The following is a 55,633-nucleotide window of genomic DNA, read 5'->3' as shown; positions in this document are numbered from 1 at the left end:
CACGTCCTGAGTCGCGGTCCGCTGGAAGGACACGACCGGCGTTGCCCAGCGCACGATCTCCTCGGCGGTGGTCTCCGGGCGCTCCCTCTTGTAGAGCTCCCACTCCTCGGGGTGGGTGAGGAACGCGTGCATGCCGTGGCTGATGGCGTTGCGGGTGGTCTCGTTGCCGGCCACGGCCAGCAGGATCACGAAGAAGCCGAACTCGTCGGAGGCGAGGTTCCCGTCGCCCTCCGCCGCGACCAGCTGCGACACGATGTCCTTGGCCGGGCATTCCTTGCGCGCCGCCGCCAGGTTCATCGCGTACGACACGATCTCCATGGCCGCCTCGGCGCCGATCTCCTCGGTGATCGCGTACTCGGGGTCGTCGTACGCCGCCATCTTGTTGGACCAGTCGAAGATCTTGCTGCGGTCCTCCTGCGGTACGCCGATGAGCTCGGCGATCGCCTGAAGGGGGAGTTCTACGGCGATGTTCGTGACGAAGTCGAAGCTGCCGTCGCCCTTCTGTGCCTCCGCCAACGCGGCCTCGACGATCTTGTGCGCCCGGTCGCGCAGTGCGTTCTCCAGGGAGCGGATGGCGCGCGGGGTGAAGCCGCGCTGCACGATCTGGCGGACCCGGGTGTGCTCCGGCGGGTCCATGTTCAGCATGATCAGCTTCTGGACCTCGATCTGGTCGCGGCTGATCGACTCGTTGAAGCGGATCACCGCGGTGTTGGTGTTCGAGGAGAACAGCTCGGGGTGCGTGGAGACGTACTTGACGTCCTCGTGCCGCGTCACCACCCAGTAGCCGGCGTCGTCGAACCCGGAGATCCCGGGCGTCTGCGCGCACCACCAGACGGGCGCGGTCTGCCGCATCGCCGCGAACTCGGGGAGGGGTACGCCGGACTGGAGGACGTCGGGATCGGTGAAGTCGAACCCTTCGGGGAGGACGGGGCAGGACATCGGCAACTCCCTGTCGCTAAGACTCGTCTGATGGCCCATCAGAAGTCGTCCGCAAGGTAGTAACGAGTTCTACAAGTGGCAAGACCCTTGCGCACTCGGGCCGTTCTTCACGAGACTGACCGGAGAACTAGAACGCGTACTAATTCCGGTGAGAAGAGGACGAGCTCATGGCCGCGGAACCCGTCATCGTCGAAGCCGTACGCACCCCCATCGGCAAACGCGGGGGCGCGCTCGCCAACCTGCATCCCGCCTATCTGCTGGGTGAGACCTACCGGGAGCTGCTCGGCCGCACCGGCATCCCCGCCGACTGCGTCGAGCAGGTCGTCGGCGGCACCGTCACGCACGCCGGCGAGCAGTCGATGAACCCGGTGCGCAACGCATGGCTGGCGATGGGGCTTCCGTACGAGACGGCGGCGACCACCGTCGACTGCCAGTGCGGCTCCTCGCAGCAGGCCAACCACATGGTCGCCAACATGATCGCGGCCGGAGTCATCGACATCGGCATCGGCTGCGGGGTCGAGGCGATGAGCCGGGTGCCGCTGGGCAGCGGCTCCAAGCACGGGCCCGGCAAGCCGTTCCCCGACGAGTGGAACGTGGATCTGCCCAACCAGTTCGAGGCGGCCGAGCGGATCGCCAGGCACCGGGGACTGACCCGTGAACGGGTCGACTCGCTGGGCCTGATGTCGCAGGAGCGGGCGGCGGCCGCATGGGCGGAGGAGCGCTTCAAGCGGGAGACGTTCGCCGTGCAGGTGCCGACGAACGAGGAGGAGCAGGCCGCGGGGCAGGGCATGTGGCGGCTCGTCGACCGCGACGAGGGATTGCGGGACACGTCGATGGAGGCCCTGGGCGCACTGAAACCGGTGATGCCGACGGCCGTGCACACCGCGGGGAACTCCTCGCAGATCTCCGACGGCGCGTGCGCGCTCATGTGGGCGTCGAAGCGGATGGCGCGGGCGCTCAAGCTCAAGGCGCGGGCTCGGATCGTCGCGCAGGCGCTGGTCGGTTCCGACCCGCACTACCACCTGGACGGGCCGATCGACGCGACGCGGGCGGTGCTCGGCAAGGCGGGCATGTCGCTCAAGGACATCGACCTGGTCGAGATCAACGAGGCTTTCGCCTCGGTGGTGTTGAGCTGGGGGCAGGTCTTCGAGCAGGACCTGGAGAAGGTCAATGTGAACGGCGGTGCCATCGCGCTCGGCCATCCGGTGGGAGCGACCGGGGCCCGGCTGATCACCACGGCGCTGCACGAACTGGAGCGCAGGGACAAGGAGTTCGCGCTGATCACGATGTGCGCGGGCGGGGCGCTGGCGACGGGGACGATCATTCAGCGGCTGTGAGGGGACAGGGGCTCCGGGGCTGGGACCGGGGCCCCGGGGGTGGGGCCGGGGCTGGGCGCTGAGTGCCGGGTACGCGGTGGAGTGCGGTATGCCGCAGTTTGGGGGTGGTGTTGAACGCACCTCAACAGTGCGGCCAGCCGCATGGTGGTGGATCGGCGGCGTACCTAATGTCGAGACATGAAGCAGACACGCGCAGCAACTACCGCACTGGTCACCGTCGTTGCTCTCGCCGGGCTCGCAGCAGCTCCGGCGCTGGCGGCCACGGCACCCGCCGCCCCGGCCGGCGCTCCGTCCGCCGTCCCGGTCGCCACCTCGGCCGTCTTTGAGGCGGCGGCGCAGAAGCGCACCGGCCGAGGTGCACTGCTCTCCGTCACTCCGCTGGGCGAGCTGGGCCGGGGCGAGGTCGCCGCGTACCTCGCCAAGGGAGGCCTTGAGGCGGACGCGCAGCTGGTGAGGTACGGCCTCGCCGCGTACCGGCTGACATACCGGACGGTGACGCCGCAGGGCGCCCCGACCACGGCCACCGGACTGTTCGTGCTGCCCAAGGGGCTGCCCAAGGGTGGCGACCGCCGGCTGCCGGTCGTCTCCGACACGCACGGCACCATGATCCACCGTGACTACGCCCCGTCGGTGGGTGACGACTTCGGCCGTCTCTCGTCCTACCTGTACGCGAGTACGGGCCGGGCGGTCGCCGCCCCCGACTACCTCGGGCTCGGCAAGGGGCCCGGCCTGCACCCGTACATGGACACCAAGTCCGCCGTCACCGCCACGGTCGACATGCTGCGTGCCTCGCGCCGGGCCGCGAAGCAGCTCGGCCGGCCGCTGAGCGGCGACGTCTACGCCACCGGCTTCTCACAGGGCGGCCAGGTCGCGATGGCGGTCGGCCGCGAGCTGGCCCGGGGCGCCGGCAGCACCGGCGGCGACCGGCACTTCCGGCTGAAGGCCCTCGCCCCCGTCGCCGGACCGTACGACCTGGGCGGCACGGAAATACCGGCGCTGTACGACGGCCGGGTCAGCCCGATGAGCGGCCTCTTCTACACCTCGTACTTCCTCACCGCCCAGAACCGGATCCACCCCCTCTACAAGGACCCCGCCGAGGTCTTCCGGCAGCCCTACGCGAAGGTCGTCGAGGAGCTCTTCGACACCCGGCACACCGAGGAGGACGTCGCCAGGAACCTCCCCGGCTCGATAAAGGAACTCCTCACCCCCGGCTTCTACGAGAAGATGCGCCACCCCAGCGGCGCACTGCTCAAGGCGATCGAGGCCAACGACGGGACCTGCGACTGGAAGCCGAGGGTGCCGGTGCGGCTCCACACCTCGTCCGGCGACACCGACGTACCCATCGGCAACGCGCGCACCTGCGCCGCCGACCTGGCCGACAACGGAGTGAAGGCCCCGGTGATCGACCAGGGAAAGGTCGACCACTTCGGGGCCTTCAAGAAGTCCGCACCGCAGATAGCACGGTGGTTCGCGGCACTGGACCGGTAGGGCTCAGTACCAGTTGTTCTGCTGCCAGAAGTCCCACGCGCCACAGGGGCTGCCGTACCGCGAATTCATGTAGTCCAGACCCCACTCGATCTGGGTCTTCGGGTTTTCCTTCCAGTCCGCGCCGGCCGAGGACATCTTCGACGCGGGGAGCGCCTGGACCAGGCCGTACGCACCGGAGGAGGCGTTGGTGGCGTGATGGTTCCAGCCGGACTCGTGCGACACGATCTTGCTGAAGCACTGGTACTGGGCTGCGGGCATCATCTGCCGGGCCACGTCCTGGGCGGAGGCGGGGGCCGCCGATGCCGGGGAGGAAGCTCCGAAGACGGCACCCGCAGCACCCAGCAGGGCGGTGGCGCCGACGACGGCGGTCTTCTGGCGGGCGGTGAAACGGCTGATGAAAGCGAACGACACGAAAGGGGGCCTAACGTCGGGGACAGATCTGCCGCACGCGATGCCCTGAGGCTCGGGGGGAGGGGCACCACGGCGGAAAGCGGAGCCGTCCGGCGCCCTGCGGCTGAACCAATGAAGCAGCCGTGGACCGGCCCCGCAAGCACCGCTCTTACTAGTGGAAGCGGCGAGGCAGGCACAACGGGCCGACTTCGCACCGGGAGGAATACCCCAGGTCGGACGGGGTGCGGCAGGGGTGGGCGAGGGGCCGGACGGTCTACTACCCCGGATAGTTAAGGACTAAGGTCCTATGGCTCGCTTCACACCACCGGGACCCCGTTTTGCACGGAGCGGAATCGCCCGACTACGGCTTTTCGGGCGACTACGGCATTGGCGAGGCCTCGGGGTGGGGCGGTGCCCCGGGAGCGGACGGCGTCCCGGGGGCAGGCAGCGGCTCGAAGGAGACCGGGGCTTCGAAGGCCGCCCGCCTGGTGGCGCGGCGCAGTGCCTTCAGGAGGGCAGGGCCGACCGTCAGTGTCAGGACGACCGTGAGGACCGCCCGGCCCAGGTCCCAGCCCACCGAGGTGGCCAGGCAGTACGCGAGGAAACGGACCAGGTTCTCGTGCAGTGGGTCGCCCGGTACGAAGGAGACACCGGTGGAGAGGCCGCCGATGTACGTCCAGCCCTGGAGGTTCATGACCGTGCCGTAGAAGAAGGCGGCCGCCGCCCCGTACAGGGCGAGCAGCACCAGCTCGCCCCACCCGCGCAGCCGCTCCCAGCCGGGCAGCAGCCCGGCGCCCATCGTGAACCAGCCCATGGCCAGCATCTGGAAAGGCATCCACGGCCCCACCCCACCGGTGAGCAGAGCGGAGGCGAAGATCGTGACCGACCCGAGGACGAAACCGAAGCCGGGCCCCAGCACCCGCCCGCTCAGCACCATCAGGAAGAACATCGGCTCCAGGCCGGCCGTCCCCGCTCCGAGCGGGCGCAGCGCCGCGCCCACGGCGGCCAGCACTCCCAGCATCGCGACGGCTTTCGCGTCGAGGCCCGAGTCGGAGATCGTCGCCACCACCACCGCGACCAGCAGCGGCAGCAGCGCGGCGAACAGCCACGGCGCGTCCTTGGAGTGTGCGAGCCCGGCGGCCGAGTCGGCGAGCAGCGGCCATCCGAAGGCGATCACCCCGACCAGGCTGACCAGTACGAGCGCGGCCACGGACCGGGGCCCCAGCCGCACCGGCCGGACGGCGCTCACCGTCCGTCCCCCGGAGTGTCCTGGCCCGGCTTGCTCCAGCCCGGCGTGGCCCGGCCGGGCGTCTGTCGACCCGGAGTGCTCCGGCCCGGCGCGTCCGGTCCCAGCAGGTCCTGGCCCGGCGCGTCCGGTCCCAGCGGGTCCTGGCCGGGTGCGTCCCGGCCCAGTGCGTCTGCCACCTGCGTCACGGTCAGCCACTCCTGCGGTGCGAGGACCTTCGCCACCTGGGGTGCGAAAGAAGGAGAGGACACGACCACTTCCGGCGTCGGACCGTCCGCGACGACCTCCCCGTCCGCGAGGATCACCACCCGGTGCGCCAGCTCGGCGGCCAGCTCCACGTCGTGGGTGGCCAGTACCAGGGCGTGGCCGTCCGCCGTCAGCCCGCGCAGGATCCCGACCAGCCGGGCCTTCGCCGCGTAGTCCAGACCGCGCGTCGGCTCGTCCAGCAGCAGGAGAGGAGGCTTCCCGGTGAGTACGAGGGCGAGGGCGAGAGCCAGGCGCTGGCCCTCCGACAGGTCGCGGGGGTGGGTGGAGTCCGGTACGTCCGGCAGCAGCGCGCTCACCAGCGCCCGGCAGGTGCCGGGGTCCGCGCCCGCGTCGTGGTCGGCAGCAGCGCACTCGGCGGCGACCGTGTCCGCGTACAGCAGGTCGCGCGGTTCCTGCGGTACGAGGCCCACCCGCCGCACCATCTCGCGCGGTGAGGTCTTCGCGGGAACGCGGCCGCCGACCAGGACCCGGCCGGACGACGGCTCGTGCATGCCGACCAGGGTGTTCAACAGGGTTGATTTCCCTGCCCCGTTGCGCCCCATCAGGGCCACCGTCTCCCCGGGGCGTACGGACAGGGTCACGTTCCGCAGGGCCTCGACGCGGCCCCGGCGCAGCGAGAGTCCGGCCGTTTCGGCGACCGGCGGTGCGTCGGGCGCGGGGACGGCGGCGGCAGGCGTACGGTCCGCCAGTTCGGCCCGCAGCGCGGCGGACCTGCGGCGGGCGTCCCGTACGGACAGCGGCAGTGGTGTCCACCCGGCCAGCCGGCCGAGACCCACCACGGGCGGGTACACGGGGGAGACGGCCATGACCGCGGCGCTCTCGCCCATCACAGGGGCGAGAGAGGGGCCGGGCAGCAGGACGACCTGGTCGGCGTACTGCACGACCCGCTCCAGGCGGTGCTCGGCCATCAGTACGGTCGTGCCCAGGTCGTGCACCAGGCGCTGCAGCACCGCCAGGACCTCCTCGGCGGCCGCCGGGTCCAGGGCGGACGTCGGCTCGTCGAGGACGAGGACCTTGGGGTGGGTGGTGAGGACGGACCCGAGGGCGACGCGCTGCTGCTGGCCCCCCGACAGGGTGGCGATCGGGCGGTCCCGCAGGTCGGCGAGGCCGAGCAGGTCGAGGGTCTCCTCGACGCGCCGCCGCATCACGTCGGGGGCGACGCCCAGCGACTCCATGCCGTACGCCAGCTCGTCCTCGACGGTGTCGGTGACGAAGTGCGAGAGGGGGTCCTGGCCGACCGTGCCGACCACGTCCGCGAGTTCGCGCGGCTTGTGGGTGCGGGTGTCGCGGCCGTCAACGGTGACCCGGCCGGTCAGCACGCCCCCGGTGAAGTGCGGCACCAGACCGGACACCGCGCCGAGCAGTGTCGACTTGCCGACTCCGGACGGACCGACGAGCAGCACCAGCTCGCCCTCGGGGACGGTGAGGTCGATGCCCTGGAGAGCGGGGACATCGGCGCCGTCGTACCGGACGGAGACGTTCTCGAACCGGATCACTTCACGTTCCCTAGGGGAGGAGCAGGTACAGGGGCCACGAACGCGGGCAGCAGCCCGATCAGTACCGACAGCGCGGGCCACAGCGGGAGCTCGGGCGCCACCAGCGGCAGCACCCCGGGGTGCAGGGCCCCGGGAGCGTACGAACCGGCCCAGATCATCAGCCCCGCCACGGCCGCGCCCGAACCGGCGACCAGCCAGGCCCGCACCCCCCACCGGTCCGGCCGGTACCGGGTGCGCACACTGCGGCGCCCGCCGAGCCGGAGCCCGGCCATGGCGGCGGCGAGCCCGATCAGCAGCACCGGCAGCCCGTACCCGGCACCCTCGGCCGCGAGCAGCCCGTACGTCCCGGCGCACACGCCGAGCAGCCCGCCCAGGGTGAGCGCGGTCGTCAAGTGCCGTACGGCGGGCGGCACTTGGGCGGTGCGCCCGTACCCCCGCGCGTCCATGGACGCGGCCAGCGCCACGGACCGCTCCAGCGCGCCCTCCAGCACCGGGAGGCCGATCTGGAGCAGCGCCTTCACCCCGCCGGTGGGCCGGCCGCGCAGCCGCCTGGCGGACCGCAGCCGGACCACGTCGGAGACCATGTTCGGCGCGAAGGTCATGGCGACCACCACGGCCACCCCCGCCTCGTACAGGGCGCCCGGCAACGACTTCAGCAGCCGTGCCGGATTGGCGAGCGCGTTCGCGGCGCCCACGCAGATCAGCAGGGTGGCCAGGTTCAGGCCGTCGTACAGCGCGAAGACCAGCTGTTCGGCGGTCACCTTCCCGCCGAGCCGCACGCCCTTCGCCCAGTCGGGCAGCGGCACCTCGGGCAGCGCGAACAGCACGTGCTGCCCCGGAATGGGCGACCCCAGGAACACCGAGAACACCAGCCGGATCACCAGCACCATCAGCCCGAGCTTGACGAACGCCCCGTACGACCGCGCCCACGGCGCATCGGTGCGGCGCGCGGCGACCACGTAACCGGCGACCCCGACCAGCAGTCCGAGCAGCAGCGGATGGGTGGTCCGGGACGCGGCGGTGGCGAGGCCGAGCGCCCACAGCCACCAGGCCCCGGCGTGCAGGGCGTTGCTGCGGCTGGCGGCGGGGGCGCGCAGACCCGGGACGACCGTGCTCATCCCCGGCGGCGGCGTGCCTGCCACACGGCGGCCGCGCCGAGCACCAGGACCGCTGCGAACCCGACGATCAGACCGGCGGACGGGCCGCCGTCGCCCTCGCCCTGGCCCGCGGCAGAGGAAGAAGCGGAATCAGAAGAGGCAGGGGAGGGGGAGGCTGCGGCCGAGGACTTCCCCGACACCTGCTCGGCACATCCGGCCTTCGGGTATCCGGCGATCGCGCACAGCAGCGCCGCGTTGTTGTACCGCAGCGGCCGCGCCACTTCCGCGAGTGCCTCGGCGGTCGTCGCATCCGTTCCGACCTGCGCACATACGGTGCGAGGCGCGGGCGGCTTCTCACCGGCGGGCGCATCCTGGGCCGTGCCGAAGTCAAGGACGAGAGCGATCCGCTTGGTGTCCTCCTTGGCCGGGGTCTTCGCGCAGGCAGCACCGAAGTCGGCGTTCCCGCGCGGTTTCGCCGCGTCCTGCGAGTCCTGGCTCACGGCGAACCGGAATCCCTGCACGGCGCCGTCGGCCGGGTGGGTGGTGGACGCGCCCTGGGTCGCGTACGCCCACTTGGAGCCGTCGCGCTCCCAGAACGACCAGTAGCGGTAGCCGGAGGAGGAGGTGTCGGAGGTGTCCGAGGTGTAAGCGGCCTCGGCGGCCTGCGCGGCCGGTGCCAGCGCGCACAGTGCGGCCGCCACCGTCACCAGCGGCGCACCGAGCTTCGTCCGGAGATTCACAGCTGCCGGTTCTTCTTGTTGCGCCCGCTGATCAGGAAGCCCGCTCCCATGCTCGCCACGAACGCGACGCCGACGATCCACCAGGTCGCGGAGGAGCCGCCCTCGTCCTTCTTCGCGTCCTCGGCGTCGGCCGCAGCCGCCTTTCCGGACTTCTCGGGCTTCCCCTCGGGCGCGGGACCGGTCGCGTTCAGCTGCGCGACGAGGTCGGCGCCGCCGAAGGAGTTCGGGTCCATGCCGGTGGCGTGCGCGGCGAAGATCAGCTGGGCGTACGCGGCGGGGCCTGTCGTCTTCGCCCAGGCTGCGGAGTTCTTCGCCAGCCAGGCGGCGGACTTGGCGGCGGCGTCCTTGTGCCCGTCGGCGGCGAGCGCCACGACGGCGTCGGCGGTGTTGCCGAAGTCGGGCTGGGCCTCGGCGCCCGGCATCGCCGACCTCAGGTGCTGGCCGTACTTGGTGAGCAGCCGGGAGAGGTAGTCGGAGCCCGCCGACGCGGCGGTCTCCGGGTCGGAGATGCCCTGCTTGCAGCCGGGGGCGCCCTCGATCGCCTTGTTCGCCTTCGGGGCGTCGACGACCAGGCCCTTGCCGAGGGAGGCGGTCACCACGGCGGCGGTCGCGTCGGCGTTCGGGAAGAGCTTGCCGGACTTGTCGGGCTGGAAGGCGAAGGAACCCTGGTTCTCGGGCTTTCCGTCACAGTTGATCTGGAAGGAGAGCAGCGCCACCAGCGGAGACTCGCCGTCCTTGCCCTTCCAGTCCCCGGGCTTCTCGCCCGCGGCGGTCAGTGCGCCCACGACGATCGACGTGGAGTTCGCGTCGGACGGCGTCCCCGGTGCGTACGCCCACCCGCCGTCCTTGTTCTGTACGGACTTCAGCCAGCCGACGGCCTTCTTCACGGCCGCGTCCTGCCCGCCCAGCGCGCTCAGCGCCTGCACGGCGGCGGACGTCGCGTTGCTGTCGACCATGGTCTTGGCGTCGCAGGCCTTGCCCGCGTCCGCCCGGAAGGCCGCGAAGCCACCGTTTGCGCACTGCTGACCCACCAGCCAGTCCACGGCCTTGGCGGAAGGTGTCACTCCGACCGTCTTCTGCGCGAGCAGAGCCAGCGACTGCCGGAAGACACCGTCGTACGTCGGGTCCCCCTTCCCGTACAGCCCGGACGGAACGGCGACGGGCGACGGGGTCGGCGCGGCGGAGGCGACGGGGGCGGCCACCGCGCCGACGACGGCGGTGACGGCGAGCGCTGCGGCGCTGCGGCGAAGGGTGATCATGCCCGCATTCTACCGACCGGTACCCGGGCCGGGGCCGGAGCAGATGGCCGACAGGTCACCGGCAGGCCGTCGCCGGACCGCGGTCAGTCCGCGGTCAGACCGCGCTCGGAGCGCCGTCAGAGCGCCGTGTACGTCACCGGGTCGCTGCCAGGCACCGCCTCCGCGTGCCCCAGTTTCACCAGTCGGCGCAGATGGGCCTCGGCCTCCGAGACGGCGATGTTCCGGGACCCGTACGGGATCTGCTCCCACGGCCTGTTCCACTCCATGCGCTCCGCGAGCTGCCAGGGGGTGAGGGGAGTGGCGAGGAGGGTGCGCAGGCCGGTGAGGCGTTCCTCGTGGTGGGCGAGGAGTTCGTCGACGCGTGCGCGCGGGGTGGTGAAGGCGTACTGGTGGGCGGGGAGGACCTCGGCGGCGCCGAGGCGGCCGACGCGCTCCAGGGAGGCGAGGTAGTCCCCGAGGGGATCGGCGGGGGAGTCGGAGTCCGGGTCCTCGTACAGGCCGATGTGCGGGGTGATCCCGGGCAGGAGGTGGTCGCCGGAGAAGAGGCGGCCGTGGCCGGGGAGATTGCCGGGGTGCTGCTCCTCCAGGTGCAGGCAGACATGGCCGGGGGTGTGGCCCGGAGTCCAAACGGCGCGCAGCTTCCGGCCGGCCAGGGGCAGCAGTTCGCCGGGGGCGATCTCCCGGTCGGGGAGGGCGGCCCGCAGCCCGGGGAGCGTACGCGTCCGGCCCGAGTCGCGTGCCGCGACGAGCGGGGCGAGGTGCTCCTCGGGGGCTCCGGCGGCGGCCAGTTTGGCGGTCAGGTAGGTGAGCCAGGCGCCCGGTTCGGTGCTGCGGGTGCGGCGGACGACCTCCGCGTCGGCGGCGTGCATGGCGATCCACGCCCCGGAGGCGTCCCGTACCTGCCCCGAGAGGCCGTGGTGGTCGGGGTGGTGGTGGGTGATCAGCACTCCGTGGACGTCCTCGACCCGTACATCCAGGGAGGCGAGTCCGGCGGTGAGGGTGTCCCAGGAGGCGGGGTCGTCCCAGCCGGTGTCGACGAGGACCGGCCCCCGGTCGGTGTCCAGCAGGTGGACGAGGGTGTGGCCGAGCGGGTTGTCGGGGATCGGGACCTTGATGCTCCAGACGCCGCCGCCGTGGTCGAGCACTCCGGGCGCGGTTTCGCCCGCTCCGCCCGTACCTTCTGCTCCGCCCGCTCCGCCCGTACCGTCTGCGCCGCTCACGCTCTGCGTCATGGCTCCCCCAACTGTCCAAAGTGGTGCGGGACTTGCCTCGCGGTCACTATAACTAGAACGGGTTCCATCGGGCGTGAGGGTGTGAGGGTTCGTGGGTGGCTCAACCCCGAGCCGTCTCAGGGGTGTTGTCGGGGTCGCCCCGTGGTTGTCCCCGATGGTCCGGGTGTCTGTACACGGACAGGATCGGGGCATGACGAACCCGACGTACGCAGCCCCCGCCCCCACCTACCCCTCCGCCGCCCCGGACCGCCTCACCCGTACCGCCCTCGTCGCGGGCCCTCTGGCCCTCGCCGCGTACGGCCTCATCCGACTCCTCAGTGAACGCGGCGTGCCGAGTGCGGGCTGGAGCGCAGGCCATCTCGCCATGCTGGCAGGGGTGTTGCTCTTCATTCCGGTGCTGCTGCACCTGCGCCGAGCTGCCCCCGCGGCCAGGCGCATCCCAGCCGCCGCGGCCCTCGCGGTGGGGATGCTGGGGCTCGTCGCCACCGCCGCGCAGGCGGTGATCGACCTGGCGGCCGGCTTCATGGCGGCCGACCGCCCCGCGATGGTCGAGATCTTCCAGCAGGTCCAGGACGTGCCGGGGGTCGAGCCCGTGGTCTACGGCGTCGTTCCGCCGCTCTTCTTCCTCGGTCTGATCGCCCTCGCCGCACTGGCGGCGCTCCCGCCGCGCACCAAGCTGTTCATGGTGGCCGCGCTGATCCTCGGCACGGTCCTGATGGCAGTGAACCTCAACTTCCTCTCCCTGGGAGGCCTCTGCTTCCTCCTGGCGTGCGCCCCGCTCCTCCCGCGCGGCCGCGTCGCGCCCCTTCCCCGTACGAACTAGAACTGGTATCAGTTCGAGGGAGGTAGCTGACGAGACGTCAGCACCACCGTGCGCGACCGGACTTGCGGGAGGCAGCAGCCATGACCGAGCTTGTGGAGCACCAGCAGCTTTATGTGGGCGGGACGTTGACGAGCCCCCTCGGCCAGGACTCCATCGAGGTCGTCTCCCCACACACCGAGCAGGTCATCGGCCGTGTCCCGCACGCGAGCGAGGCGGACGTGGACCGGGCCGTGGCAGCGGCCAGGAAGGCCTTCGACTCCGGTGGCTGGCCCCGCACGTCCCTGGACGAGCGGATCGCCGTTGTCACCCGCATCAAGGACGCGATCGCCGTACGCCACGAGGAGCTGGCCCGCGTCATCTCCTGCGAGAACGGCACCCCGTACACCGCGAGCATCATGATGCAGGCACTCTCCGCGATGATGGTCTGGGACACGGCGATCAAGGTGGCGCAGGAGGTCCCGCTGGAGACGAGCCGCACCGGCGTCCTGGGCAATCTCCTCGTCCGCCGCGAACCGGTCGGCGTCGTCGCGGCCGTCGTCCCGTGGAACGTCCCGCAGTTCACGGCCGCCGCGAAGCTCGCCCCCGCCCTGCTCGCCGGATGCACGGTCGTCCTGAAGGTGTCCCCGGAAACCCCCCTCGACTCCTACATCCTCGGCGAGATCTGCGCGGAGGCGGGCCTTCCGGAGGGGGTGCTCTCGATCATTCCCGCCGACCGCGAGGTCAGCGAGTACCTGGTCGGCCACCCGGACGTCGACAAGGTGTCCTTCACCGGCTCCGTGGCCGCCGGCAAGCGCGTCATGGAGGTCGCTTCCCGCAACCTCAGCCGCGTCACCCTGGAACTGGGCGGCAAATCGGCCGCCGTGATCCTCCCCGACGCCGACCTGGCGACCGCGGTGGCGGGCATCGTCCCCTTTGCCTGGATGCTCAACGGCCAGGCCTGCGTGGCGCAGTCCCGCATCCTGGCCCCCCGCGCCCGCTACGAGGAGTTCGCCGAAGCCTTCGCCGCGGCGGCGGGCGCCCTCAAGGTCGGCGACCCCATGGACCCGGCCACCGAGGTCGGCCCGCTGGTCGCCCGCCGCCAGCAGCAGCGCTCCCTCGACTACATCCGCATCGGCCAGGAGGAGGGCGCCAAGATCCTCGCGGGCGGCGGCCGCCCGGCCTCCCAGCAGACCGGCTGGTACGTCGAGCCCACCCTCTTCGGCAACGTCGACAACTCCATGCGCATCGCCCGCGAGGAAATCTTCGGCCCGGTGATCTGTCTTCTCCCGTACGAGGACGAGGCCGACGCGCTCCGTATCGCCAACGACTCCGAGTACGGCCTGAGCGGCAGCGTCTGGACGGCGGACGTCGAGCACGGCATCGACATCGCCCGCCAGGTGCGCACCGGCACCTACTCGGTCAACACCTTCAGCATGGACATGATGGGCCCGTTCGGCGGCTACAAGAACTCGGGGCTGGGCCGCGAATTCGGCCCCGAGGGCTACGGCGAGTACCTGGAGCACAAGATGATCCACCTCCCGGCGGGTTACGAGGGCCCGGGGGCGTCCTGATGGGCGACCGCTGGCACGTGGAGGTGGACCGCGGCGTCTGCATCGGCTCCGGCATGTGCGTGAACACGGCCCCCGGCCGCTTCCGTCTGGACACCGCCCGCCAGTCCCACCCGGTCGAAGCCGAGTCCGACGCCCACGAGGACGTCCTCGCGGCGGCGGAGGGCTGCCCGGTCGAAGCGATCACGATCACGCTGCGGGACTCGGGGGAGGTGGTGTTCCCGCCGGAGGACTGACAGGGCTCCTCCTTCGGGGCCGGCGGATCAGTCCTCCTCCGCCGTCAGGTCGATCAGTCTGCACACCGTCTCGATGTCGATCTTTACCTGGGCGATCGACGCCCGCCCCGACAGCCAGGTGATCAGCGCCGAGTGCCAGGTGTGCTCGATGACGCGGACCGCCGAGAGCTGTTCCGGGGTGGGGCGGCGGGCCTCCGTGTCCAGGCCCATCGCGTCCAGGATGATCGCGGTGGTCTGGCGGGAGACGGTGTCGACCTCCGGGCTGACCGAGCGGTCGGCGAAGGTCAGGGCGCGGACCATGGCGTCGGCGAGGTTCGGTTCGCGCTGCAGCGCGCGGAAGGCGCGCATGAGCGTTTCCGCGACGCGCTCCGAGGAGGAGGTGGCGGCAGGGGGGCTCTTGCGCAGGGTGGTGTGCATGTGGCTGAGCTGGTCCTGCATGGTGGCGACCAGCAGATGCACCTTGGAGGGGAAGTAGCGGTAGAGGGTGCCCAGGGCGACTTCGGCCGCTTCTGCCACCTCGCGCATTTGTACGGCGTCGAAGCCGCCGCGGCTCGCGAGCTGGGCGCTGGCGTGCAGAATGCGGCGCCGCCGGGCTTCCTGGCGCTCCGTCAGGGGCGGGGTGGCCGGGGCGATGGCATGGGCGTTGCCGCCGCCGGACGTTCTGGCTTGCGCTTTCATGTGACCCCGTGCCCCCGTGTCCATGCCATGTCTGTGCCGTGTCCGTGCCGTGTCTGTGCCGTGTCCGTGCGAGTCAGTGCGAGTCCGCGCCGTGCCTGTACCGAGTCCGTGCCTGGTCCGCATCCGGGCGGGCCATGCTGCCGTGGCGCGAATCACCTGATCCGGACCTTACGCCGCCGCATCCTGCCGGTAGATTCAAAGCTCCGTGTCCGATCAACACTGGAACTTGTTCTAGATTAGCGCCAGCGGCTACGCTCCGGCGGAAGTGCGTCAAGAAGGGGGCCGAGAGTGACCGCTGAGGCCATACAGGCGGGCCCCCGTTCCGGGGACGCCACCGCCACTGGCACCGCCACCGCGAACGCAGCCGCGAGCGCCGGTGACCGTCCGCTGCGCATCGCGCTCCTCTCGTACAAGGGGAACCCGTTCTGCGGCGGCCAGGGCGTGTACGTCCGCCACCTGTCGCGGGAGCTGGCCCGGCTCGGGCACAGCGTCGAGGTGCTGGGCGCCCAGCCCTACCCCGTGCTCGACGAGGGCGTGCCGCTCACCGAGCTGCCGAGCCTCGACCTGTACCGCAGCCCCGACCCCTTCCGTACGCCCAAGCGGGACGAGTACCGGAACTGGATCGACGCCGTCGAGTTCGCGACGATGCGCACCGGTGGATTCCCCGAGCCGCTGACCTTCTCGCTGCGGGCGAAGCGTCATCTCCTCGCCAGGCGCGGCGAGTTCGACGTCATCCACGACAACCAGACGCTCGGGTACGGACTCCTAGGCGACCTCGGCGCGCCGCTCGTGACGACGATCCACCACCCCATCACCGTGGACCGGCAGCTCGATCTGGCCGCCGCCGGGACCCGGCTGAAGCGGGTCTCCGTACGGCGCTGGTACGGGTTCACCCGGATGCAGAAGCGGGTCGCCCGCCGGCTGCCGTCCGTGCTCACCGTGTCCGGCTCCTCGCAGGCGGAGATCGTCGAGCACCTCGGCGTGCGCCGCGACCGCGTCCACGTCGTGCACATCGGAGCCGATACGCAGCTGTGGTCGCCGGACGCGTCCGTGCCCGAGGTTCCGGGCCGCATCGTCACCACGTCGAGCGCCGATGTTCCGCTGAAGGGGCTCGTCCACCTCGTCGAGGCGCTCGCCAAGCTGCGCTCGGAGCGGCCCGACGCGCACCTCGTCGTCGTCGGGAAGCGGGCCGAGGACGGGCCCGTCGCGCAGGCCATCGAGAGGTTCGGGCTCCAGGGGGCCATCGAGTTCGTCAAGGGGATCAGCGACGCCGAGCTGGTGGACCTCGTGCGCGGCGCGCAGGTCGCCTGTGTGCCGTCCCTGTACGAGGGCTTCTCGCTGCCGGCCGCCGAGGCCATGGCCACGGGAACGCCGCTCGTCGCCACCACCGGCGGCGCCATCCCCGAGGTCGCGGGACCCGACGGTGAAACCTGCCTCGCCGTACCGCCGGGCGACGCCGACGCCCTCGCCGGACAGCTGTCGCGGCTCCTCGGCGACCCCGGGCTGCGGATGCGGCTCGGCGCGGCAGGACGGGCCCGCGTGCTGGAGAAGTTCACCTGGACACAGGCCGCGATCGGCACCGCCGAGCGCTACCGGCAAGCCCTCGCGACGCAGGCCGCCGCCGTCAAGTCCTAGGCCCCGCAAGCAACTTGCTCGAAAGAACCGCCCGAACCACCCCCACCGCCGGATGAAAGCTGAGCCCCCGTGCTGACCGTGGACTTCTCCCGCTTCCCGCTCGCCCCGGGCGACCGCGTCCTCGACCTGGGCTGCGGCGCAGGGCGGCACGCCTTCGAGTGCTACCGGCGTGGCGCCCAGGTGGTGGCCCTCGACCAGAACGGCGAGGAGATCCGCGAGGTCGCCAAGTGGTTCGCCGCCATGAAGGAGGCGGGGGAGGCGCCCGAGGGGGCCACCGCGACCGCCATGGAGGGCGACGCGCTCAACCTGCCCTTCCCGGACGCCTCGTTCGACGTCGTGATCATCTCCGAGGTCATGGAGCACATCCCCGACGACAAGGGCGTGCTCGCCGAGATGGTGCGCGTGCTGCGGCCCGGCGGGCGCATCGCGGTGACCGTGCCGCGCTACGGGCCCGAGAAGGTCTGCTGGACGCTCTCCGACGCGTACCACGAGGTCGAGGGCGGCCACATCCGCATCTACAAGGCGGACGAGCTGCTCGGGAAGATGCGCGAGGCGGGCCTCAAGCCGTACGGCACGCACCACGCGCACGCGCTGCACTCGCCGTACTGGTGGCTCAAGTGCGCGTTCGGCGTCGACAACGACAAGGCGCTGCCGGTGAAGGCGTACCACAAGCTCCTCGTCTGGGACATCATGAAGAAGCCGCTGGTCACCAGGCTCGCCGAGCAGGCGCTCAACCCGGTCGTCGGCAAGAGCTTCGTCGCGTACGCCACCAAGCCGCACCTGCCGATCGAAGCCGCAGCAGTGGCAGCCGCCGCGGACACCAAGTGACGAGCCCCGGCTACACCGAACACCTCGTCCTGCCCGGTGTTCTGACGTCCGATCAGGCAATGGAGACCGTCGCCGGAATCCTCGCCCAGCAGCGTCCGGACGGCGCCATCCCGTGGTTCCGGGGCCACCACCTCGACCCGTGGGACCACACGGAGGCCGCCATGGCGCTCGACGCTGCGGGCGAGCACGAGGCGGCGGCGCGGGCGTACGAGTGGCTGGTGAAGCACCAGAACCCGGACGGATCCTGGTACGCGGCGTACGACGACGGCGACCACGACCGTCCCACCGACCGCTCCCGCGAGACCAACTTCTGCGCGTACATAGCCGTAGGTGTCTGGCACCACTACGTCGCCACCGGCGACGACGCGTTCATCGACCGGATGTGGCCCGCCGTGTACGCGGCCGTCGAGTTCGTCCTCGCACTCCAGCAGAGCGGTGGGCAGATCGGCTGGAAGCGGGAGGAGGACGGGACGGCGGTCAACGACGCGCTGCTGACCGGGAGTTCCTCCATCCACCAGGCGCTGCGCTGCGCGCTCGCCATCGCCGAGCAGCGCGAAGAGCCGCAGCCCGACTGGGAGTTGGCGGTCGGCTCGCTGCGGCACGCGATCCAGCACCACCCCGAGCGGTTCCTCGACAAGAACCGCTACTCGATGGACTGGTACTACCCGATCCTCGCCGGAGCCCTCACCGGACCCGCCGCCAAGCAGCGCGTCGAGGCCCACTGGGACGCCTTCGTCGTACCGGATCTCGGCGTGCGCTGCGTACTGCCCAACCCGTGGGTGACGGGCGGGGAGAGCTGCGAACTCGCCCTGGCGCTCTGGGTGATGGGGGAGTCCGACCGGGCGCTGGAGATCCTCCAGTCGATCCAGCACCTGCGCGCGGACGACGGCAGCGGCCTGTACTGGACGGGTTACGTCTTCGAGGACAAGGCGATCTGGCCGCAGGAACTCACCACCTGGACCGCGGGCTCGCTGCTCCTCGCGGTGGCCGCGCTCGGCGGCGAGGAGGCGACCTGTGCGGTGTTCGGCGGCGAGCGGCTGCCGCTGGGGCTCGACCCGGAGTGCTGCTGAGCACGTCCCGATGTCGGGTACGGGGGTCGCGTCCTGATTTCGGGTACGGGGGTACGTGCGTCAGCGGCGGCGGACGGCCCCCGCGACGGCGTGCCCCACGAACAGGTAGACCACGGCCGGCAGACCGTAGCCCGCCACCACGCGCGCCCACTCCTCGTCGAAGGTGAACAGGTCGTAGGACCAGCCCGCCAGGAAGTGCGCGGCGTCCTTGATGAACCCGACCAGCGCGTTCCCCTGGTTGGCGTCCAGTAGGTAGAACAGGATCCACAGGCCCAGGATCAGGGCTGCGATGTCCGCGACGACGGCGATCAGGGTCGCGGCTGGATTTCCGGTGCGCGTACGTGTGGACATGTCGAACATGTTGCCGAGATGACGGTCGTCAAACCCGGATGGCCCCGCCCCGCTGGTGGGCGCCCGGGGCCCGGGTGACGCTGCGGGGGAGTGCTGTCGCAGCCGTTGTAGCCGTCGCTGCTGTCGCAGCCGTCGCTGCCGTCGTTCAGGCCCCGGGAGGCCCGCTGTGCCCCGTTCCGCCCTCACCGCCACCCCCGCTCGCCGTGCGCTCGTCGCCGTGCCGCTGACATGTGCGCTGCTGATGCCGCTCGCGGCCTGCAACGACGACGACAAGGCGGCCGCGAACGCGAACGCGACGAAGACCGCCACCGCCTCGCCGTCCACCGGCGAGGTCGAGAAGCAGCGGCTCGCCAAGACGCGGTTCGTCGCCAACGCGTCGCTGGCCGCCGGGGCCGCGTACCAGTGGGTCGTGAAGCCGTACAAGGCGGGCAAGTTCAAGAGCGGTGCGGACGGCCGGAAGTTCGCCCTCGTCAAGGCGGGGCTCGCGGGCGCGTTCACGTACAACAGGCTGAAGGCGGCGGTCAACAACGCCAAGGGCGACCCGCTGCTCTCCAAGGCGGTCGCCCCGCTGACCGAGGGCATCGAGTCGCTGAAGGGCCTCGGCAGCAAGCTCGCCGCGGGCAGTGCGGGCGCCGGCGAGGTCGGCCTCTTCGAGAAGGTCATCGGCGGGGTGAAGGACGCGGGCAAGGACGCGGGCGCCGCGGTCACGGACAAGGTGCCGTCGGCGGGCGAGCTGGCGAGGGGCGGGTCTGCGGCGCAGTCTCCGGCAGGGTCCCCCGCGCAGCTTCCGGCAGGGTCCCCCGCGCACCTTCCCGGCCAGCCGGGCGACCGGCTGAACGAGCGTGCAGCGCAGGCAAATTAGCTGTCCACGGCGGAGGCCGCCCGCCTAGAGTGCGGCCATGACTTTGCTTGGCTTTGACCGCTACTGCGACCAGATCGTCGAAGAGACCGCCCGGCTGCGGACGGCGATATCCGGCGCCGACCTCCGGGCGATGGTGCCGTCCTGCCCCGAGTGGACCCTGCGCGAACTCGTCCACCACACCGGCTGGGCGCACCGCTGGGTGTACGAGACCGTCACGACCCGGGCCACCGAGGTCGTCCCGCCGGAGTCGGTGCCGAACGCGGAGGGCCCCGGTACGGACGACCCGGCGGACCTCGACGCATGGCTCGCCGAGGGTGCCGAGATGTGCGCGAAGGCCCTGCGCGAGGCGGGCCCCGACGCGCAGATGTGGTCCTGGGCACCCGGGAAGCCGGCCGAGTTCTGGGCCCGCCGGATGACCCACGAGACCGTCGTGCACCGCGCGGACGCCTCCCTGGCCGCCAAGGCCGACTACGAGGTGCAGCCCGAGGTCGCCGCCGACACCATCGACGAGTGGATGTGGATCGGCGCACTGCCGCAGACCATGGAGGAGCGCCCCGAGCTCGCCGGGCTGCTCGGCGAGGGCCGTACCGTCCACCTGCACGCCACCGACACCCCTGCCGGGCTGAACGCCGAGTGGACCGTCGACCTCACCGGCGACGCGATCCAGTGGCGGCGCGGCCACGAGAAGGCGGCCGTCGCCCTGCGCGGCCCGCTGACCGACCTCCTCCAGGTGTTCTACCGCCGTCAGTCGTCGGACGCCGGAAAGATCGAGGTACTGGGCGACCGCGAGCTGCTCGACCTGTGGCTGGGGCACATCGCCTTCGATTAAGCCCCGTACGTGTGCTACGAGTTGAGCTCGGCAAGGGTGCGCAGGGTGTTCGGGTCCGGTGCCGTGACCAGCAGGTCGGTCACCGGGCCCTCGCGCCACAGCTCCAGCCGTTTTGCGATCCGCCCGCGCGGCCCGACCAGGGAGATCTCGTCGGCGAACGCGTCCGGCACGGCCAGCACCGCCTCTTCCTTGCGCCCGGCGAGGAACAGCTCCTGGATGCGGCGGGCCTCCTCCTCGTACCCCATCCGCGCCATCAGGTCCGCGTGGAAGTTCTTCGCGGCGTGACCCATACCGCCGATGTAGAACCCGAGCATCGCCTTGACCGGCAACAGCCCCTGGGTGACGTCGTCGCAGACATGCGCGCGGACCATCGGCGCCACCATGAAGTCCTTTGGCAGCTCGGTGAGTTGATAGACGTCCGGCCGCATCGGGGACCAGTACAGCGGCAGCCAGCCGTCCGCGATGCGGGTGGTCTGCGCGATGTTCTTTGGACCCTCCGCGCCCAGCAGGATCGGCAGGTCCGCCCGGAGCGGATGGGTGATCGGCTTCAGCGGCTTGCCGATGCCGGTGCCGTCCTCGCCCCGGTACGGGTGCGGGTGGAAGCGGCCGTCCAGCTCGACGGGGGCCTCGCGTGCGAACACCTGACGCACCACGTCCACGTACTCGCGCGTCGCGGTCAGCGGACTGCGGGGGAACGGCCGCCCGTACCAGCCCTCCACCACCTGCGGCCCCGAAAGCCCCAGGCCGAGCATCATCCGCCCGCCGGAGAGATGGTCCAGGGTGAGCGCGTGCATCGCGGTCGCGGTCGGGGTGCGGGCCGCCATCTGGACGATCGCGGTGCCCAGATGGATCCGGGTGGTGTGGGCGGCGTACCAGGTCAGCGGCGTGAAGGCGTCGGATCCCCAGGCCTCGGACGTCCACACCGAGTCGTAGCCGAGCCGCTCCGCCTCCTGTACGAGGGCCAGGCTGCCCGGGTCGGGGCCGCGCCCCCAGTAGCCGAGCGCGAGTCCAAGTCGCATGGCGGCGCCTCCCGTTGACGAGACCACTGATAGCTGACGCAGTGTCAGAACAGTCGACTGTACGGGCGCGGGGCAGGCCCGGACAAGGCTGCGGCCCCCGCCTCGCAAGTGAGGCGGGGGCCGCGGTGTGCCTGGTGGTGCGGGGCGGGGCGGGTCAGCCGCGCTGGATCCCCGTGGTGTCCTGGAGCAGACCGCGACGGCCGTCCTGGGTCTGGGCGACCAGACCGGAACCGCGCTGGTCCACCGCCAAGTACCAGGTACCGGGAGCCAGTTCGGCGATCGGCGTCGGCGAACCGTCCTCCGGGTACAGCGGGCGCGCGACCGGAACCGCGAACCAGAACGGCGCGAAGCCGGACGCGTCGGCGGCCGGAGCCGCCTGCCCGTCCGGTGCGGGCTGACCCGCGGCCGGAGCCTGCGGGGCAGCCGCCTGCGGGTCCTGGGTGGCACCGCCCGGGTAGCCGTAGCCACCGGGGGCGCTCTGGCCGCCGTACGAAGGCTGCTGGCCGCCCGGGTAGCCGTAGCCGGCACCCGGCTGGGCGCCGTAGGGGCTCGCGACGGCCGGCTTCGGGGCGCCCACCAGCGGGGCCTTGAGGGCCGGGACCAGCGGGGAGGCGACGGCACCGGCGGCGAGCGCCAGGGCCGCGATCAGGCCGAGGATCATGCCCGCGCCCGCGCTGCCGGCGTCGATGATGGTCCAGAACGCGGTCCATGCGGAGAACACCGCCAGCGCGACACCGAACTGGCCGAGTTCGAGACCGGCCACCTTGCGCGGCGTCGGCAGCCCGCGCGCCACGACGATCAGCACGGCGGCGATGATGCCGGCCAGGAACATGCTCATCAGGAGCCCGAGGCTGTCCCAGGCGTTGAAGGTCGAGGAGGATTCCCGGGGGCAGAACTCGCCGCTGCACGCAGGAGCGGAGACCAGGCTGAGGAACGAGGCGATGAACAGCACCACCGCTGCTCCGATCACCACGCCATCACCTCGTGTGAGGGAGCGGATGTTCACGTAAAGTCCTTTATTCAGTCGTCTTTTTCAGGGCTTCTTCGGGACGGTTGTCGCTGTGCCGGTGTTGCGCGGTTCACGCGAGAACTCGGTGCGAAGCTAGGGGGCGGCTCCCCATCGTACGGATGAATGTATCGTCCGATCGCTTGGCCGCCCCCATCGTTGCCGGTCGGTGACAAGCCCGCCCTCATCGTTGCCGGTCGGTGACAAGCCCCGGCCCCGGGGCCGCCCTGCGCCGGGCACTCCTACCCCTTCAGGAAGCTGCTGATGCCGTCGGCCATGCCCTGTGCCGCTTTCTGTCGCCAGGACGGGTCCGTCAGAAGGGCGATGTCCTGCGCGTCACGCATGTTCCCGCACTCGATGAACACCTTCGGCACGGTGGACAGGTTGAGCCCGCCGAGATCGCTGCGCACGACCAAACCGGTCCTTTCGCCCAGGTAGTTGGCGGGCGCGTCACCCGTCACCCGTACGAAATTTCCCACGATGCGGGTGCCGAGATCGCGCGAGGGGCCGACGATCGAAGAGGTGTCCGCGGCGCCGGAGTTCACCCGTGCGGGCAGGATCACATGAAAGCCGCGGTGACCCGCGGCCGAACCGTCCGCGTGGACGGAGATCACCGCGTCGGCCTTCGCGGCGTTTCCGATACGGGCCCGCTCGTCGACACACGGACCGTACGGACGGTCGGCGTTCTGGGTGAATTGGACGGTTGCGCCCTGCTTTTCGAGAATGGATTTCAGTCGGCGCGACACATCGAGTGTGAATTCCGCCTCGGTGTAACCGGCATTGCTCGCCGTACCCGTGGTGTCGCATTCTTTGCTGTTCGTGCCGATGTTGACCTGGCGATTGATTTCGCGGGTGTGCCGGAAATTGCCGGGATTGTGGCCGGGATCGACGACGACGGTACGCCCGGAGAGGGGGCCGGCGGGCGGCTTCGGGTCGCCGTCGGGCGAACGGCTCTGCTGCGGGCTGCCGCTCGGGCTGCTGCTGGTGCTCGGCTCGGGTCCGCGACCGGTGGGGGTCTTCGCCGGGGCCGCGGCGGAGGGGCTGCTCGCGCTCGGCAGCGGGAGCACCTTCGGCGGGTCGTCGCCGTCCGGCCCGCTCATCGCCTGCCAGACGAGCCAGCCCGCCAGACAGGTGGGCACCAGGGCGGCGGCCACGATCAGGGCGTTGCCGCGGCCGCGGCGCGGACGCTGCCCGAACTCGGGCCCGGGTGGATCTTCGTGAGGGTACTGACCGTCGTACGACACAGGGCGATGCTATGCGCGCCGCTCAGATCCCCGAGCCGGTACGCCGCAGGACGCGCAGCGAGTCGGTCACCGAGACCTCGGTGAACGCGCCGGACGCCAGGGCCCTGAGATACACGCGGTACGGGGCCTGCCCGCCGTCGGCCGGATCCGGGAACACGTCGTGCACGACGAGCAGCCCGCCGGGCGCGACGTGCGGCGCCCACCCTTCGTAGTCCCCGCCTGCGTGCTCATCGGTGTGCCCGCCGTCGATGAAGACGAGGGCGAGCGGGGTGCCCCAGAGCCGGGCGGCCTGTGGAGAGCGCCCGACGAGCGCGAGCACGTGCTCTTCGAGCCCGGCCCTGTGGAGGGTCCGGCGGAAGGTGGGCAGCGTGTCCATGACCCCGAGCTCCGGGTCCACCACGGTCGCATCGTGGTACTCCCACCCGGGCTGCTGCTCTTCGCTGCCACGGTGGTGGTCGACGGTCACGGCCGTCACACCGGCCTCGCGGGCGGCGTCGGCGAGGAGGAGGGTGGAGCGGCCGCAGTACGTCCCGACTTCGAGGAGCGGCAGCCGGAGCTCGCCCGCCACCTCGGCGGCGGCCGCGTACAGGGCGAGGCCCTCGTTCACCGGCATGAAGCCCTTGGCGGCTTCGAAGGCGGCGAGGGTGTCGGGCTTGGGGGTGGCGGGCATGGCGGATTCCTCCGGAGGAACGGATGAGGGTCGCGCTCATCGTGCCGTACGGAGGCGGGGAGGGGGCGGGAGGGTCCCGGCACCAAGCTCACGGGGAGACGCCGACACCATGTTTCTGCGGACCATGGACGGCCGCACCGCGGCATGGGTGGAATCCGGCAACTCAGGTCAACTGGTGCAGGAATCAGGGGCGTTGAGCGCCTCCCGCTCGGCTACGATCTGGTACGTGATCTGGCCCCGACTCCGCTGGAGTCGAGGAAGTTCATCATGGGATTGTGGGAGGAAGCGCCGTGCGACGACCCATCGACCTGAGCGCCGCGGTCTGGCGCAAGAGCAGCTACAGCAACCAGGACGGCGGCGAGTGCCTCGAAGTCGCCGAATTCCCCGAGGACTTCGACTGGCGCAAGAGCTCGTACAGTCACCAGGACGGTGGCCGGTGTCTCGAAGTCGCCGACGACCTCTCCGCCCTCGTCCCCGTCCGTGACAGCAAGAACCCCACCGGTCCCGCGCTCGCTTTCCCGTCCGACTCGTGGGCCTCGTTCGTGACTGCCGTCAAGGATGACCAGCTCGCTTGCTGACCCCGCTCCCCAAGGTCAGACGGGCGGCACCAGATCGCTTTCGCTGAGGGTGTACGTCAGCAGGGGGTAGCTGAAGTCCGTCTCCTTGTTCTCGCGACGTCGTAGTTGGTAGAACTCGCGCCGCTGCTCCTCGTCGGCCGGCATGAGGCGCGCACCCTGCGGGAGGTAGGCCTGCCCGTCGCGAAACCGGACGACGGTCTTTGACGTGCGGAAGGTGACGCCCAGCCATTGGTTGTCGGCCGCCGGGACGGGCTTGTCCAACATAATCTTGTGCTTGAGTCGCCGGTTCGAGTCGACAGAGAACACGACGACGCTGTGGTGGGCGAGAGGGATCTCGAACTTCTCGCCACCGGACTCCTTTGACTCGAAAATCAGCTTCCTGGGCGGGCCCGCTTCGGGATATTGGTAGCAGGAGAAGACAGCGATATACGAATCATCGGCCAGGTCGAGGGCTTGGTCGGAATGGCTGCCCATGGTGGTGTAAGCGTTCGTATAGCTCTCGATGAGAGCGTTGTTGAAGCCGACCGAAAGCGCCGCACATTCTTGAACCTGTTGCGCCAGCCGTTCGTGCACCGCCCGGAAACGCTGCGTCGGGCTGCTGTATTGGGTGGTAGTACGTACGAGAGGCACACCACCCGCCTCGTCGGTCCTGGCAAGCACAGCGCCGCGCCGGCCCTTTCCCACATCTTCCCCACGAGCCGAAGCGGACAGTTCCGCAAAGAGATTCGCCTCGGTTGCCAAGGTGTACGAGAGGATCTCGTCCGAGATCCTAGACGTGGGGGGCAACGTAGTCTCCCGTGTTCATGCTGAAGAGGAATTCGTCGCCGTAATCGATGAAGGACGAGGTCCTGTTCTCCTCGGCGTACAGCCTGCGCAGCTCGTTCATGCCGTCCGGTGTGGGTGGCCCCAGCTTCACCAAGTCTCCGGCCTTTTTGAGGAACGTGTGGCCGTCTCTGTGAACGGCTTCGGCGCTGGAACAGCGCACCACGTATCCCAGGCGGGTCGGGAGCAACTCGGCGTCCAGCGCCGAGGGCCGGACTTCGTGCGTATACAGGCGGTTGGTGGACAGCGGCATGAAGAACACGGAGCCGGGATAGAGGGTCACGGTGAAATGCGGGGGGAGCGCGACCCCGTCGTGTTCTTCAACCGGCCCCTTGAGACGGAAGCGTAGTGTGGTCAGCCCGCTGACACTCTTCACGCCATAGTCGAAGGCGTCTCCGGCCAGGGGCTGCAGCTTGTCGAGCCCGTCGTAGAAGGTGCAGAAAGCCATGACGCCATTGACGGGCATGTCCTTGGTCTTGTCGGCATGGGCCGAGATCTTCGCCTTGGACTGTTTGCGCTCGGCCGTGGCAAGGGTGTTGTGGTAAATCTGAGCGAGGACGTGATTGAGCGGCGCGTGATTCCGGAATACGGCGGCGGCCTCGCGGTTCAGATCCTCGACGATGTGTGTGTCGGTCGGGCGAAAGCTCTCGGTCGGCCCCGAGAGATTCGTGGAGCACCGGAGCAGACGGAAATGCAGTTGGTCACCGTCTTGTGTGACGGGCGTCAGATAGATTCCGCTGCGGTGGGCTGTTCCGGGCTTGGTGGACTCCGTCAGGGACTGGAACGTGTGCTCCGCACGGATCCGTCCGAAGTGATCGTCACCGAGTCCGAAAAAGCGGCGGTAGTACACGCCGGCGCCATGTACGCGGAGCGGAACCCGGCCGAGGCCGACGAGGGGCCAAGGTGTGTCGAGGTCCTCGTGGTAACCCTGCGACAGCTCTCGTACAACGAATACCCGTGCAGCCGCATTCAGTTGGCGGCCACTGATCCCGGAGATGTCGCCACAGAGATAGACGGTCTTCTGCGCGAGGTCGGGCGAACCGGAAGCAAGGTCCTCCGGCGTGATGACGGACCCGAAGAAGTCCCTCACCACGTCATCATCCTGCAACGCCGAAGGCGCGACCAAGATGTTGCTCGCCTCGTCGAGGCAGGCTTCTGTCAACTCTGTGGTGTACATCAGCCGGTACCTGCCCTTCGCAGATCTTGATGGACCACTCAAAAACCGTGGACACGGCAACGGCCCGCACCCTTTCGAGGAAACGGACCATTGAACACTGAGGCTCTCACGGGGCCCGACAGCGGGCAACGGGTTTCTGCTGTACGGGGGCGAGTTGAGCCGGTCGATCACCGTGGCCCCTGCTCCATGGAACGACTGGAGCTCGACGTCCGCCTGACCGACGGTGACGTACCCACCAGAGGACTTCATCGGAACTCTGTCTCCAAGGCCCCGGGGGCGCTCTACAGTGTGCGCCGTGGAGATACCCAACTGGTTCGTCTGGATCTTTCTCGGGCCGGCCGTCATGCAGGCCCTTGCTCTCGTTCCCGTCACTCGCCGGTTGCGCAGAGCTGACTCCGCAGCACGCTCCAAGGCGCGTCTCGACCTGCTGGAGACGGTCGCCACCCTGCTGTTCGTGGTGGGCCTGCTGCTGTGTCTCTCGGTAACGGAATCCTGGTTCTGGCTTACCTTCGTCGGCTTCGCGCTCATGGGCGCCGTCTACGTCACGAAGGGCGTCCACCGGCTACGCACCCGCCGCCCTACAGCCTGACAGGCCATGGGCCTGGGGCTGCCAACCTGCTTGCCAGTAAACGCAGTTACGCATCACTTAGCCGGCGCTGACTCGGTCGGCGACGGAGAAGTCGGTTTCGCAGTCCGGGCAGGTCGCGTTCCCGAAGACGTAGGTCAGCACGTGGGCGACCTCGCGCATGCCGTCGGTGAGTGCGATGTCGTGGAGACGCAAGCCGATGCCTTCGAGGTTTGCGGGGCTCGCCGCGCGGAGCGGCCGGGTTTCGACGGTGTCGTCCGACAGGGCGTAGTCCTCGCTGGTGCAGAAGAACCCGCTTTCACCAAGGACGATGAACAGGTTGGTTTCGCATCCGGGGCAGGAGACTTCGTACTCCTCGTTCCCGAGTCCCCAAGCCAGATCCTCGCTCCATCCCGCGACGCCCTCGAAGCCGAGCATGGATTCCAAGAGGTGGATGTACTCGGTGCGGTCGGTTGCGGTGCGGAGATGGCGGTTCACCGATGCCAGCAGGGTCGCGATGTCCGCCGAGTGCTCCGTGCGGACATCGCCTGCTCCATGCGGCTGCTCGGAGCCCGCCATGATGGCGCCCGCCAGGGCCAGCGCGTTCACGGCTTGTCCCCGGTCTTCGTTCTCGGCCATGTCGGCCAGCCAGGGCAGAGCTGCGAAGCTGGCCGAGTAGACGCTGCCTTGATGGCAGAGCGCAGACCACAGGTCGTTCCAGAGCCCTGACTCGGGCCGTGACTCGGGCCCGGACGCGATGCGCGCCAGCAGGGTGGGGATGTCTTCGGCGGAGCCGTAGGCGTGGCTGAGGTGCGGCCAATCTGTCATGCCGGGAATCCCATCATGGCCGTGGCTGCCAGAAATGAAGAGTGAGGCTGCAATACGAAGAGATTAGCGTCGCAGGACAGCGGGGTCTCGTCGTGCCCGGAGCATCCGACCCCGCATCTGACCTTCCGTCAGAATGGAACGTGTTCTACTCTGCCCGACCATGGGCATCGGAATCACGCGTGAGCACCGCGAGTTGGCCGAAGCGGTGCGGGGTTGGGTGGGGCGGGTGGCGTCGTCGCAGGAGGTGCGGAAGATCCTCGACGGGGAGGTGGGGGGAGAGGAGCGGCCGGGGTACTGGGACGGGGCCGCCGTCATGGGGCTTCTCGACGTGCATCTGCCGGGGGGAGGCGGTGGGACGCTCCTCGACCTCGCCGTTGTGCTGGAGGAGACGGGGCGGGGTGCGCTTCCGGGGCCCTTCCTGCCGAGTGTGCTCGCCGTCGACCTGTTGCGCAGGGGCGGGCTTCCCGAGCTGGCTGCCGGGTATCCCGTCGCCGCCGTTGCCACCGGTCCCGGCACCCTCACCGCCGTCGCGGTCGAGGACGGGTATCTCCTCGACGGGGTCGCGCCTCCCGTCCTTGGCGCCGGCCTGGCCACCGACCTCGTCCTGCTTGCCGCCGAGGCCGCGCACGGGACGGTCTGGCTGGCCGTCGATGCTGGTGACCTGACGATACGGGTGCATGTGTCCGCCGATCCCACCCGGCCCACCGGTGAAGTGGGCGCTGCCCACACCTTCGTGCCGGGTGGGCGCGAGCTGGATCTGAGCAGTGCGCTCGTCGGGGATCTGGCGGCTGTTCTGTACGCGGCCGAGGCCTGTGGGACCGCCGGTTGGGCGCTCGACACCGCCACCTCGTACGCCAAGGTGCGGGAGCAGTTCGGGCGGCCCATCGGGCAGTTCCAGGCGGTCAAGCATCTCTGTGCCGACATGCTGGTACGGGTCGAGCAGGCGCGGGCGCTGGTGTGGGACGCGGCGGGAGCTGTCGATGAGGCACCGGATGTGCGGGGGTTGACTGCTGCGCTCGCCACCGGGGTTGCTCTCGATGCCGCCTTCTCCTGCGCCAAGGACTGCATTCAGATCCTCGGGGGGATCGGGTTCACCTGGGAGCACGATGCCCATTTCTATCTGCGGCGGGCGCTCGTGGCCCGGCAGCTGATGGGGGCCGGGGACGGCCATCGGCTGCGGGCCGTGCGGCTGGCCGCTGCGGGGGCGCGGCGGGAGCTGCGCATGGAGTTTCCGGCGGAGGTGGAGGCGGAGACCAATGAGTACCGTATCCGGGCGCGTGAGGTGATCGACGGTGCGCGGGGGCTCGATCCTGGTGCGGCCCGGCGGCTGCTGGCGCCGACCGGGTATGCCGCACCGCACCTTCCCGAGCCGTACGGGCTGGGGGCGGGGCCCGTGCAACAACTCGTGGTGCAGAGGGAGTTGAAGGACGCGGGGGTCGTTCTGAGCGGGCTGGGGATATCGACCTGGGTGGTGCCTTCCCTCATCGCCTACGGGACGGAGGAGCAGAAGAAGGCGTACGTACTGCGCACTCTGCGCGGGGAGTTGATGTGGTGTCAGCTCTTTTCGGAGCCGGAGGCCGGGTCGGACCTGGCCTCGCTCCGTACGCGCGCCGAGCGCACCCCCGACGGCCGTTGGCGGATCAACGGGCAGAAGGTGTGGACCTCGGCCGCCCAGTGGGCCGACTACGGGATTCTGCTCGCCCGGACCGATCCCGACGCACCCAGCAAGCACCAGGGGCTCGGCTATTTCGTCGTCGACATGAAGAACACGCCGGGGATCGACGTCCGGCCGTTGAAGGAGATCACCGGGGATTCGCTCTTCAACGAGGTGTATTTCGACGATGTGCTGCTGCCGGCCGATGCGCTGGTGGGGGAGGAGACCGGTGGGTGGAAGGTCGCCCGCAACACCCTCGGCAACGAGCGTGTGCACATGGCAGACCAAGTTGCCTTTGATACGGGGCTGGAGGCGCTGATCGCGCGGTGTGCCGATCTCGACGGGGCGACCCGGGCCCGCGTCGGCGCGCTCGCCGCCGAGGCGCATGCCCTCGCCTGTATCGGGCTGCGTACGACGCTTCAGCAGGTGGACGGGCTGGAAGCGGGCGCGGGGGCCAGCGTCAGGAAGCTCGTACAGACTCCGCATCAGCAGAAGATCGCCGAGTTGGGGCTCGAACTCCTCGGTGCGGAAGGGGCGTTGAGGGAGGGCGCCGGGGAGCGGGCCGTGCACGGGTTCCTAATGTCACGGTGTCTGACTATCGCCGGTGGCACCACCCAGGTACAGCTCAATGTCGTCGCCGAGCGCATCCTCGGCCTGCCGCGCGATCAGCAGATCAGCAAGGGGAGTGAGTGACATGAAGGCGTACATCGTCGGGGTCGGGATGACCAAGTTTGAGAAGCCCGAGTCACGGGACTGGCAGTACTGGGACATGGTGAAGGAGGCGGGCGGGGCGGCGCTGGCCGATGCCGGTGTCGAGTACGGGCAGGTTCAGCAGGTGCCCGTCGGGTACTGCTTTCAGGCTTCCACCGCAGGTCAGAGGGGTGTGTATGAGCTGGGGCTGAGCGGCGTACCCGTCTACAACGTCAACAACAACTGCGCCACCGGGGCCACCGCCCTGATGATGGCCCGGCAGTTCGTCGAGGGCGGCATCGCGGACTGCGTGCTCGCGCTCGGCTTCGAGAAGATGAAGCGGGGGTCGCTGGGCTCCGAAGGGGGCGGCGATTTCGCGACGTCCCCTGTCGCCCGTCACTACGGCGTCATGGCCGCGGCCCACGGCTTCGAGATGACCCCGCCCACCGCCCAGATCTTCGGCAACGCCGCCCGCGAGCACATGGAGCGGTACGGGACGACGGAGGCGCAGCTCGCGGCCGTGGGGGCGAAGAACCACCGGCACTCGGTGAACAACCCGTACGCCCAGTTCCAGGACCCGTACACGGTCGACGAAATCCTCGCGGCCAAGACCGTCCACCGGCCGCTCACCAAGCTCCAGTGCTCGCCGACCTCCGACGGGGCCGCTGCGGCGGTGGTCGTGTCGGAGCGGTTCGTCGTCCAGCACGGATTGTGGGGCAAGGCGGTGGAGATTGCCGGGCAGGCGATGACCACCGACACCGAGGAGTCCTTCGCCTCCGGGTCCTGCATCGACGTCGTCGGCAGGCCGATGTCGCGGGACGCCGCCCGGCAGGCGTACGAGATGTCCGGGCTCGGGATCGAGGACGTCGACGTGGTGGAGCTGCACGACTGCTTCTCGGTCAATGAGCTGTTGACGTACGAGGCGCTGGGCATGTGCCCCGACGGGGGGTCAGGCAAGCTCGTCGAGAGCGGCGGCACGACGTACGGGGGGCGCTGGGTGGTCAATCCGTCCGGCGGGCTGATCTCCAAGGGGCATCCGCTCGGCGCGACCGGTCTCGCCCAGGCCGCCGAGCTGACCTGGCAGCTTCGCGGACAGGCGGGGGCCCGGCAGGTGGCCGGCGCACGGGTGGGGCTCGCGCACAACATCGGGCTCGGCGGGGCGGCCGTGGTGACCCTCCTGCGGAAGAACCAGGAGTCCTAGGGCGTACGGACGAGGCCCGTGCGCCGAAACGCGGATGTACGGGCCACTTGGTACCTGCGACCATGACAGGTATGGCCCACCGTGTACCCGCCGAGCCCGTCGGCGCCCGAATACCCCCGAACCGTCCCCGTCGCAGTACGCCCGGGTCCCGTCCCACCCGTACCTGGCTGGTGATCCTCGCCGCCTGCGCCGGACAGTTCCTCGTCGTCCTCGACGTCTCCGTCGTGAACGTGGCCCTGCCGTCGATGCGCGCCGACCTCGGCATGACGGCCGGCGGGCTCCAGTGGGTGGTGAACCTCTACTCGATCGCCTTCGCCGGGTTCATGCTGCTGGGCGGGCGGGCCTCCGACATCTTCGGGCGGAAGCTGACGTTCCTGGTGGGGCTCGGGCTGTTCACGGCCGCTTCACTGGCGGGCGGGCTCGCGCAGGAGGGGTGGCAGCTGCTGGCCGCACGGGCCGCGCAGGGGCTTGGCGCCGCGGTACTCGCCCCGGCGACGCTCACCATCCTCACCTCCGCCGTGCCCGAGGGCGCGGCACGGGCGCGGGCGATAGGCACCTGGTCCGCCGTCGGCGCCGGTGGCGGTGCGGCGGGCGGCTTCGTCGGCGGGCTGCTCACCGAGACCCTGTCCTGGCGATGGGTGCTGCTGATCAACGTGCCGATCGGTGCGCTGGTCCTGGTCGGGGCGTACTTCTGGCTGACCGAGAGCCATGCGCGCGAGGGCCGCAGGCTCGACCTGCCGGGTGCCGTACTGGCCACGGCGGGGCTCGCCACCCTCGCGTACGGCATCGTGCAGACCGAGGCGGAGGGCTGGACGGCGGCCGAGACCCTGGTCCCGCTGGCCGGCGGGCTGCTGCTGATCGGGCTGTTCCTGCTGGTCGAAGCGCGGGCGAAGGCACCGCTGATGCCGCTGAAGCTGTTTGGGGTGCGGTCGGTTTCGGCGGCGAACGCGGCGATGTTCGTCAACGGGTCGGCCATGTTCTGCATGTGGTTCTTCATGACCCTGTACGCGCAGAACGTGCTCGGCTACACACCGCTGGGGGCCGGCCTCGCGCTCGTGCCCAGCTCGCTCGCCATCATCACCGGCTCCAAGCTGGCCCCGCGGCTGATGCCCCGCGTCGGCGCGCGCAACCTGGCCGCTCTGGGCACCCTGATCGCGGCCACCGGGTTCGGCTGGCAGTCCACGATGAGCGCCGGCGGTTCGTACGCGACCTCGATCCTCGGCCCCGGGATCCTGATGATGCTGGGGGCGGGTCTCGCGTCGACCCCGCTCGCCTCGCTGGCCACGTCCGGTGCGGCGCCGGGCGACGCGGGCCTCGTGTCCGGGCTGATCAACACCTCGCGGACCATGGGCGGGGCACTCGGCCTCGCCGTCCTGTCGACGGTCGCCGCGTCCCGTACGGGTGGCGGTACGAGCCCGGAGGCGCTGACCGCCGGGTACGCCCTGGCGTTCCGGACGGGGACCGGGGTGCTGCTGGTGGGCGTGGTGCTGACACTGCTGTGGCTGCCGCGGGGGCCGAAGGGGGGCGTCGGGGAGCCCGTCGCGGTCGATGTCACAGAGACCACAGAGGCTACGGAGGGCCTGGAAGCCACAGAGGGCACGGAGGCGGCGGCGAAGTCGGGTTGAGTGCGGGCCGGGGGCCGGGTCCTACAGCCAGCCCTGCTGCCGAGCCGAGCGGACCGCTTCCATCCGGTTGCGGGTGCCGGTCTTGCCGATTGCGGACGACAGGTAGTTCCGTACCGTCGACTCGGAGAGGTGCAGCTTCGCCGCGATGTCGGCGACCGTCGCACCGTCCACGGCCGCGTTGAGCGCATCGCGCTCGCGCGCCGTGAGCGGGCTCGGGCCCGAGCTGAGCGCCGCCGCCGCGAGCGCCGGATCGATGACGGTCTCCCCGGTCAGCACCCGGCGGATCGCCTGCGCCAGCTCCTCCACCGGACCGTCCTTCACCAGGAACCCGGCCGCGCCCGCCTCCATCGCCCGGCGCAGGTAGCCGGGCCTGCCGAAGGTGGTGAGGATCAGTACCCGGCAGTCCGGCACCTCCTCGCGCAGCAGGGCCGCGGCGTCCAGGCCGCTCATGCCGGGCATCTCGATGTCCAGGAGCGCGATGTCGGGACGGGAGTTCAGAGCCGCTCCCACGACCTTGTCGCCCGCGCCGACCTGCGCGACGACCTCGATGTCCTCCTCCAGGCCGAGCAGCAGCGCGAGGGCGCCCCGCATCATGCCCTGGTCCTCGGCGAGGAGCACGCGGATCGACTTGGCGGGACGGTGGTGCGCGGGGATCTCGTTCACGTGGGACAGCGTAGGGCGGACGGGCTTCGCCGGAGGCCCCGGAGTCGGCAAGGCCCGGAGTCGGCAAGGCTCCCGGAATCGGCAAGGCTCCCGGAACCGGCGAGATTCCCGGAAACGGCAACGAGGTTGCCGATTCCGGGACGGGCCTGTGCAATGGCAGGCATGGAGCACACACCCGAGATCGGCCGGGCGCTCGCCGACGTCGGCCCCCGCCTCCAGCGGCTGCGCACCGCGCGCGGGGTCACCCTGGCCGCACTGTCCGAGGTCACAGGAATCTCCACCAGCACGCTCTCCAGACTGGAGTCCGGACAGCGCCGGCCCAGTCTGGAATTGCTGCTGCCCCTCTCGCAGGCCCACCAGGTACCGCTGGACGACCTCGTCGGCGCCCCCGCGGTCGGCGACCCGCGCGTGCGGATCAAGCCGCGTCAGGTGTACGGGTCGACCGTGCTGCCGCTCACTCACGGGGCGGGCCCCCTCCAGGCGTACAAGATGATCCTCCCGGTGAGCCGCAGCACACCTGAGGCCCGCACCCACGAGGGGTACGAGTGGCTGTACGTCCTGACCGGGCGGATGCGGCTCGTGCTGGGGGACCGGGACATGGTGCTCGGGGCGGGGGAGGCCGCCGAGTTCGACACCCGGCTGCCGCACTGGTTCGGCAGCACGGGGGAGGGGGTGGTGGAGGTGCTCAGTCTCTTCGGCAGTCAGGGGGAGCGGATGCACGTACGGGCGAGGCCGCAGCCGCGGTCCCGGGAGGCGCGGGACTGAGGCGGGTCAGGCCGCGGCCGTCGACTCCCTTGCCGTGACCGGGAGTTGGGCCGTCACGACGAAACCGCCGTGCGGTCCGGGGCCCGACGTCAGGGAACCGCCCGCGGTCGCCAGCCGCTCGGTGAGGCCCTTGAGCCCGGTGCCGGTCCTGGTCGGGGCGGCAGCGGTGCCGTCCGCCGAGTCGGCCCCCGCTCCGTGCCCCGCTCCGTCCCCCGCACCCTCTCCCCGCCCGTCGTCCGTGATCTCCAGCCGGACCTGTTCCCGCGTGCCCTCGACCGCGATCGTGCAGCGCGTCGTCCCGCTGCCGTGCCGTACGACATTGGTGACGGCCTCCCGGACCACCCACCCCAGCAGGGCCTCCGTCTGCGGTTCGAGGGGCGGGCCCGACTGCCGTACGACCGGTTCGATGCCGGCGGCGGAGAGCGCCGAGCGGGCGCCGTCCAGCTCGGTGGTCAGGCTGCCCTCGCGGTAGCCGGTGACCGCCTCGCGGATCTCGGTGAGTGCCTGGCGGCCGACGGACTCGATGTCGGTGACCTGGGAGAGCGCGGCCTCCAGATTGCGCGGGGCGAGCCGCCGGGCCGCCTCCGACTTCACGACGATGACGGACAGGGTGTGGCCCAGCAGGTCGTGCAGGTCGCGGGAGAAGCGCAGCCGCTCCTTCTCCACCGCCGTGCGCGCCAACTCCTGGCGGGTTTCCCTCAGTTCCTGGACCGTCTCGGCGAGAGTGAGGATCGCGGAGGTCACCAGGCCCGAGATCAGGGTCCCGTACGCGACGTTGATCGCACCCCAGCCGTCCTTGACCCCGGCGATCACCCCGGCCGTGACGGCCAGCGCGAGCATCGCCCGGCCGACGTGCCTGCCCCGCAGGACGGAGCCGGTGGCCAGAGCGAGCAGCATCCAGAAGAGCAGCCACGGGCCGCCGTACCTGACCGACATGAATCCGGTGATCAGACCGAGGCCGACCAGTGCCACCCGGGTGCTCGTCGACTCCCGGGACCGCTTGTCGAAGGCGCGGAACACCACATAGATGTAGAGGGAGTTGAAGATGAAGAGGCTGATCCCGCCGATCCAGGGGTTGTCGGTCTTGCCCTGGAGGAGGTGGGAGAAGGCGCCCATCCCCATCAGCAGCCAGGGGAGCATCGCGAAGCCGTTGGGCGGGCCCAGACGGGCGGTGTCGATCTCGCCGGCCTTCTTGCGGGCCCGCCACTCGGCACGCCGGGGCTTCCAGTCGGTCTTCCAGCTCTTGTCGATCCGACGCATCGTGGCCTTCTCCTGTGGATCCGGGGCGGTTCGGGGCCGTTGCGCGGTTCGTCACGCCGTCCGTGCGGCCTTGCGGTACGACAGGACAGCGTACGAGCCGAAGACGACCAGCCAACCGGTCAGTACGGCGAGGGCGAGCAGTCCGGGTGCCTCGCCCGCGCCGATGGACGTACCGAGCTGGGAGATCGCCCGGGTCGGGGTGTACGTGGAGATCCCCTGGAGCCAGCCGGGGAAGAACTGGGTGGGGAACCACAGGCCGCCGAGGATCGAAAGCCCCAGGTTGCAGCCCACGTTCACCACGCCGGTGCTCTGGGCGGACAGCCGGTAGCCGTTGCCGATACCGAGCAGGGTGAAGGGCAGCGAGCCGAGCCACAGGAGCCCGGCGAGCAGCACCCACTGCCACGCCGCCAGGCTCACCCCGTTGACCAGGGCGCCCACCGCGAGCACGGTGAGGATCGCGGGCAGTACGACGACGGACGCGGTCAGCGCCCGGCCCACGACCACCTGCGCCGGGGTCATCGGTGTGATCCGCAACTGCCGCAGCCAGCCGAGCGCCTTGTCCTCGGCGACGCCCGTACCGGCGGAGAGTGCCGCGCCGAGCGCGCCGTACGCCGCCATGCCGACCATCGACGCGGTCTTCCAGGTGTCGTCGGCGCCGCCGCCGATGTTGGTGAAGATCAGGTACATGAGGACCGGCATGCCGATGCCGAAGACGACGAATCCCGTGTCGCGCAGGGTGCGCCGGGTCTCCAGGGCGACGTAGTCGAGTACGAGGGCCATCACACGGTCTCCTTGATGAGGGCTGCGTTGGTGCTGGTGCTGGTGGTGTCGGTGGTGCTGCTGCTGGTGGTGCCGGTGGGGTCGGTGAGCTGGAGGAAGGCGTCTTCCAGGGTGGCCTGGGTGACTTCGAGGCCGCGGACCGCGTTCAGAGCGGCCAGCGCGACGACGGTGGCGTCCGAGTCGTCCGTACGGAGCCGGGCCCGGTCGCCACGAATCTCGACCTCCGTCACGCCGGGGAGGAGGGACAGGCCCTCGGTGGGGCGGCCCGCCAGGTCGAAGGAGACCAGGTTGCCGCCCGCACGCCGTTTCAGTGCCTCGCTGCTGCCGTCGGCGACGATCCGGCCGCGGTCGACGACCAGGATCCGGTCGGCGTTCTCGTCGGCCTCGGCGAGGTAATGGGTGGAGAACAGCACGGTGTTGCCGCGGGCCGCGTACCTGCGCATCGAGTCCCACAGGGCGCGGCGGGCCTCGACGTCCAGGGCGGCGGTCGGTTCGTCGAGCACGATCAGTTCGGGGCTGCCGACGAGGGCGACGGCGAACCGGACCCGCTGGATCTGCCCGCCGGACAGCCGGTCCGCGCGGCGGTTCCCGAACTCCTTGATCCCGGCCAGGTCCAGGGCCTCGTCCACGGGCATGGGGGAGGGGTACGTCTTCGACACGAAGGTGACCATCTCGCGGACCGTCACCCGGGGAATCGGCCGCCCGTCCTGCAGCATCGCGCCGACCCGGCCCGCTCGGACGGCCTGCGCCGGGGTGGTGCCGAAGAGGCGGACGCTGCCGGAGTCGGGGTCGTCGAGGCCGAGGAGAAGACCAATGGTGGTGGACTTGCCGGCGCCGTTGCGGCCGAGGAGGGCGGTGGTGGTACCGGGGTCGAGGGCGAAGTCGACGCCGTCGACGGCGCGGACGGAGCCGTAGGACTTGGTGGCGGCGGCGAAGCGGACGGCGGGGGCGGGGGCGGGGGTTGCGGGCTGGTCTCCGGGTGTCTTCCTCATGGGGAAGACGCTACGGAGCAGGGGAGTTGGGGCGTAGAGCCGGTTGTACGCGGTCGGGCAGGACAAATGTCACGGGCGGCCCCGGCCGCGAGCATCTGACGGGCCGTCATGCATCTTCCCAAGCATCACGCGGTGCGTTATACATGGGGGCCATCGGACTGGAACGCGTTCTAGAAGTGCGCGGCGCACGTGCCAAGAGTGCGCGGCGGGGCGCGGCCCGGGCCGATCCCGTACGGCCCCGGCGTGTCCGACGGTGCGGACGGCCGCGCCGGGGTCTCAGGAAGTCACAAGGAGCCCTGCCCCCATGCCCATTGACGTTGCGAAGGCGCTCGCCGCCGAACCCCGGACCACCCCCCTCGCCTGGGACCACAAGGACGTCCAGCTCTACCACCTGGGGCTCGGCGCGGGCGTCCCGGCCACCGATCCGGCCGAGCTGCGCTACACCCTCGAAAGCCGGCTGCACGTGCTGCCCAGCTTCGCGACCGTCGCGGGCGCGGGCATGGCCATGGTGGGCGGGCTCTCCGCGCCGGGCATCGAGGTCGACCTCGCGTCCGTACTGCACGGCGGGCAGAGCGTCACCGTCCACCGGCCGATCCCCGTCCGCGGCGACGCCACCCAGACCTCCACCGTGCAGGCCGTGTACGACAAGGGGAAGGCCGCCGTCATCGTCCTGCGCGCGGAGGCCTTTGACGGGGACGGGCCGCTGTGGACGAGCGACTCCTCGATCTTCGTACGGGGCGAGGGCGGCTTCGGCGGGGAGCGCGGCCCTTCCGAGCGGCTCCAAGTCCCCGACCGCAAGCCGGAGTTCATGGTGGACCGGCCGATCCGTGAGGAGCAGGCGCTCCTCTACCGCCTCTCCGGCGACTGGAACCCGCTGCACGCCGACCCCGGGTTCGCGAAACTCGCGGGCTTCGACCGGCCGATCCTGCACGGGCTCTGCTCGTACGGCATGGCGCTCAAGGCCGTCGTGGACACGGTGCTCGACGGGGACGTGGCACGTGTGACCTCGTACCGCACCCGCTTCGCCGGGATCGTCTTCCCGGGCGAGACGCTCCGCATCGGGATGTGGACGGATGAAGGCCGAACCCAGTTGACGGTGACGGCAGTTGAGCGCGATGACGCGCCCGTCCTCGCCGACACCGTCGTCGCACACTCGTGAACCTTGTCAGCACAGCTTGAGGGGAGTCATGCCATGCGCGCAGCCGTACTGCACGAGATAGGCCAGGACAAGCTCGAAGTCCTCGACGACGTCGAAGCGGTGGGCTTCGGCCCCGGCAAGGTGAAGATCCGGGTCCGGGCCACCGGTCTCTGCCACTCGGACGTCTCCGCGATGAACGGCGTACTGCCGCAGCCCGCCCCCTTCATCCCCGGCCACGAGGGCGCGGGCGAGATCGTGGACGTGGGGGAGGGAGTGACCGCTCTGGCGGCCGGTGACCGGGTGCTGGTGTGCTGGCTGCCCGCGTGCGGCACGTGTCCGTCCTGCAAGCGCGGCCAGACACACCTGTGCCTCGCCGGGTTCATGAACGCCGGCACCCCCAACTTCAAGCGGCCCGGCGGCGACGTCTTCGGCTTCGCAGGGACCGGGACATTCACCGAGGAGGTCGTGGTGGGGGCCGGGTGCGCGGTGCCGATTCCGGACGACGTGCCGTTCGAGATCGCCGCACTGATCGGCTGCGGGGTGACGACGGGGCTCGGCGCCGCCATCAACACCGCCCGGGTGGAGGCAGGTTCGTCGGTCGCCGTCATCGGCTGCGGGGGCGTCGGAATCTCCGCGATCCAGGGGGCCCGGGTGCAGGGCGCCGCGCAGATCGTCGCCGTCGACCCGGTCGCCTCGCGCAGGGAGGCCGCGCTGCGGTTCGGTGCGACGGAGGCCGTCTCGCCCGACGAACTCGCCGACGCCAAGCAGCGGATCACGGGTGGGGAAGGTTTCGACTACGTCTTCGAGGTGGTCGGGAAGTCGGCCACGGCGCGCACCGCGTACGAGACGACCCGGCGCGGCGGCACCCTGTGCATCGTCGGCGCGGGCGCGATGGACGACTTCTTCCAGGTCAACATGTTCGAGCTGTTCTTCGACGAGAAGCGCATCCTGCCCTCGATGTACGGGGGCGGGGACGTGCTCCGTTCGTACGAACGGGCCATCGCGCTGTGGCGGGCGGGCCGCATCGACCTGGAGAGCATGATCACGCACCGGGTCCAACTGGCGGAGATCAACGAGGCGTTGGAGCAGATGCGTACGGGTGTGGCCCTGCGTACGTCCATCGCGCTCTGAACCGCTCACGGCCGAACTGTGCACATCGGAAAGGAAGTTGTGGGATGTCACTGCCTCTCGAAGGCCTGTCCGCGATCGTCACCGGTGCGGGGCGCGGCCTCGGCCGGGCCGAGGCGCTCGTACTCGCCGGCCTCGGCGCGAGCGTCGTCGTCAACGACTTCGGCCAGCCGGGCCGCGACGGCTCCGGCGCCGCGTCGGCCGGACCCGCCGAGGAGGTCGCGGCGGAGATCCGGGCAGCGGGCGGTACGGCCGTGGCCCACCGGGGCGATGTCGCCGACCGCGAACAGGCCGGAGAACTCGTCGCGTTGGCGATCTCCGCATTCGGGAAGCTGGACGTACTGGTCAACAACGCGGGCATCCTGCGCGACCGGATGATCTTCTCGATGAGCGAGGAGGAGTGGGACACGGTCATTCGGGTGCATCTGAAGGGCCACTTCAACACGACGCACTTCGCGGCCGTGCACTGGCGGGAACGGTCGAAGGCGGCGGGCGGGCCGGTGTACGGACGGATCGTCAACACGTCGTCGGAGGCGTTCCTGGCGGGCTCGGCGGGCCAGCCCAACTACGCGGCGGCGAAAGGCGGCATCGTCGGCCTGACGACGTCCACGGCGATGGCGCTCGGCAAGTACGGCGTGACGGCGAACGCGATCTGTCCGCGGGCCAGGACGCGGATGACGGAGGACGTCTTCGCGGGGTTCGCGGAGCCGTCGGGCCCGGGGGAGATGGACGCGCTGGCCCCCGAGCACGTGTCGCCGCTGGTCGGATATCTGGCGTCGCCGGCGGCGGGGCGGATCAATGGGCAACTGCTGGTGGTGCACGGGGGGATGGTGGCGGTGATGGAACGGCCGCGGGTGGCGGCGAAGTTCGACACCTCGAAGGAGGCGTTCTCGTACGAGGAACTGGATGACGTGCTGTCGGGGTATTTCGGGGGGCGGCCGGAGGGGGAGAGCTTTGGGGCGGCGGAGGTGCTGGGGCTGAAGCGGGGGTAAGGGGGGTGGGCATGGTGTGGGCCGGTGGGCGGTGCGGGTTGCCTGCGGCGCCAGCCCCTCCCCGCCCCTCCCCTTCCGGAAACTGCTGCCGCGGGGCTGGTGGGCGCTGGTGTCCGGGGCTGCGCCCCGTGCACGGACTGCGTCCGCGCGTCCTCACACGCCGGACGGGCTGAAGATGCACGCATCTTCAGCCCGTCCGGCCCCGCGTGGGGGGGGGGGCGGCCTAGCCCCTAGCCCCCGTGGCTCGCGGCTCCGGCCCTCCTGTGTCGTCCCTGTACCGGAACCGTCGGTTCCTCGGCCTGTGCTGCTCCGCCCCTGTGTTTTCCTGAGCTGCCGGCCGCGCCCTGGGCGGTGGCCGTGGTCTGCGGCCGTTGCTGGGTCGTGTCGGTTCGGGCTTCGAACATGTGGGAAGTCACCCCGTCAACATCGCTTGCATGGGTACGCCCGGGACGGCTGGGCCGCTCCGGGCGCCCGCGAGTCTAACTTCCCGCTCCTGGGCTGTTCAGAGGGGTCGGAGTCGGTACCCGCACCATCACCGGGACGCCGGTCCTGACCATCGCCGGGGCTGCGGCGTGGGCCGACCCGGGGTCGAACAGAGGCATCGGCGCGGGCGCGGGAGACGGCGCGACGGGTGATGCCGTCGGCGGTGTGACCGGCGGTGTGGTCGTGATCGACGACGTCTGGGATTCCGGAGTGCTCCGGGCGCCCTGGGCGGCACCCGGCCGCGTCCCGACCCGGTGGAACCGTCCCATCAGCGGGGCCTGTTGCAGCGGTACGGGTCTCGGGACGGGCGCAGCGTCAGCCGCGGGCGCAGCGTCAGCCGCAGCGGAATCGGGGGCGGCCGCGTCAGCCGCAGGGGAATCGGGGGCGGCCGCGTCGGCCGGGGACTCTGCGGGGGGCGGTGGCCCCTGGTCCCCCTCCATCAGAGGCGCGCACACCTCCACCACCCCGCACCGCACCGCCTCCGTCGCGAACGGCAGTCGCAGTACGCCCTCGCGGGTCCACAGGCCCGCGCCCGGCAACCAGCCCGTCGGGGCGGCCAGTTGGTGCAGCCGCTTGCCGGACGGGCGCCACATTCCGAACCAGGGGGCGGAGGGGGCGCCGCCCGCCGCGTCGATCCGTACCGCCACCGCACAGCTCTCCGGCATCAGTACCTGACCCGGCTGTGCCGCGAACGGCGTGAGCGTGCAGTCGTCGACCCGCAGGCACTCGGGGAAGCGGACCGGGCGCGTGCTGCCCAGGACGCCCCAGCCCAGCCGGTCCTCGCCGGGGGCGTCCGAGCGGATGACGATCAGGCCGCTGTCCGGGTCGGCGAGGAGCAGACGGTCGTTGCTCCGCTCGGCGATCTGGAGGAGCGGGGTCACCTCGCCGCCCCGTTCCAGGTCGACGGCGACGGACTTGACCGCGCCGCCGTCCTCCGGCTCCCGGTCCAGGGCGAGCATCCGGCCCGTGCGGTCCAGCCACACGCCGCCCGTGCACCGGCCCCGTACCTCCGCGACGTGCTCCGGGCCGAACGCGCCGCCCGCGACCAGCCACACCGCCGTCGAGTGCGGCCCCACGGCGAGCGCGTACGCCGCCGAGCCGCCGGGGGCGGGCGGCAGGAGGGTGAGCGGTCCGGCCGTGAACTCGACCGCGCCCAGCGGGAGTTCACCGGTCGCAGGACCGGTCGGGTAGAGCAGCGAGAACACGTGCCGGGCCGCCACCTCCCGGTGGATCAGCACCCGCCCGTCGGCCAGGGGCAGCACCTCGGTACCGGGCTCCTCCGGCTGGTCGGCGGGGAGCGGCACCGCGTACGGCTCGGGTCCGCCCAGCGTCCAGCGCTCCGTGAACCACGCCTCGCCGGTCCCGGCCAGCCGCGCGGCGTACGAACCGTCCGCAGCGATCGTGAATCCGCATCGCCGTACCGCGCCGCGCTCCGGGGCAGTCTCGATGGCACAGGCTGTCATCGTTTCGTCACCTCCGCCCGCGACGCTAGTTTTCGCCTTTCCCACCGGACCACACGAGTCACGGCACTTCACACATAAGGGTGGCCGTCCGCTCGTTCGACCGGTACCGGAGGGCCGGGTGTGCTGAGGGGGCCGTCAAGGGACGACGTAAGGTTAGGTTCGCCTAAGTTTTTCCGTTCCCGAGAGTGAGCACCTCATGTCGTCGTCCCTACGCCGCCGCGGCACCGCCGCCGTCACCCTGGCGGTCACCGCCGCGCTCGCCCTGTCCGCCTGCGGCGGCGGGGACGCCAAGGGCGAGGGCGACAAGAAGTCCGACGGCGGCACGTCCGTCGCCCAGGGCGGCAAGGACTTCGGCGGCGCCGCGAAGCAGACCGCGGAGCTGGGCACCGACGCCAAGCCGGGTCAGTTTCCGCGCACGATCACCCACGCCATGGGCAAGACCGAGCTGAAGGCGGCGCCGAAGCGGGTCGTCGTCCTCGACGTGGGCGAGCTGGACAACGTCGTCTCGCTGGGCATGCAGCCGGTCGGCTACGCCCCGGCGGAGGGCTCGCAGGCCATCCCCGAGTACTTGAAGAAGGGCGCCGGAAGCCCCAAGAGCGTCGGCACCATCAACAGCCTCAACCTCGAAGCGATCGACGCCCTCAAGCCCGACCTCATCCTGGGCAGCAAGCTGCGCGCCGAGAAGCAGTACAAGCTGCTCTCCGAGATCGCCCCGACGGTCTTCTCGATCCGTCCCGGCTTCACCTGGAAGGAGAACTTCCGGCTGAACGCGGCGGCCCTCGACAAGAGTGCCGAGGCGGACGCCCAGCTCGCCTCGTACGAGAAGAAGGCCAAGCAGCTCGGCACCGACGTCGCCACGGCCCACGGCGGCAAGAAGCCGACGATCACCATGCTGCGCTACCTGCCGGAGAAGACCCGGCTGTACGCGAAGGCCTCCTTCATCGGCACCATCCTTGACGACGCAGGCCTTCCCCGCCCGAAGAACCAGCAGGTCAACGACCTCGCGGTGGAGGTCAGCCCGGAGCGCATCGACGAGGCGGCCGCCGACTGGATCTTCACCGGCGTGTACGGCGACGCGGACAAGACCAAGCGCGAGAAGGCCGAGAAGAACCCGCTCTGGAACAAGCTGGACGCCGTCAAGAAGGGCCAGGCCAAGGACGTACCGGACGAAACCTGGTACCTCGGCCTCGGCACCTCCGCAGCCGACGAGGTCCTCGCCGACCTCCGGGACTTCCTCACCAAGAAGTAACCGGCCGGGACAGTGCGGGGAGCGGCCGGCGGATCGAGTGGGTGTCGGCCGGAAGCCGAGGGGCTGGGCAGGTCGAAGGGGTACGGACGCCAGGTAGCCTTGGCTCCGTGCCCCGTCTGTCTGAAGTCATCGCCGCGCTCGACGCCCTCTGGCCCCCCGAGCGGGCCGAGAGCTGGGACGCCGTCGGTACGGTCTGTGGCGATCCCGACACCGAAGTGAGCCGGGTCCTGTTCGCGGTCGACCCCGTCCAGGAGATCGCCGACGAGGCCGTGAAGCTCGGCGCCGATCTGATCGTCACCCATCACCCGCTCTATCTGCGCGGTACGACGACGGTCTCGGCAGGCCACTTCAAGGGCCGCGTCGTGCACACGCTCATCAAGAACGACGTCGCCCTGCACGTCGCGCACACCAACTCCGACACCGCCGACCCCGGCGTCTCCGACGCCCTCGCCGGGGCCCTCGACCTCCGTGTCGTACGCCCCCTCGTACCGGATCCCACCGATCCGCACGGGCGGCGCGGCCTCGGCCGGATCTGTGAGCTCGACCACCCGGAGACCGTGCGTGAGTTCGCCGCACGCGCCGCGCAGCGGCTGCCCGCCACCGCGCAGGGCATCCGGTTCGCGGGCGACCCGGACGCTGTCGTACGTACCGTCGCCGTCAGCGGCGGATCGGGAGACGGCCTCTTCGAGGCGGTCAGGGCGGCCGGTGTGGACGCGTTCCTGACCGCCGACCTGCGCCACCACCCGGTTTCCGAAGCACGCGAGCAAGCCCGCGAGCAAGCGAGTGAGACGTCGCCGCTCGCGCTGGTCGACGCCGCGCACTGGGCCACCGAGTGGCCCTGGTGCGAGCAGGCGGCCGGACAGCTCGAAGCGGTCTCCGACCGCGAGGGGTGGAACCTTCGGGTCCATGTCTCGTCGACGGTGACCGACCCCTGGACATCCCACATCTCTTCCCCCTTCTCTTCTCCTGGAGCCCCCAACTGAACGCCGCGCCCGCCGACCAGATCCGACTTCTCGACGTCCAGGCCCTCGACTCCCGGCTGTCCCAGCTCGCGCACAAGCGCAGGTCGCTTCCCGAGCACGCCGAGATCGAGTCGCTCACCAAGGACCTCACCCAGCTGCGCGACCTGCTCGTCGCCGCGAAGACCGAGGACAGCGACACCGCCCGCGAGCAGACCAAGGCCGAGCAGGACGTCGACCAGGTCCGCCAGCGCGCCGTGCGCGACCAGCAGCGCCTGGACTCCGGGACCGTCTCGTCCCCCAAGGACCTGGAGAACATCCAGAAGGAGATCGTTTCGCTGGCCAAGCGCCAGGGTGACCTGGAGGACGTCGTCCTGGAGGTCATGGAGCGCCGCGAGTCCGCGCAGGAGCGCGCCGCCGAGCTGACCGAGCGCGTCGGCGCCGTGCAGGGCAAGGTCGACGACGCCACCGCGCGCCGCGACGCAGCCACCGCCGAGTTCGACGAGGAGAGCGCGAAGCTCACCAAGGAGCGCGAGCTCGTCGTCGCCTCCGTACCCGCCGATCTGGTCAAGCTGTACGAGAAGCTGCGCGCGCAGTCGGGCGGGGTCGGCGCCGCACGCCTGTACCAGCGCCGCTGCGAGGGCTGCCAGCTGGAGCTGAACATCACCGAGGTCATGGAGGTCCGCGCCGCGGCCCCCGACGCGGTGCTGCGCTGCGAGAACTGCCACCGCATCCTGGTCCGTACGTCGGATTCGGGGCTGTAGAACCAGTGAGCCCTGTGAGCCGCACTGTGGTGGTCGAGGCCGACGGCGGTTCCCGGGGCAACCCGGGCCCGGCCGGCTACGGCGCCGTCGTCCTCGACCCGGAGACGGGCGAGACCCTCGCGGAGGCCGCCGAGTACATCGGCATCGCCACGAACAACGTCGCCGAGTACAAGGGCCTGATCGCCGGTCTGAAGTCGGTCCGCGACCTCTTCCCTGACGCGCGGGTGCACGTCCGCATGGACTCCAAGCTCGTCGTCGAGCAGATGTCGGGGCGCTGGAAGATCAAGCACCCGGACATGAAGCCGCTGGCCGCCGAGGCGGCGGCGATCCTGCCGCGTGCGCAGGTGCGGTACGAGTGGATCCCGCGCGAGAAGAACAAGCACGCGGACCGGCTCGCCAACGAGGCCATGGACGCGGGCAAGAAGGGCAAGCAGTGGGAGCCCTCGGGGTCGACTGCCGCTCTGCACGCGTCTGTTGGGGCAGTCCGGGCCGCCGGGGCCGTGGGGGCTGTCGCTGAACCGGCCCGGGTGGTCGGTGACGCGGCGGCCGGAGCGGCGAAGGCACGGGCGGCGCTGGCGGGGGCGGCGCCGGCGGGGGCGGCGCTGGCGGGGGTGCGCAAGCCCCCCGCGGACGAAGGGCTGTTCGCGCTGGACGAGGAGGCCACGGAGGCCGAGGCTGCGGTTCCGGCCGTCGGCTGGGGGGCCGCCGCCGATCTGGGCGCCCCCGCCACCCTCGTCCTGCTCCGGCACGGCGAGACCCTCCTCACCCCGGAGAAGCGGTTCTCCGGAAGCACAGGCTCCGACCCCGAGCTGTCGGCGGTCGGCCGCAAGCAGGCCGCAGCGGTCGCCGACTCGCTCGCCGCACGCGGCACGATCGAGGCGGTCGTCAGCTCCCCGCTCACCCGCTGCCGCGAGACGGCGGACGCGGTCGCGTCCCGGCTCGGCCTGTCCGTACAGATCGACGAAGACCTGCGCGAGACGGACTTCGGTGCCTGGGAGGGCATGACGTTCGCCGAGGTCAGGCAGCGGTACACGGAGGACCTGGACGCCTGGCTGGCGTCCTCGAAGGTCGCCCCGACCGGCGGCGGCGAGAGCTTCGCGACGGTGGCCCGGCGGGTCTCGGCGGCGCGGGACCGGCTGGCCGAGAAGTACGCGGGCAGGACGGTCCTCGTCGTCACCCATGTGACGCCGGTCAAGACGCTCGTACGGCTCGCGCTGGGGGCTCCGCCGGAGTCCCTGTTCAAGATGGAACTGTCGGCGGCCTCGCTGTCGGCCGTCGCGTACTACGCGGACGGCAACGCGTCCGTGCGACTGCTGAACGACACGTCGCACCTGCGCTGAGCCGCGACTTACGTCCGTACGGTACGAAGCCCCCGGTCTCGCCACCGGGGGCTTCGCCGTACCCGCTCCACCCGCTCTACCCGCGCGCCTGCCGGCGAAGTGCCGCCGCCTCGCGGGCCAGCTCCTCCACCCGGCCCCAGTCCTTGTCCCGGAGTGCGTCGGCCGGGAGCATCCAAGTCCCGCCCACACAGCCGACGTTGGGGAGGGCGAGGTAGGACGGGGCGGAGGCGAGGGAGATCCCGCCGGTCGGGCAGAAGCGGGCCTGGGGGAGCGGCGCGGACAGCGACTTGAGGTACGCGGTGCCGCCGGCGGCCTCGGCGGGGAAGAACTTCATCTCGGTGACGCCGCGTTCCAGCAGGGCGACGACTTCGGAGGTCGTGGACACGCCGGGGAGGAACGGCAGCCCCGACCCCTTCATCGCGTCGAGGAGGGAGTCCGTCCACCCCGGGCTGACCAGGAACCGCGCTCCGGCCGCGAGTGAGTCGGCGACCCCGGCGGGGGATATGACGGTCCCGGCGCCGACGACCGCGTCCGGCACCTCGTCCGCGATCGCCCGGATCGCGTCCAGGGCGGCGGGGGTGCGGAGGGTGACCTCGATGGCGGGCAGCCCACCGGCGACGAGGGCGCGGGCGAGGGGGACGGCGTCGGCGGCGTCGTCGAGGACGACCACGGGGACGACGGGGGCGAGTTCGAGCACGGAGGCGGCAGGGGAAGCGGAGGAGGCCATGGGAGCATCCTGCCGCGCATCGAGTGTTCCGTGCAACGAGCGTTGCGCAGGATGCAATACCCTGTGCGGGCTCGCGTCACGGACAGTGCGGCCGCTGCGCGGGCTTGTGTCGCGGACAGTGCAGCCCCCGCGCGGGCTTGCATCGCGGTCAGCGCGGCCCCGCGCGGGCTTGCATCGCGATGACGCGGGCTGCGCCGCGATGACGCGGGCTGCGCCGCGATGACGCGGGCTGCGCCGCGATGACGCGGGCTGCGCCGCGATGACGCGGGCTACGCCGCGATCAGCAGCGCCTCCGCGCCCACCGGCCGGTATCCCGCCGCCTGGAAGGCGCGCACGCTTCGGGCGTTCCCGGGGGCCTGCTGCGACCAGATCACGTCGCCCGCCGGGATCATGTGCCGCGCCGACTCCGCCAGCGCGCGCCCCAGTCCCCGGTGCCGCGACTCCTCGTCCACCTCGATCGCCGTCTCCCAGCGCCCGGCCAGACCGCGGCCGACGATCAGGATGCCGCCGCCCTCGGAGGCCCAGACCCGGACCTCGTCGCGGTACTTGCGCGCCCGCACCACCCTCGGGTGGTCCTGGTCCTCGATCGGCGTCAGCTCCAGCGGCGGCGGGCCCTCGAGCGCGGAGGCCAGGGTGAGCGAGCCGACCGTGTCCATGCGGCGGCCGGTGCGCATCATCAGCGCGGCCAGGAACGCCGGGTGCAGGGAGGCCGAGAAGGGGTCGGGACAGGCCTCCTCCAGCGTCGCCCGTATCCACTCCGGGTCCTGGTCGGAGAAGATGATCGAGTGCGCGGTGAAGGCGAGCACGCCCGCGTCGCGGGGGCTCGGCTGGGGCACGACGACGGTCCGGCCGTCGGGTGCCGGGTACTGCCCCTGTGCCACGGAGGTCAGAATGTCGCGCAATGAGCTGGGCACAGGGTTCCTCTGGTGGGTTTCGAACGAGATGCAGTTGTTGCGTTTCGGGGGAAATGCAACCTGTCTACTCTACGCGCATCAACCCGGTGCTCTACGCGCATCACCCGGTGCCCCGACGGGCCCAGGCGACCCTCGGCGAGCCTCAGTGGATCTGCCGGACCACCACGTCCAGCGACCACGGCCGGCCCGCCTTCGCGGGTTCCGTCGCCTCGACGACGTGGCCGAGGTCGCGCAGGGCGACCACCAGCTCGGCGGGGTTCGCCGGAGCGGCGCCGGCCGTCAGCAGGTCCCGTACGATCCGGCCCTTCGTCGCCTTGTTGAAGTGGCTGACCACCGAACGCTTCTCGACCCCGTCGACGATCTGCGCATGCAGCACGCGCACGGTCGCCGTGCGGCCCGCGACCTCACCCTTCGGCTTCCACGCCGCCGCGTAGGCGGAGGACCGCAGGTCCAGGACCAGGCCGTCCCCGGCCGCCTCCGGCAGCACCTGGGCCATCACCGGCCGCCAGTACGCGCCGAGCGCCCCGAGCCCCGGCAGCTTCACGCCCATCGAGCAGCGGTACGAAGGGATCCGGTCGCCGACCCCCACCGCCCCCCACAGCCCCGAGAACACCAGCAGCCACTGCCGGGCCCGCTTGCGGGCCGCCGCGTCCAGCGACGCCAGGTCCAGGGCGTCGTACAGCACACCGGTGTAGATCTCCCCGGCGGGACGGGTGCCGGCGTTCATGAGTTCCGCGTTCTTGGCGACCTCGCCCCGCAGCCCCTCACTCAGCCCGAGCACCGCGCGGGCCTTCTCCTCGTCGCCCCGGCACAGCTCCACCAGCTCTTCCAGCACCGCCGTCCGGGCTGCCGCGAGGCCGGGCAGCGACAGGGACTCCGGCTTCAGCGGGGCACCGTGCCCCGGAGCGGCCTTTCCTTCGGAGGGAGGCAGGAGGACGAGCACGGGGTGACTCCTTCGTACGTACGGGAACAGCGAGCCAACGGTAGTCCGTTCGCAGCGTCACCCCGGCCGCCGTGGGGGCCGATGTCCGGGGCTGCGCCCCGTGCACGGCCTGCGGCCGCGCGTCCTCGAACGCCGGACGGGCTGGATTTGCCCTACGCTCGATCCATGCCACGCCGCCATATCCATGTGACCGGCGCCGCCGAGGCAGCCCCGCTGCGGGCCGCCCTGCGCGAGCTGCGCAAGACGCTCGACGTGCCCGCCGACCCGGCGGGGCCCGACGCCTTCCCGCCCGAGGTGATGGCCGAGGCCGAGCGGACGGCGAAGAACCCGCTGCTGCCCACCGACCCGTACGACGCCACCGACCTCCCCTTCTTCACGATCGACCCGCCCGCCTCCACCGACCTCGACCAGGCCATGCACCTGGCGAGGCGCGCGGGCGGCGGGTTCCGGGTGCACTACGCGATCGCGGACGTGGCCGCCTTCGTGGCGCCCGGCGGGGCGCTCGACGCCGAGGCGCACCGGCGGGTCACCACCCTCTACTTCCCGGACGAGAAGGTTCCGCTGCACCCGCAGCTGCTCTCCGAGGGTGCCGCGAGCCTCCTCCCGGACCAGACCCGTCCGGCGCTCCTGTGGCGGATCGATCTCGACGCGGACGGGGCGGCCGTCGCCACGGACGTACGCCGCGCCCTGGTCCGCAGCCGCGCCAAGCTGGACTACGCGGGGGTGCAGCAGCAGATCGACGCGGGTGCGGCGGAGGAGCCCCTCGCGCTGCTGCGCGACATCGGGCTGCTGCGCGAGGAGCAGGAACGGGCGCGCGGCGGTATCTCCCTCAACGTCCCCGAGCAGGAGATCGAACTCGACGACGGCGGCTACCGGCTCCGCTACCGCACCCCGCTGCCCGCCGACGGCTGGAACGCGCAGATCTCCCTGCTCACCGGAATGGCAGCCGCCGGCCTCATGACGGACGCCGGCGCCGGGATCCTGCGCACCCTCCCCGCCGCCCCCGACGGTGCGGTCGCCCGGCTGCGCCGCAGCGCGCGAGCCCTGCGCATCGACTGGCCGCACCACACCTCGTACGCCGACCTCGTCCGCGGCCTCGACCCGGCGGAGCCCGCCCACGCCGCGTTCCTCCAGGAGTGCACGACCCTCCTCAGGGGCGCGGGCTACACCGTCTTCACCGGCGGCGAGCTCCCCGGCCAGGCAGTGCACGCCGCCGTGGCAGCCCCGTACACCCACTGCACCGCGCCCCTGCGCCGCCTCGTCGACCGGTACGCGGGCGAGCTGTGCGTGGCGGCGGTGGCGGGCGCCGAGCCCCCGGAGTGGGTGACGTCCGCACTCCCCGACCTGCCGAAGGAGATGGCGGAGGGCACCCGCCGGCAGAACACCGTCGAGCGCGAATGCATCGACATCGTCGAGGCGGCCCTCCTCAAGGACCGCATCGGCGAGCTCTTCGAGGCGCACGTGGTGGACGTCAAGGACAGTGAACCGACGGTCGGCACCGTCCAGTTGGACAGTGCAGGCCTCGCCGTCATCGCCCGCGTCGAGGGTGGCGGCGACCTCCCGCTCGGCGAACGCATCAGGGTCAGGCTGACGCAGGCAGACCCGGGTTCCGCGAAGGTGCTGTTCTCCCCTGCCTGACTTCTGCCGCCCGCCCGAACGCCGCCACCAGAGCCCGCGCGTCGTCCGCGTGGAACCGTACGGTCGTCACCGGCCGACGCTTCCCCAGCAGCGACACGGCCTCCACCCCGGGCTCGCTCAGCTCCACCGTCACCGAGGTCTGCGACGCCACCGCCAGCTCCAGCAGACCGTCCACCTTCCGCCCCGGGTTCAGCCCCAGCTCGTACCGTACGGAGACGATCCGCTCGGCCGGGAGCAGCAGGTCCACGTGCGCACCCGACCGCACCCGCAGCCCGCCGTCGGCGCGTACGACATGGGGCCGGGTGACGGCGGCGGCCTGCAGCCCCACGATCAGCACCACGGTGTACGCGTCCAGCACAAGGAACGCCATCTGCACCACCGGTACCCCGGCCAGCAGCACATGCAGCCCCACGGTCTCCACCACGCACACGAACGCGAACCCCCAGAGCAGCGCCGTCTGCGCCTTCGCGTGCCCGAACGCGAGATCCCCGGGCCCGACCCCGTGCCTGCGCCGCGCCACCCACCGCCCGAGCGCCGCCCACAGCCGCAGCTCGTGCCCCAGCAGCCGCCGTACGGGCTCGGGCACCAGCGCGGCCACGGCCTCCCGGCTCGTACGCCCCTGCCTCCGAAGCCCTACGAATACGGCCAGCTCGGCCAGCACGACCGCCACCACCACGGCCTCGGCGGCGAGCAGTACGTACCCGGGCACCCGCACACCCGCCAACAGGCAGACGATGATGGCCAGTTCACCCGGCAGGGCCGCGCAGGCAACGCCCCTGAGCACCTTCCTCACGGCCCCCGCCTCTCCGCCACGATCCGTACGGCCCGCCGCACGGCCTCCGCCTGAGCGGGGGCGAAGTCGGCGAAGACCGTCCGCAGGAACGCGTCGCCCTCGTCCATCACCGCCCCCTCCTCCCACATCCCGTCCGGGATGCACGCGGCCAGCACATGGGCCGCCTCCGCCACCCGGGGGTCGTCCGTCGCCGCCCCGGCCAGCGCGTCCAGCAGGGCATACGCCTCCTGGGTGCGTTCCGCCGCGCCCGGCACCGCGGCCGCCTCCCGCAGCGTGTCCACGATCCGGTTCCGCGCCTCCTGCGGGGCCACCGTCTCCAGCAGCGCGAGGATCTCCCGGTCCTTGGCCGCGGCCTCCCCGGTCGCCGGAAGCGCCCGCAGCAGCTCGCCCAGCTCCGCCGACACCGGCCCCTCCGCGGTCAGCTCCCCGGCCTCGGCCGCCGCCAGCAGCCCCTTGATCCGCTCCCGCCGGACCCGGATCCGGGCCTCCTGCCGCGCCAGATCCTCATCCAACTCACCCAATACCTCGGCCAGTTCGCGCCCCGCGTCGTCCCGTACGACGTCCCGCACCTCGTCGAGCCCGAGCCCGATCTCGGTGAGCCGCCTGATCCGGGCGAGCACGACGGCGTCCCGCAGCCCGTACTCGCGATAGCCGTTCGCCCGCCGCAGGGGCTCGGGCAGCAGCCCGACGTGGTGGTAGTGCCGTACCGCGCGAGGGGTGACCCCGACCAGCGCGGCGATCTCCCCGATCCGCATGCCCTTGCTCATGGCACCAGTAGAAACGTTGCCGCTGCGGCAAGGTCAAGCACCGCCGGGCGGCGGCTGCCGCGTCCCACCCCGCCGGGTAGCATGGTCGGCACGGCAGACGAGTCGGCCGGACGGCCGCGTGAGGGCCCTTCGGGGATCCTCCCGAGGAACGTCCGGGCTCCACAGAGCAGGGTGATGGCTAACGGCCACCCGGGGTGACCCGCGGGAAAGTGCCACAGAAAACAGACCGCCTGGGACCGCGAGGTCCTCGGTAAGGGTGAAACGGTGGTGTAAGAGACCACCAGCGTCCGGGGCGACTCGGACGGCTAGGTAAACCCCACCCGGAGCAAGGTCAAGAGGGGCCGTCGCAAGACGGCCCTGCGCGAACGTCCGAGGGCTGCTCGCCCGAGTTCGCGGGTAGACCGCACGAGGCCGGCGGCAACGCCGGCCCTAGATGGATGGCCGTCTCCGCGGCCGCCGCGAGGCGACCGCGCGACAGAACCCGGCGTACAGGCCGGCTCGTCTGCCCTTGTGCATTGTGGCCCTGACCAGGGGATTTCCCCTTGGTCAGGGCCACTTTTCATGGGGTGGGGGCTCCCGCTGCCGCCTCGACGGTCTTCCGTCGTTTGCCGTGGGCCGGGGTGTTTGCCCTTCGTACGGTTCCCCTGCTCAGGTGCGGTGAGGGTGGTTGTTGGCGGTGGTCGCCGAGGTGCGGGGCGGGGTGGGCCGGGGCAGGGTGGAAGACCCGGGAACGGCCCGGACCCCCACAGCTAGGAGAGCGGCGCCATGTCGGTACCTGTCGACCAGCTCAGCGAGCCCACCGTGCGGGCCTTCGTCACCGCCGTGAACGCCGGTGACAAGGCCGCTTTCGAAGCACTGCTCACGCCTGGCGTGACCATGTCCGACGACGGTTCGGACCGGAATGTCGCGGAGTGGACCGACAAGGAGATCTTCTCCTCCGGCGGACACATGGACGTCGAGTCGGCGTCGGACGACGGGCTCGCGCTCGTCGTCGACTACCGGAACGAGACCTGGGGCTCGATGCGGACCGCGTGGCGGTTCGTGGTGGACGGTGGGAAGGTGTCGCGGTTCGAGACGGGGCAGGCGTGAGGGGCTGGGGCTTGGGGCCTGGGCTTGGTGCTTAGTCGGTCGGGGCGGCGATGCGGGTTCCCGTGCCGCCGACCCTGACACGGGGGTCGCCCGCGCGCAGTTCGACGGTGAGGACGCCGGGGCGGCCCAGGTCGTCGCCCTGGTGGAGGGTGAGGGTCGAGTCGGCGGCCACCAGGCCCAGTTCGCGTGCGTACGCGCCGAAGGCGGCTGCCGCGGCGCCCGTTGCCGGGTCCTCGACCACCCCGCCGACCGGGAACGGGTCGCGGACGTGGAAGACCGTGTCCGACGTGCGGTGTACGAGCTGGACCGTGGTCAGGTCGAGGCGGTGCATGAGCGCTGCCAGACGATCGAAGTCGTACGAGAGGTCGGCCAGGCGGGCGCGGGTGCCCGCGGCCAGCACGAGGTGGCGCGCACCGGCGTAGGCGATCCGGGGCGGGATGGCCGGGTCCAGGTCGCCGGCGGCCCAGTCGAGGGCGGCGAGGGCTTCAGTGACGTCCGCTTCGGCGGCGGGCTCGGTGTGGGGCTCGACGCTGGTGAGGACGGCGCGCGGGGTGCTGCCGGGGGTCGTGGTGACGGACACCGGGATCGTGCCGGCCTTCGTCTCGAAGGTGAGGTCGACCGGGCCCAGGCGCTCGCCGAGTGCGACGGCGGTCGCGACGGTGGCGTGGCCGCAGAAGGGGACTTCGGCCTTGGGGCTGAAGTAGCGGACGGTGTAGGTGTGCCGGCCTTCGGCCGGTGTCAGGAACGCGGTTTCGCTGTAACCGAGGTCGGCGGCGATGGCGAGCATGTCGGTATCGGTGAGGGTGGAGGCGTCCAGCACGACGCCGGCGGGGTTGCCGCCGGAGGGGTCGGAGGAGAAGGCGGTGTAGCGGAGGATTTCGGGGGTGGAGGGGGTGGCGGGGGAGGTCTTCGTAGTCATGTTGCGGGCAACGGCTGGGGGTTGGGTTGCATTCCCGTTCCGGGAGCGGGTAACTCCAGGGAGGGGGCTCCAGGGCGGGTGACTCCAGGGCGGGCGACATCGTGCGGGTGCGTTGTGGCTGGTCGCGCAGTTCCCCGCGCCCCTGAATGCCTGCCCCTTGGCCTCGCGCCGCCTTGGGCGGCTGACGCCGCCGACCCCACGCGGAGCACGCCCCGCCCCTTCCCTGAACCGCTGGCCGCGGGGCGGGGGCATCGTGCGGGTGCGTCGTGGCTGGTCGCGCCCACGCGGCGGAGCCGCATATCAACACAGCCCCGCGCCCCTAAAAGCCTGCCCCTTACCCCCGCTAGCCCTCTTGGGCAGCGGGGCCGCCCCCCGGGGGCAGTGGGGTCTCCCCTGCTCGAGCGAAGCCGAGAGCTTGGGGAAGGGTGGGCAAGGGGG

52 protein-coding genes, 1 other RNA gene and 1 pseudogene (1 of these 54 cut by a window edge) are annotated in these 55,633 nt (G+C 71.1%); 26 read left to right on the top strand and 28 right to left on the bottom strand.

Annotated features, from left to right (window positions below):
- Positions 1-939 carry the 5' portion of a cytochrome P450 gene (locus AB0D18_RS00270; RefSeq protein WP_362410287.1) on the bottom strand. Its footprint begins 309 nt before the window's first position, so the window shows 939 of its 1,248 coding nt (coding positions 1-939); the start codon lies at positions 937-939; its stop codon lies beyond the left edge, outside the window.
- Positions 940-1,106: 167 nt separating this feature from the next.
- Between AB0D18_RS00270 and AB0D18_RS00265 the strand changes: the two genes are divergently transcribed.
- Together AB0D18_RS00265 and AB0D18_RS00260 are read left to right on the top strand one after the other, a co-directional pair.
- Positions 1,107-2,276, top strand: a complete 1,170-nt coding sequence (locus tag AB0D18_RS00265; RefSeq protein ID WP_362410284.1) for a steroid 3-ketoacyl-CoA thiolase — start codon at positions 1,107-1,109, stop codon at positions 2,274-2,276.
- A gap of 177 nt (positions 2,277-2,453) precedes the next feature.
- Positions 2,454-3,764 carry an alpha/beta hydrolase gene (locus AB0D18_RS00260; RefSeq protein WP_362410281.1) on the top strand — a complete coding sequence of 437 codons (1,311 nt, stop codon included), beginning with the start codon at positions 2,454-2,456 and terminating at the stop codon, positions 3,762-3,764.
- Positions 3,765-3,767: 3 nt separating this feature from the next.
- Here AB0D18_RS00260 and AB0D18_RS00255 read toward each other — a convergent pair whose 3' ends face one another.
- From AB0D18_RS00255 to AB0D18_RS00225, 7 genes are all read right to left on the bottom strand, one after another.
- Positions 3,768-4,175: a transglycosylase SLT domain-containing protein gene (locus tag AB0D18_RS00255; protein ID WP_362410278.1), complete on the bottom strand. Its 408-nt coding sequence runs from the start codon at positions 4,173-4,175 to the stop codon at positions 3,768-3,770.
- 358 nt (positions 4,176-4,533) lie between these two features.
- On the bottom strand, positions 4,534-5,403 hold the full coding sequence (locus tag AB0D18_RS00250; protein ID WP_362410275.1) for an ECF transporter S component: 870 nt from the start codon (positions 5,401-5,403) through the stop codon (positions 4,534-4,536).
- Positions 5,400-7,163, bottom strand: coding sequence for an ATP-binding cassette domain-containing protein (locus AB0D18_RS00245; RefSeq protein WP_362410272.1), 1,764 nt, complete (start codon positions 7,161-7,163; stop codon positions 5,400-5,402). Before AB0D18_RS00245 ends, AB0D18_RS00250 begins: the two co-directional genes overlap by 4 nt.
- Entirely contained in the window at positions 7,160-8,281 is a 1,122-nt protein-coding gene (locus AB0D18_RS00240; RefSeq protein ID WP_362410269.1) for an energy-coupling factor transporter transmembrane protein EcfT, read from the bottom strand. The genes AB0D18_RS00245 and AB0D18_RS00240 overlap by 4 nt, the downstream gene beginning before the upstream one ends.
- The gene (locus AB0D18_RS00235) at positions 8,278-9,000 is read right to left on the bottom strand and encodes an SCO2322 family protein (protein ID WP_362410266.1); all 723 of its coding nucleotides are present in this window, start codon (positions 8,998-9,000) and stop codon (positions 8,278-8,280) included. Before AB0D18_RS00235 ends, AB0D18_RS00240 begins: the two co-directional genes overlap by 4 nt.
- Positions 8,997-10,256 carry a prenyltransferase/squalene oxidase repeat-containing protein gene (locus AB0D18_RS00230; RefSeq protein ID WP_362412041.1) on the bottom strand — a complete coding sequence of 420 codons (1,260 nt, stop codon included), beginning with the start codon at positions 10,254-10,256 and terminating at the stop codon, positions 8,997-8,999. Before AB0D18_RS00230 ends, AB0D18_RS00235 begins: the two co-directional genes overlap by 4 nt.
- Positions 10,257-10,375: 119 nt before the next feature.
- A complete protein-coding gene (locus tag AB0D18_RS00225) occupies positions 10,376-11,491 on the bottom strand; it encodes an MBL fold metallo-hydrolase (RefSeq protein ID WP_362410263.1) in 1,116 nt (371 codons plus the stop codon).
- 190 nt (positions 11,492-11,681) lie between these two features.
- Between AB0D18_RS00225 and AB0D18_RS00220 the strand changes: the two genes are divergently transcribed.
- The 3 genes from AB0D18_RS00220 to AB0D18_RS00210 all read left to right on the top strand — a co-directional run bounded on the left by AB0D18_RS00220 (position 11,682) and on the right by AB0D18_RS00210 (position 14,097).
- Complete coding sequence (locus AB0D18_RS00220; RefSeq protein ID WP_362410260.1) at positions 11,682-12,314, top strand: hypothetical protein; 633 nt, start codon at positions 11,682-11,684, stop codon at positions 12,312-12,314.
- 80 nt (positions 12,315-12,394) lie between these two features.
- Positions 12,395-13,864, top strand: a complete 1,470-nt coding sequence (locus tag AB0D18_RS00215; protein ID WP_362410257.1) for an aldehyde dehydrogenase — start codon at positions 12,395-12,397, stop codon at positions 13,862-13,864.
- Positions 13,864-14,097 (top strand): ferredoxin, encoded by a 234-nt coding sequence (locus tag AB0D18_RS00210; protein ID WP_362410254.1) that lies wholly within the window; start codon positions 13,864-13,866, stop codon positions 14,095-14,097. Before AB0D18_RS00215 ends, AB0D18_RS00210 begins: the two co-directional genes overlap by 1 nt.
- Positions 14,098-14,124: 27 nt before the next feature.
- On the opposite strand, the gene AB0D18_RS00205 is transcribed toward AB0D18_RS00210, so the two are convergent.
- On the bottom strand, positions 14,125-14,775 hold the full coding sequence (locus tag AB0D18_RS00205) for a TetR family transcriptional regulator (RefSeq protein WP_362410251.1): 651 nt from the start codon (positions 14,773-14,775) through the stop codon (positions 14,125-14,127).
- 288 nt (positions 14,776-15,063) lie between these two features.
- On the opposite strand from AB0D18_RS00205, the gene AB0D18_RS00200 reads away from it, so the two are divergent.
- The 3 genes from AB0D18_RS00200 (at position 15,064) to AB0D18_RS00190 (ending at position 18,308) form a co-directional block, all read left to right on the top strand.
- Positions 15,064-16,410 (top strand): glycosyltransferase family 4 protein, encoded by a 1,347-nt coding sequence (locus AB0D18_RS00200; protein WP_362410248.1) that lies wholly within the window; start codon positions 15,064-15,066, stop codon positions 16,408-16,410.
- Positions 16,411-16,479: 69 nt separating this feature from the next.
- On the top strand, positions 16,480-17,238 hold the full coding sequence (locus tag AB0D18_RS00195) for a class I SAM-dependent methyltransferase (protein ID WP_362410245.1): 759 nt from the start codon (positions 16,480-16,482) through the stop codon (positions 17,236-17,238).
- Positions 17,235-18,308 (top strand): prenyltransferase/squalene oxidase repeat-containing protein, encoded by a 1,074-nt coding sequence (locus AB0D18_RS00190; RefSeq protein ID WP_362410242.1) that lies wholly within the window; start codon positions 17,235-17,237, stop codon positions 18,306-18,308. The genes AB0D18_RS00195 and AB0D18_RS00190 overlap by 4 nt, the downstream gene beginning before the upstream one ends.
- A gap of 60 nt (positions 18,309-18,368) precedes the next feature.
- Here AB0D18_RS00190 and AB0D18_RS00185 read toward each other — a convergent pair whose 3' ends face one another.
- Positions 18,369-18,659, bottom strand: coding sequence for a hypothetical protein (locus AB0D18_RS00185; protein WP_362410239.1), 291 nt, complete (start codon positions 18,657-18,659; stop codon positions 18,369-18,371).
- A 241-nt stretch (positions 18,660-18,900) separates the two neighbouring features.
- Here AB0D18_RS00185 and AB0D18_RS00180 point away from each other — a divergent pair.
- Positions 18,901-19,404: pseudogene (locus AB0D18_RS00180) on the top strand (hypothetical protein); the annotation flags it as partial.
- 154 nt (positions 19,405-19,558) lie between these two features.
- Positions 19,559-20,350 carry a maleylpyruvate isomerase family mycothiol-dependent enzyme gene (locus AB0D18_RS00175; protein WP_362410237.1) on the top strand — a complete coding sequence of 264 codons (792 nt, stop codon included), beginning with the start codon at positions 19,559-19,561 and terminating at the stop codon, positions 20,348-20,350.
- A 14-nt stretch (positions 20,351-20,364) separates the two neighbouring features.
- On the opposite strand, the gene AB0D18_RS00170 is transcribed toward AB0D18_RS00175, so the two are convergent.
- The 4 genes from AB0D18_RS00170 to AB0D18_RS00155 all read right to left on the bottom strand — a co-directional run bounded on the left by AB0D18_RS00170 (position 20,365) and on the right by AB0D18_RS00155 (position 24,289).
- The gene (locus tag AB0D18_RS00170) at positions 20,365-21,369 is read right to left on the bottom strand and encodes an LLM class F420-dependent oxidoreductase (RefSeq protein WP_362410234.1); all 1,005 of its coding nucleotides are present in this window, start codon (positions 21,367-21,369) and stop codon (positions 20,365-20,367) included.
- A 154-nt stretch (positions 21,370-21,523) separates the two neighbouring features.
- Positions 21,524-22,342 (bottom strand): hypothetical protein, encoded by an 819-nt coding sequence (locus AB0D18_RS00165; RefSeq protein ID WP_362410231.1) that lies wholly within the window; start codon positions 22,340-22,342, stop codon positions 21,524-21,526.
- Positions 22,343-22,617: 275 nt separating this feature from the next.
- Entirely contained in the window at positions 22,618-23,619 is a 1,002-nt protein-coding gene (locus AB0D18_RS00160; RefSeq protein WP_362410228.1) for an N-acetylmuramoyl-L-alanine amidase, read from the bottom strand.
- Positions 23,620-23,641: 22 nt separating this feature from the next.
- Positions 23,642-24,289, bottom strand: a complete 648-nt coding sequence (locus AB0D18_RS00155; RefSeq protein ID WP_362410225.1) for a class I SAM-dependent methyltransferase — start codon at positions 24,287-24,289, stop codon at positions 23,642-23,644.
- 290 nt (positions 24,290-24,579) lie between these two features.
- Here AB0D18_RS00155 and AB0D18_RS00150 point away from each other — a divergent pair, with 290 nt between their 5' ends.
- Entirely contained in the window at positions 24,580-24,867 is a 288-nt protein-coding gene (locus AB0D18_RS00150; RefSeq protein WP_362410222.1) for a DUF397 domain-containing protein, read from the top strand.
- 15 nt (positions 24,868-24,882) lie between these two features.
- Here AB0D18_RS00150 and AB0D18_RS00145 read toward each other — a convergent pair whose 3' ends face one another.
- Both AB0D18_RS00145 and AB0D18_RS00140 read right to left on the bottom strand, forming a co-directional pair.
- Complete coding sequence (locus AB0D18_RS00145; RefSeq protein WP_362410219.1) at positions 24,883-25,653, bottom strand: alpha-ketoglutarate-dependent dioxygenase AlkB; 771 nt, start codon at positions 25,651-25,653, stop codon at positions 24,883-24,885.
- Positions 25,637-26,866 (bottom strand): hypothetical protein, encoded by a 1,230-nt coding sequence (locus tag AB0D18_RS00140; RefSeq protein ID WP_362410216.1) that lies wholly within the window; start codon positions 26,864-26,866, stop codon positions 25,637-25,639. Before AB0D18_RS00140 ends, AB0D18_RS00145 begins: the two co-directional genes overlap by 17 nt.
- A 295-nt stretch (positions 26,867-27,161) precedes the next feature.
- On the opposite strand from AB0D18_RS00140, the gene AB0D18_RS00135 reads away from it, so the two are divergent.
- Positions 27,162-27,455, top strand: a complete 294-nt coding sequence (locus AB0D18_RS00135) for a hypothetical protein (protein WP_362410213.1) — start codon at positions 27,162-27,164, stop codon at positions 27,453-27,455.
- A 57-nt stretch (positions 27,456-27,512) separates the two neighbouring features.
- On the opposite strand, the gene AB0D18_RS00130 is transcribed toward AB0D18_RS00135, so the two are convergent.
- Positions 27,513-28,259, bottom strand: coding sequence for a hypothetical protein (locus tag AB0D18_RS00130; protein WP_362410210.1), 747 nt, complete (start codon positions 28,257-28,259; stop codon positions 27,513-27,515).
- 160 nt (positions 28,260-28,419) lie between these two features.
- On the opposite strand from AB0D18_RS00130, the gene AB0D18_RS00125 reads away from it, so the two are divergent.
- From AB0D18_RS00125 to AB0D18_RS00115, 3 genes are all read left to right on the top strand, one after another.
- Positions 28,420-30,606 (top strand): acyl-CoA dehydrogenase family protein, encoded by a 2,187-nt coding sequence (locus AB0D18_RS00125; RefSeq protein WP_362410207.1) that lies wholly within the window; start codon positions 28,420-28,422, stop codon positions 30,604-30,606.
- A gap of 1 nt (position 30,607) precedes the next feature.
- The gene (locus tag AB0D18_RS00120) at positions 30,608-31,804 is read left to right on the top strand and encodes a lipid-transfer protein (RefSeq protein ID WP_362410204.1); all 1,197 of its coding nucleotides are present in this window, start codon (positions 30,608-30,610) and stop codon (positions 31,802-31,804) included.
- 71 nt (positions 31,805-31,875) lie between these two features.
- Positions 31,876-33,429, top strand: a complete 1,554-nt coding sequence (locus AB0D18_RS00115; RefSeq protein ID WP_362410201.1) for an MFS transporter — start codon at positions 31,876-31,878, stop codon at positions 33,427-33,429.
- Positions 33,430-33,450: 21 nt separating this feature from the next.
- Here the strand turns inward: AB0D18_RS00115 and AB0D18_RS00110 are convergent, their stop codons facing one another.
- The gene (locus tag AB0D18_RS00110; RefSeq protein ID WP_362410198.1) at positions 33,451-34,092 is read right to left on the bottom strand and encodes a response regulator transcription factor; all 642 of its coding nucleotides are present in this window, start codon (positions 34,090-34,092) and stop codon (positions 33,451-33,453) included.
- A 162-nt stretch (positions 34,093-34,254) separates the two neighbouring features.
- On the opposite strand from AB0D18_RS00110, the gene AB0D18_RS00105 reads away from it, so the two are divergent.
- Entirely contained in the window at positions 34,255-34,857 is a 603-nt protein-coding gene (locus AB0D18_RS00105; RefSeq protein ID WP_362410196.1) for a cupin domain-containing protein, read from the top strand.
- 6 nt (positions 34,858-34,863) lie between these two features.
- Here the strand turns inward: AB0D18_RS00105 and AB0D18_RS00100 are convergent, their stop codons facing one another.
- From AB0D18_RS00100 to AB0D18_RS00090, 3 genes are read right to left on the bottom strand one after another with little or no spacing between them, the layout of a single operon-like run.
- Entirely contained in the window at positions 34,864-36,117 is a 1,254-nt protein-coding gene (locus AB0D18_RS00100) for a histidine kinase (RefSeq protein WP_362410193.1), read from the bottom strand.
- Between the two features lie 51 nt (positions 36,118-36,168).
- Positions 36,169-36,897 (bottom strand): ABC transporter permease, encoded by a 729-nt coding sequence (locus tag AB0D18_RS00095; protein WP_362410190.1) that lies wholly within the window; start codon positions 36,895-36,897, stop codon positions 36,169-36,171.
- The gene (locus AB0D18_RS00090) at positions 36,897-37,889 is read right to left on the bottom strand and encodes an ABC transporter ATP-binding protein (protein ID WP_362410187.1); all 993 of its coding nucleotides are present in this window, start codon (positions 37,887-37,889) and stop codon (positions 36,897-36,899) included. Before AB0D18_RS00090 ends, AB0D18_RS00095 begins: the two co-directional genes overlap by 1 nt.
- Positions 37,890-38,193: 304 nt before the next feature.
- Here AB0D18_RS00090 and AB0D18_RS00085 point away from each other — a divergent pair, with 304 nt between their 5' ends.
- Genes AB0D18_RS00085 through AB0D18_RS00075 form a run of 3 tightly spaced genes read left to right on the top strand, consistent with a single transcriptional unit; the run spans position 38,194 to position 41,147 of the window.
- Positions 38,194-39,048, top strand: a complete 855-nt coding sequence (locus AB0D18_RS00085; protein WP_362410184.1) for a MaoC/PaaZ C-terminal domain-containing protein — start codon at positions 38,194-38,196, stop codon at positions 39,046-39,048.
- A 33-nt stretch (positions 39,049-39,081) separates the two neighbouring features.
- Positions 39,082-40,158, top strand: a complete 1,077-nt coding sequence (locus AB0D18_RS00080; protein ID WP_362410181.1) for a Zn-dependent alcohol dehydrogenase — start codon at positions 39,082-39,084, stop codon at positions 40,156-40,158.
- Positions 40,159-40,202: 44 nt separating this feature from the next.
- A complete protein-coding gene (locus tag AB0D18_RS00075; protein WP_362410178.1) occupies positions 40,203-41,147 on the top strand; it encodes a 3-oxoacyl-ACP reductase in 945 nt (314 codons plus the stop codon).
- Between the two features lie 479 nt (positions 41,148-41,626).
- Here AB0D18_RS00075 and AB0D18_RS00070 read toward each other — a convergent pair whose 3' ends face one another.
- A complete protein-coding gene (locus AB0D18_RS00070; protein WP_362410175.1) occupies positions 41,627-43,093 on the bottom strand; it encodes a hypothetical protein in 1,467 nt (488 codons plus the stop codon).
- A gap of 196 nt (positions 43,094-43,289) precedes the next feature.
- On the opposite strand from AB0D18_RS00070, the gene AB0D18_RS00065 reads away from it, so the two are divergent.
- The 4 genes from AB0D18_RS00065 to AB0D18_RS00050 all read left to right on the top strand — a co-directional run bounded on the left by AB0D18_RS00065 (position 43,290) and on the right by AB0D18_RS00050 (position 47,405).
- Positions 43,290-44,342, top strand: a complete 1,053-nt coding sequence (locus AB0D18_RS00065; protein ID WP_362410172.1) for an iron-siderophore ABC transporter substrate-binding protein — start codon at positions 43,290-43,292, stop codon at positions 44,340-44,342.
- A 107-nt stretch (positions 44,343-44,449) separates the two neighbouring features.
- On the top strand, positions 44,450-45,325 hold the full coding sequence (locus AB0D18_RS00060; protein ID WP_362410169.1) for a Nif3-like dinuclear metal center hexameric protein: 876 nt from the start codon (positions 44,450-44,452) through the stop codon (positions 45,323-45,325).
- Positions 45,322-46,065 (top strand): C4-type zinc ribbon domain-containing protein, encoded by a 744-nt coding sequence (locus AB0D18_RS00055; RefSeq protein ID WP_362412038.1) that lies wholly within the window; start codon positions 45,322-45,324, stop codon positions 46,063-46,065. The genes AB0D18_RS00060 and AB0D18_RS00055 overlap by 4 nt, the downstream gene beginning before the upstream one ends.
- Before the next feature lie 5 nt (positions 46,066-46,070).
- On the top strand, positions 46,071-47,405 hold the full coding sequence (locus AB0D18_RS00050; protein WP_362410166.1) for a bifunctional RNase H/acid phosphatase: 1,335 nt from the start codon (positions 46,071-46,073) through the stop codon (positions 47,403-47,405).
- 76 nt (positions 47,406-47,481) lie between these two features.
- On the opposite strand, the gene eda is transcribed toward AB0D18_RS00050, so the two are convergent.
- The 3 genes from eda to yaaA all read right to left on the bottom strand — a co-directional run bounded on the left by eda (position 47,482) and on the right by yaaA (position 49,989).
- Complete coding sequence (eda, locus tag AB0D18_RS00045; RefSeq protein WP_362410163.1) at positions 47,482-48,132, bottom strand: bifunctional 4-hydroxy-2-oxoglutarate aldolase/2-dehydro-3-deoxy-phosphogluconate aldolase; 651 nt, start codon at positions 48,130-48,132, stop codon at positions 47,482-47,484.
- Between the two features lie 269 nt (positions 48,133-48,401).
- Positions 48,402-49,046 carry a GNAT family N-acetyltransferase gene (locus AB0D18_RS00040; protein ID WP_362410160.1) on the bottom strand — a complete coding sequence of 215 codons (645 nt, stop codon included), beginning with the start codon at positions 49,044-49,046 and terminating at the stop codon, positions 48,402-48,404.
- Between the two features lie 142 nt (positions 49,047-49,188).
- On the bottom strand, positions 49,189-49,989 hold the full coding sequence (gene yaaA / locus AB0D18_RS00035; RefSeq protein WP_362410157.1) for a peroxide stress protein YaaA: 801 nt from the start codon (positions 49,987-49,989) through the stop codon (positions 49,189-49,191).
- 165 nt (positions 49,990-50,154) lie between these two features.
- On the opposite strand from yaaA, the gene AB0D18_RS00030 reads away from it, so the two are divergent.
- Positions 50,155-51,627 (top strand): RNB domain-containing ribonuclease, encoded by a 1,473-nt coding sequence (locus AB0D18_RS00030; RefSeq protein WP_362410154.1) that lies wholly within the window; start codon positions 50,155-50,157, stop codon positions 51,625-51,627.
- Here the strand turns inward: AB0D18_RS00030 and AB0D18_RS00025 are convergent.
- Together AB0D18_RS00025 and AB0D18_RS00020 are read right to left on the bottom strand one after the other, a co-directional pair.
- Positions 51,572-52,420 (bottom strand): hypothetical protein, encoded by an 849-nt coding sequence (locus AB0D18_RS00025; protein ID WP_362410151.1) that lies wholly within the window; start codon positions 52,418-52,420, stop codon positions 51,572-51,574. The two genes, AB0D18_RS00030 and AB0D18_RS00025, sit on opposite strands and share 56 nt — an antisense overlap.
- A complete protein-coding gene (locus tag AB0D18_RS00020; protein WP_362412035.1) occupies positions 52,417-53,175 on the bottom strand; it encodes a MerR family transcriptional regulator in 759 nt (252 codons plus the stop codon). The genes AB0D18_RS00025 and AB0D18_RS00020 overlap by 4 nt, the downstream gene beginning before the upstream one ends.
- A gap of 110 nt (positions 53,176-53,285) precedes the next feature.
- Here AB0D18_RS00020 and rnpB point away from each other — a divergent pair.
- An RNA gene (gene rnpB, locus AB0D18_RS00015) (RNase P RNA component class A) lies at positions 53,286-53,692 on the top strand.
- Positions 53,693-53,952: 260 nt separating this feature from the next.
- Positions 53,953-54,276, top strand: a complete 324-nt coding sequence (locus AB0D18_RS00010; protein ID WP_362410149.1) for a nuclear transport factor 2 family protein — start codon at positions 53,953-53,955, stop codon at positions 54,274-54,276.
- A 31-nt stretch (positions 54,277-54,307) separates the two neighbouring features.
- Here the strand turns inward: AB0D18_RS00010 and AB0D18_RS00005 are convergent, their stop codons facing one another.
- Positions 54,308-55,195 carry a PhzF family phenazine biosynthesis isomerase gene (locus AB0D18_RS00005; RefSeq protein WP_362410146.1) on the bottom strand — a complete coding sequence of 296 codons (888 nt, stop codon included), beginning with the start codon at positions 55,193-55,195 and terminating at the stop codon, positions 54,308-54,310.
- Positions 55,196-55,633 lie beyond the last annotated feature (438 nt).

This window comes from Streptomyces sp. NPDC048442 (genome assembly GCF_040651475.1).
GTDB lineage: Bacteria > Actinomycetota > Actinomycetes > Streptomycetales > Streptomycetaceae > Streptomyces.
The sequence above is the reverse complement of the archived record's forward strand: the minus strand, read 5'-3'. Positions and strand labels throughout refer to the sequence as shown.

Excerpts from the sequence above, each read along its gene's own strand:
- AB0D18_RS00265 (WP_362410284.1), top strand. The coding sequence starts at position 1,107 with ATGGCCGCGGAACCCGTCATCGTCGAAGCCGTACGCACCCCCATCGGC.
- AB0D18_RS00260 (WP_362410281.1), top strand. The coding sequence starts at position 2,454 with ATGAAGCAGACACGCGCAGCAACTACCGCACTGGTCACCGTCGTTGCT.
- AB0D18_RS00240 (WP_362410269.1), bottom strand. The coding sequence starts at position 8,281 with ATGAGCACGGTCGTCCCGGGTCTGCGCGCCCCCGCCGCCAGCCGCAGC.
- AB0D18_RS00225 (WP_362410263.1), bottom strand. The coding sequence starts at position 11,491 with ATGACGCAGAGCGTGAGCGGCGCAGACGGTACGGGCGGAGCGGGCGGA.
- AB0D18_RS00220 (WP_362410260.1), top strand. The coding sequence starts at position 11,682 with ATGACGAACCCGACGTACGCAGCCCCCGCCCCCACCTACCCCTCCGCC.
- AB0D18_RS00215 (WP_362410257.1), top strand. The coding sequence starts at position 12,395 with ATGACCGAGCTTGTGGAGCACCAGCAGCTTTATGTGGGCGGGACGTTG.
- AB0D18_RS00210 (WP_362410254.1), top strand. The coding sequence starts at position 13,864 with ATGGGCGACCGCTGGCACGTGGAGGTGGACCGCGGCGTCTGCATCGGC.
- AB0D18_RS00205 (WP_362410251.1), bottom strand. The coding sequence starts at position 14,775 with ATGAAAGCGCAAGCCAGAACGTCCGGCGGCGGCAACGCCCATGCCATC.
- AB0D18_RS00185 (WP_362410239.1), bottom strand. The coding sequence starts at position 18,659 with ATGTCCACACGTACGCGCACCGGAAATCCAGCCGCGACCCTGATCGCC.
- AB0D18_RS00175 (WP_362410237.1), top strand. The coding sequence starts at position 19,559 with ATGACTTTGCTTGGCTTTGACCGCTACTGCGACCAGATCGTCGAAGAG.
- AB0D18_RS00170 (WP_362410234.1), bottom strand. The coding sequence starts at position 21,369 with ATGCGACTTGGACTCGCGCTCGGCTACTGGGGGCGCGGCCCCGACCCG.
- AB0D18_RS00155 (WP_362410225.1), bottom strand. The coding sequence starts at position 24,289 with ATGCCCGCCACCCCCAAGCCCGACACCCTCGCCGCCTTCGAAGCCGCC.
- AB0D18_RS00140 (WP_362410216.1), bottom strand. The coding sequence starts at position 26,866 with ATGTACACCACAGAGTTGACAGAAGCCTGCCTCGACGAGGCGAGCAAC.
- AB0D18_RS00130 (WP_362410210.1), bottom strand. The coding sequence starts at position 28,259 with ATGACAGATTGGCCGCACCTCAGCCACGCCTACGGCTCCGCCGAAGAC.
- AB0D18_RS00125 (WP_362410207.1), top strand. The coding sequence starts at position 28,420 with ATGGGCATCGGAATCACGCGTGAGCACCGCGAGTTGGCCGAAGCGGTG.
- AB0D18_RS00120 (WP_362410204.1), top strand. The coding sequence starts at position 30,608 with ATGAAGGCGTACATCGTCGGGGTCGGGATGACCAAGTTTGAGAAGCCC.
- AB0D18_RS00115 (WP_362410201.1), top strand. The coding sequence starts at position 31,876 with ATGGCCCACCGTGTACCCGCCGAGCCCGTCGGCGCCCGAATACCCCCG.
- AB0D18_RS00105 (WP_362410196.1), top strand. The coding sequence starts at position 34,255 with ATGGAGCACACACCCGAGATCGGCCGGGCGCTCGCCGACGTCGGCCCC.
- AB0D18_RS00100 (WP_362410193.1), bottom strand. The coding sequence starts at position 36,117 with ATGCGTCGGATCGACAAGAGCTGGAAGACCGACTGGAAGCCCCGGCGT.
- AB0D18_RS00095 (WP_362410190.1), bottom strand. The coding sequence starts at position 36,897 with ATGGCCCTCGTACTCGACTACGTCGCCCTGGAGACCCGGCGCACCCTG.
- AB0D18_RS00090 (WP_362410187.1), bottom strand. The coding sequence starts at position 37,889 with ATGAGGAAGACACCCGGAGACCAGCCCGCAACCCCCGCCCCCGCCCCC.
- AB0D18_RS00085 (WP_362410184.1), top strand. The coding sequence starts at position 38,194 with ATGCCCATTGACGTTGCGAAGGCGCTCGCCGCCGAACCCCGGACCACC.
- AB0D18_RS00080 (WP_362410181.1), top strand. The coding sequence starts at position 39,082 with ATGCGCGCAGCCGTACTGCACGAGATAGGCCAGGACAAGCTCGAAGTC.
- AB0D18_RS00075 (WP_362410178.1), top strand. The coding sequence starts at position 40,203 with ATGTCACTGCCTCTCGAAGGCCTGTCCGCGATCGTCACCGGTGCGGGG.
- AB0D18_RS00070 (WP_362410175.1), bottom strand. The coding sequence starts at position 43,093 with ATGACAGCCTGTGCCATCGAGACTGCCCCGGAGCGCGGCGCGGTACGG.
- AB0D18_RS00065 (WP_362410172.1), top strand. The coding sequence starts at position 43,290 with ATGTCGTCGTCCCTACGCCGCCGCGGCACCGCCGCCGTCACCCTGGCG.
- eda (WP_362410163.1), bottom strand. The coding sequence starts at position 48,132 with ATGGCCTCCTCCGCTTCCCCTGCCGCCTCCGTGCTCGAACTCGCCCCC.
- AB0D18_RS00030 (WP_362410154.1), top strand. The coding sequence starts at position 50,155 with ATGCCACGCCGCCATATCCATGTGACCGGCGCCGCCGAGGCAGCCCCG.
- AB0D18_RS00020 (WP_362412035.1), bottom strand. The coding sequence starts at position 53,175 with ATGCGGATCGGGGAGATCGCCGCGCTGGTCGGGGTCACCCCTCGCGCG.
- AB0D18_RS00010 (WP_362410149.1), top strand. The coding sequence starts at position 53,953 with ATGTCGGTACCTGTCGACCAGCTCAGCGAGCCCACCGTGCGGGCCTTC.
- AB0D18_RS00005 (WP_362410146.1), bottom strand. The coding sequence starts at position 55,195 with ATGACTACGAAGACCTCCCCCGCCACCCCCTCCACCCCCGAAATCCTC.